This window comes from Pseudomonas sp. Snoq117.2 (genome assembly GCF_900110545.1).
GTDB lineage: Bacteria > Pseudomonadota > Gammaproteobacteria > Pseudomonadales > Pseudomonadaceae > Chryseomonas > Chryseomonas benzopyrenica.
Window position 1 is genome coordinate 167,726 of the sequence record NZ_FOED01000005.1, and the last position, 54,860, is coordinate 222,585.

55 protein-coding genes and 1 pseudogene (2 of these 56 running past the window's edge) are annotated in these 54,860 nt (G+C 64.5%); 17 read left to right on the forward strand and 39 right to left on the reverse strand.

From position 1 onward, the window contains the following. The 8 genes from BMZ43_RS14730 to BMZ43_RS14765 all read right to left on the reverse strand — a co-directional run. A protein-coding gene (locus BMZ43_RS14730) for an aldose epimerase family protein (protein ID WP_093254599.1) crosses the window boundary here: on the reverse strand, positions 1-24 show its beginning. The gene continues 1,125 nt to the left of window position 1, outside the view; 24 of the gene's 1,149 nt are visible here — the first part of the coding sequence; the start codon lies at positions 22-24; its stop codon lies off the left edge, out of view. A 123-nt stretch (positions 25-147) separates the two neighbouring features. After that, positions 148-1,887, reverse strand: a complete 1,740-nt coding sequence (locus BMZ43_RS14735; RefSeq protein ID WP_064307460.1) for an IlvD/Edd family dehydratase — start codon at positions 1,885-1,887, stop codon at positions 148-150. Positions 1,888-1,969: 82 nt separating this feature from the next. Continuing rightward, positions 1,970-2,938, reverse strand: a complete 969-nt coding sequence (gene araH / locus BMZ43_RS14740) for an L-arabinose ABC transporter permease AraH (RefSeq protein WP_093254607.1) — start codon at positions 2,936-2,938, stop codon at positions 1,970-1,972. Between the two features lie 44 nt (positions 2,939-2,982). After that, entirely contained in the window at positions 2,983-4,509 is a 1,527-nt protein-coding gene (gene araG, locus BMZ43_RS14745; RefSeq protein ID WP_093254612.1) for an L-arabinose ABC transporter ATP-binding protein AraG, read from the reverse strand. Positions 4,510-4,725: 216 nt separating this feature from the next. Beyond that, positions 4,726-5,730 carry a substrate-binding domain-containing protein gene (locus BMZ43_RS14750; protein ID WP_007160547.1) on the reverse strand — a complete coding sequence of 335 codons (1,005 nt, stop codon included), beginning with the start codon at positions 5,728-5,730 and terminating at the stop codon, positions 4,726-4,728. Between the two features lie 220 nt (positions 5,731-5,950). Next, positions 5,951-6,820, reverse strand: a complete 870-nt coding sequence (locus tag BMZ43_RS14755; protein WP_017641928.1) for an SMP-30/gluconolactonase/LRE family protein — start codon at positions 6,818-6,820, stop codon at positions 5,951-5,953. 80 nt (positions 6,821-6,900) lie between these two features. Beyond that, entirely contained in the window at positions 6,901-7,587 is a 687-nt protein-coding gene (locus tag BMZ43_RS14760) for a FadR/GntR family transcriptional regulator (protein ID WP_017641929.1), read from the reverse strand. A gap of 29 nt (positions 7,588-7,616) precedes the next feature. Next, positions 7,617-8,369, reverse strand: coding sequence for a FadR/GntR family transcriptional regulator (locus BMZ43_RS14765; protein WP_017641930.1), 753 nt, complete (start codon positions 8,367-8,369; stop codon positions 7,617-7,619). 268 nt (positions 8,370-8,637) lie between these two features. Here BMZ43_RS14765 and BMZ43_RS14770 point away from each other — a divergent pair, with 268 nt between their 5' ends. Then, positions 8,638-9,948: an MFS transporter gene (locus BMZ43_RS14770; protein ID WP_017641931.1), complete on the forward strand. Its 1,311-nt coding sequence runs from the start codon at positions 8,638-8,640 to the stop codon at positions 9,946-9,948. On the opposite strand, the gene BMZ43_RS14775 is transcribed toward BMZ43_RS14770, so the two are convergent. From BMZ43_RS14775 to pabB, 3 genes are read right to left on the reverse strand one after another with little or no spacing between them, the layout of a single operon-like run. Continuing rightward, on the reverse strand, positions 9,921-11,201 hold the full coding sequence (locus BMZ43_RS14775; protein ID WP_093254614.1) for an MFS transporter: 1,281 nt from the start codon (positions 11,199-11,201) through the stop codon (positions 9,921-9,923). The genes BMZ43_RS14770 and BMZ43_RS14775 overlap by 28 nt on opposite strands. Positions 11,202-11,260: 59 nt before the next feature. Then, positions 11,261-11,881, reverse strand: a complete 621-nt coding sequence (locus tag BMZ43_RS14780) for a phosphoadenosine phosphosulfate reductase domain-containing protein (protein WP_093254618.1) — start codon at positions 11,879-11,881, stop codon at positions 11,261-11,263. A 48-nt stretch (positions 11,882-11,929) separates the two neighbouring features. Beyond that, on the reverse strand, positions 11,930-13,273 hold the full coding sequence (gene pabB / locus BMZ43_RS14785) for an aminodeoxychorismate synthase component I (protein ID WP_093254621.1): 1,344 nt from the start codon (positions 13,271-13,273) through the stop codon (positions 11,930-11,932). A 154-nt stretch (positions 13,274-13,427) separates the two neighbouring features. On the opposite strand from pabB, the gene BMZ43_RS14790 reads away from it, so the two are divergent. From BMZ43_RS14790 to prpD, 4 genes are all read left to right on the forward strand, one after another. Continuing rightward, on the forward strand, positions 13,428-14,129 hold the full coding sequence (locus BMZ43_RS14790) for a GntR family transcriptional regulator (protein WP_068383852.1): 702 nt from the start codon (positions 13,428-13,430) through the stop codon (positions 14,127-14,129). Positions 14,130-14,133: 4 nt separating this feature from the next. Then, complete coding sequence (gene prpB, locus BMZ43_RS14795; protein WP_093254626.1) at positions 14,134-15,021, forward strand: methylisocitrate lyase; 888 nt, start codon at positions 14,134-14,136, stop codon at positions 15,019-15,021. A 55-nt stretch (positions 15,022-15,076) separates the two neighbouring features. Beyond that, positions 15,077-16,204: a bifunctional 2-methylcitrate synthase/citrate synthase gene (prpC, locus tag BMZ43_RS14800; protein WP_093254629.1), complete on the forward strand. Its 1,128-nt coding sequence runs from the start codon at positions 15,077-15,079 to the stop codon at positions 16,202-16,204. Between the two features lie 113 nt (positions 16,205-16,317). Further along, positions 16,318-17,802, forward strand: coding sequence for a 2-methylcitrate dehydratase (prpD, locus tag BMZ43_RS14805; RefSeq protein ID WP_093254632.1), 1,485 nt, complete (start codon positions 16,318-16,320; stop codon positions 17,800-17,802). A 154-nt stretch (positions 17,803-17,956) separates the two neighbouring features. Here prpD and BMZ43_RS14810 read toward each other — a convergent pair whose 3' ends face one another. The 6 genes and pseudogenes from BMZ43_RS14810 to BMZ43_RS14830 all read right to left on the reverse strand — a co-directional run bounded on the left by BMZ43_RS14810 (position 17,957) and on the right by BMZ43_RS14830 (position 23,546). Beyond that, positions 17,957-18,253 (reverse strand): hypothetical protein, encoded by a 297-nt coding sequence (locus tag BMZ43_RS14810; protein ID WP_093254634.1) that lies wholly within the window; start codon positions 18,251-18,253, stop codon positions 17,957-17,959. 26 nt (positions 18,254-18,279) lie between these two features. Continuing rightward, on the reverse strand, positions 18,280-19,875 hold the full coding sequence (locus BMZ43_RS14815; RefSeq protein ID WP_093254636.1) for an isocitrate lyase: 1,596 nt from the start codon (positions 19,873-19,875) through the stop codon (positions 18,280-18,282). A 595-nt stretch (positions 19,876-20,470) separates the two neighbouring features. After that, a complete protein-coding gene (locus BMZ43_RS27415) occupies positions 20,471-21,391 on the reverse strand; it encodes a methyl-accepting chemotaxis protein (protein WP_371913883.1) in 921 nt (306 codons plus the stop codon). 3 nt (positions 21,392-21,394) lie between these two features. Then, a pseudogene (locus BMZ43_RS27420) lies at positions 21,395-22,504 on the reverse strand (FIST signal transduction protein); the annotation flags it as partial. A 244-nt stretch (positions 22,505-22,748) separates the two neighbouring features. Further along, on the reverse strand, positions 22,749-23,171 hold the full coding sequence (locus BMZ43_RS14825) for a GFA family protein (RefSeq protein WP_064307471.1): 423 nt from the start codon (positions 23,169-23,171) through the stop codon (positions 22,749-22,751). A 93-nt stretch (positions 23,172-23,264) separates the two neighbouring features. Beyond that, positions 23,265-23,546: a peptidylprolyl isomerase gene (locus BMZ43_RS14830; protein ID WP_064307472.1), complete on the reverse strand. Its 282-nt coding sequence runs from the start codon at positions 23,544-23,546 to the stop codon at positions 23,265-23,267. Positions 23,547-23,699: 153 nt separating this feature from the next. Here BMZ43_RS14830 and BMZ43_RS14835 point away from each other — a divergent pair, with 153 nt between their 5' ends. Then, entirely contained in the window at positions 23,700-24,548 is an 849-nt protein-coding gene (locus BMZ43_RS14835; RefSeq protein ID WP_064307473.1) for a CAP domain-containing protein, read from the forward strand. On the opposite strand, the gene BMZ43_RS14840 is transcribed toward BMZ43_RS14835, so the two are convergent. Both BMZ43_RS14840 and BMZ43_RS14845 read right to left on the reverse strand, forming a co-directional pair. Beyond that, positions 24,545-24,925, reverse strand: coding sequence for a VOC family protein (locus BMZ43_RS14840; RefSeq protein ID WP_026083944.1), 381 nt, complete (start codon positions 24,923-24,925; stop codon positions 24,545-24,547). The two genes, BMZ43_RS14835 and BMZ43_RS14840, sit on opposite strands and share 4 nt — an antisense overlap. A 61-nt stretch (positions 24,926-24,986) precedes the next feature. Next, positions 24,987-25,322 (reverse strand): CopM family metallochaperone, encoded by a 336-nt coding sequence (locus BMZ43_RS14845; protein ID WP_017641945.1) that lies wholly within the window; start codon positions 25,320-25,322, stop codon positions 24,987-24,989. A 417-nt stretch (positions 25,323-25,739) separates the two neighbouring features. Here BMZ43_RS14845 and BMZ43_RS14850 point away from each other — a divergent pair, with 417 nt between their 5' ends. Both BMZ43_RS14850 and BMZ43_RS14855 read left to right on the forward strand, forming a co-directional pair. Continuing rightward, positions 25,740-26,930 carry a sugar transporter gene (locus BMZ43_RS14850; RefSeq protein WP_017641946.1) on the forward strand — a complete coding sequence of 397 codons (1,191 nt, stop codon included), beginning with the start codon at positions 25,740-25,742 and terminating at the stop codon, positions 26,928-26,930. Between the two features lie 157 nt (positions 26,931-27,087). Further along, positions 27,088-27,555 carry a DUF4442 domain-containing protein gene (locus tag BMZ43_RS14855; protein WP_093254644.1) on the forward strand — a complete coding sequence of 156 codons (468 nt, stop codon included), beginning with the start codon at positions 27,088-27,090 and terminating at the stop codon, positions 27,553-27,555. Between the two features lie 193 nt (positions 27,556-27,748). Here BMZ43_RS14855 and BMZ43_RS14860 read toward each other — a convergent pair whose 3' ends face one another. After that, positions 27,749-30,142 (reverse strand): DEAD/DEAH box helicase, encoded by a 2,394-nt coding sequence (locus tag BMZ43_RS14860; RefSeq protein ID WP_093254647.1) that lies wholly within the window; start codon positions 30,140-30,142, stop codon positions 27,749-27,751. Positions 30,143-30,323: 181 nt separating this feature from the next. Here BMZ43_RS14860 and BMZ43_RS14865 point away from each other — a divergent pair, with 181 nt between their 5' ends. The 3 genes from BMZ43_RS14865 (at position 30,324) to BMZ43_RS14875 (ending at position 32,884) form a co-directional block, all read left to right on the forward strand. Then, the gene (locus BMZ43_RS14865) at positions 30,324-31,685 is read left to right on the forward strand and encodes a cation:proton antiporter (RefSeq protein ID WP_026083945.1); all 1,362 of its coding nucleotides are present in this window, start codon (positions 30,324-30,326) and stop codon (positions 31,683-31,685) included. 29 nt (positions 31,686-31,714) lie between these two features. Continuing rightward, positions 31,715-32,341 carry a PAQR family membrane homeostasis protein TrhA gene (locus tag BMZ43_RS14870; RefSeq protein ID WP_093254650.1) on the forward strand — a complete coding sequence of 209 codons (627 nt, stop codon included), beginning with the start codon at positions 31,715-31,717 and terminating at the stop codon, positions 32,339-32,341. Positions 32,342-32,485: 144 nt separating this feature from the next. Continuing rightward, complete coding sequence (locus BMZ43_RS14875) at positions 32,486-32,884, forward strand: septal ring lytic transglycosylase RlpA family protein (RefSeq protein ID WP_093254652.1); 399 nt, start codon at positions 32,486-32,488, stop codon at positions 32,882-32,884. A gap of 6 nt (positions 32,885-32,890) precedes the next feature. Here BMZ43_RS14875 and BMZ43_RS14880 read toward each other — a convergent pair whose 3' ends face one another. Continuing rightward, entirely contained in the window at positions 32,891-33,907 is a 1,017-nt protein-coding gene (locus tag BMZ43_RS14880) for a GGDEF domain-containing protein (RefSeq protein WP_017641952.1), read from the reverse strand. 245 nt (positions 33,908-34,152) lie between these two features. Here BMZ43_RS14880 and BMZ43_RS14885 point away from each other — a divergent pair, with 245 nt between their 5' ends. Then, on the forward strand, positions 34,153-34,785 hold the full coding sequence (locus BMZ43_RS14885; protein WP_093254655.1) for a DJ-1/PfpI family protein: 633 nt from the start codon (positions 34,153-34,155) through the stop codon (positions 34,783-34,785). Next, on the forward strand, positions 34,779-35,402 hold the full coding sequence (locus BMZ43_RS14890; protein WP_093254658.1) for a glutathione S-transferase family protein: 624 nt from the start codon (positions 34,779-34,781) through the stop codon (positions 35,400-35,402). The genes BMZ43_RS14885 and BMZ43_RS14890 overlap by 7 nt, the downstream gene beginning before the upstream one ends. 39 nt (positions 35,403-35,441) lie before the next feature. Here BMZ43_RS14890 and BMZ43_RS14895 read toward each other — a convergent pair whose 3' ends face one another. From BMZ43_RS14895 to BMZ43_RS14930, 8 genes are all read right to left on the reverse strand, one after another. Further along, positions 35,442-35,789 carry a cupin domain-containing protein gene (locus BMZ43_RS14895; RefSeq protein ID WP_007160512.1) on the reverse strand — a complete coding sequence of 116 codons (348 nt, stop codon included), beginning with the start codon at positions 35,787-35,789 and terminating at the stop codon, positions 35,442-35,444. A gap of 102 nt (positions 35,790-35,891) precedes the next feature. After that, the gene (locus tag BMZ43_RS14900; protein ID WP_093254661.1) at positions 35,892-36,920 is read right to left on the reverse strand and encodes an ABC transporter substrate-binding protein; all 1,029 of its coding nucleotides are present in this window, start codon (positions 36,918-36,920) and stop codon (positions 35,892-35,894) included. Beyond that, on the reverse strand, positions 36,911-38,047 hold the full coding sequence (locus BMZ43_RS14905; RefSeq protein WP_093254664.1) for an NAD(P)/FAD-dependent oxidoreductase: 1,137 nt from the start codon (positions 38,045-38,047) through the stop codon (positions 36,911-36,913). Before BMZ43_RS14905 ends, BMZ43_RS14900 begins: the two co-directional genes overlap by 10 nt. Continuing rightward, on the reverse strand, positions 38,044-39,408 hold the full coding sequence (locus BMZ43_RS14910; protein ID WP_256562941.1) for an FAD/NAD(P)-dependent oxidoreductase: 1,365 nt from the start codon (positions 39,406-39,408) through the stop codon (positions 38,044-38,046). Before BMZ43_RS14910 ends, BMZ43_RS14905 begins: the two co-directional genes overlap by 4 nt. Then, positions 39,405-39,695, reverse strand: coding sequence for a (2Fe-2S)-binding protein (locus BMZ43_RS14915; RefSeq protein ID WP_093254889.1), 291 nt, complete (start codon positions 39,693-39,695; stop codon positions 39,405-39,407). Before BMZ43_RS14915 ends, BMZ43_RS14910 begins: the two co-directional genes overlap by 4 nt. A 17-nt stretch (positions 39,696-39,712) precedes the next feature. Next, positions 39,713-40,507: an ABC transporter permease gene (locus tag BMZ43_RS14920; RefSeq protein ID WP_059315655.1), complete on the reverse strand. Its 795-nt coding sequence runs from the start codon at positions 40,505-40,507 to the stop codon at positions 39,713-39,715. Between the two features lie 4 nt (positions 40,508-40,511). Continuing rightward, positions 40,512-41,378 carry an ABC transporter permease gene (locus tag BMZ43_RS14925; RefSeq protein ID WP_093254666.1) on the reverse strand — a complete coding sequence of 289 codons (867 nt, stop codon included), beginning with the start codon at positions 41,376-41,378 and terminating at the stop codon, positions 40,512-40,514. After that, on the reverse strand, positions 41,375-42,394 hold the full coding sequence (locus BMZ43_RS14930; protein WP_093254668.1) for an ABC transporter ATP-binding protein: 1,020 nt from the start codon (positions 42,392-42,394) through the stop codon (positions 41,375-41,377). Before BMZ43_RS14930 ends, BMZ43_RS14925 begins: the two co-directional genes overlap by 4 nt. A gap of 239 nt (positions 42,395-42,633) precedes the next feature. Here BMZ43_RS14930 and BMZ43_RS14935 point away from each other — a divergent pair, with 239 nt between their 5' ends. After that, positions 42,634-43,464: an IclR family transcriptional regulator gene (locus BMZ43_RS14935; RefSeq protein WP_093254671.1), complete on the forward strand. Its 831-nt coding sequence runs from the start codon at positions 42,634-42,636 to the stop codon at positions 43,462-43,464. Positions 43,465-43,613: 149 nt separating this feature from the next. Here BMZ43_RS14935 and BMZ43_RS14940 read toward each other — a convergent pair whose 3' ends face one another. Further along, positions 43,614-44,081, reverse strand: a complete 468-nt coding sequence (locus BMZ43_RS14940; protein ID WP_059226744.1) for an RNA methyltransferase — start codon at positions 44,079-44,081, stop codon at positions 43,614-43,616. A 98-nt stretch (positions 44,082-44,179) separates the two neighbouring features. On the opposite strand from BMZ43_RS14940, the gene BMZ43_RS14945 reads away from it, so the two are divergent. Then, positions 44,180-44,923 carry a class I SAM-dependent DNA methyltransferase gene (locus BMZ43_RS14945; RefSeq protein ID WP_093254674.1) on the forward strand — a complete coding sequence of 248 codons (744 nt, stop codon included), beginning with the start codon at positions 44,180-44,182 and terminating at the stop codon, positions 44,921-44,923. Between the two features lie 139 nt (positions 44,924-45,062). Here BMZ43_RS14945 and BMZ43_RS14950 read toward each other — a convergent pair whose 3' ends face one another. Then, positions 45,063-45,821 (reverse strand): SDR family NAD(P)-dependent oxidoreductase, encoded by a 759-nt coding sequence (locus BMZ43_RS14950; RefSeq protein ID WP_093254678.1) that lies wholly within the window; start codon positions 45,819-45,821, stop codon positions 45,063-45,065. 152 nt (positions 45,822-45,973) lie between these two features. Here BMZ43_RS14950 and BMZ43_RS14955 point away from each other — a divergent pair, with 152 nt between their 5' ends. Together BMZ43_RS14955 and BMZ43_RS14960 are read left to right on the forward strand one after the other, a co-directional pair. Continuing rightward, positions 45,974-46,849, forward strand: a complete 876-nt coding sequence (locus tag BMZ43_RS14955; protein WP_093254682.1) for a LysR family transcriptional regulator — start codon at positions 45,974-45,976, stop codon at positions 46,847-46,849. A 218-nt stretch (positions 46,850-47,067) separates the two neighbouring features. Beyond that, positions 47,068-47,664 (forward strand): hypothetical protein, encoded by a 597-nt coding sequence (locus BMZ43_RS14960; RefSeq protein ID WP_093254685.1) that lies wholly within the window; start codon positions 47,068-47,070, stop codon positions 47,662-47,664. Positions 47,665-47,729: 65 nt separating this feature from the next. On the opposite strand, the gene BMZ43_RS14965 is transcribed toward BMZ43_RS14960, so the two are convergent. The 8 genes from BMZ43_RS14965 to BMZ43_RS14990 all read right to left on the reverse strand — a co-directional run. Beyond that, positions 47,730-48,194 (reverse strand): GNAT family N-acetyltransferase, encoded by a 465-nt coding sequence (locus tag BMZ43_RS14965; RefSeq protein WP_093254690.1) that lies wholly within the window; start codon positions 48,192-48,194, stop codon positions 47,730-47,732. 48 nt (positions 48,195-48,242) lie between these two features. Beyond that, positions 48,243-49,376 (reverse strand): GGDEF domain-containing protein, encoded by a 1,134-nt coding sequence (locus BMZ43_RS14970; protein ID WP_093254694.1) that lies wholly within the window; start codon positions 49,374-49,376, stop codon positions 48,243-48,245. Positions 49,377-49,567: 191 nt separating this feature from the next. Next, positions 49,568-50,602, reverse strand: coding sequence for a YjgN family protein (locus tag BMZ43_RS14975; protein WP_093254697.1), 1,035 nt, complete (start codon positions 50,600-50,602; stop codon positions 49,568-49,570). A gap of 49 nt (positions 50,603-50,651) precedes the next feature. Beyond that, positions 50,652-51,554 carry a hypothetical protein gene (locus BMZ43_RS26085; protein ID WP_143075264.1) on the reverse strand — a complete coding sequence of 301 codons (903 nt, stop codon included), beginning with the start codon at positions 51,552-51,554 and terminating at the stop codon, positions 50,652-50,654. Then, a complete protein-coding gene (locus BMZ43_RS26730; protein ID WP_218189457.1) occupies positions 51,541-52,353 on the reverse strand; it encodes a hypothetical protein in 813 nt (270 codons plus the stop codon). Before BMZ43_RS26730 ends, BMZ43_RS26085 begins: the two co-directional genes overlap by 14 nt. After that, a complete protein-coding gene (dgt, locus tag BMZ43_RS26735; RefSeq protein WP_218189458.1) occupies positions 52,259-52,921 on the reverse strand; it encodes a dGTP triphosphohydrolase in 663 nt (220 codons plus the stop codon). The genes BMZ43_RS26730 and dgt overlap by 95 nt, the downstream gene beginning before the upstream one ends. A gap of 76 nt (positions 52,922-52,997) precedes the next feature. After that, positions 52,998-54,248: a ribonucleotide-diphosphate reductase subunit beta gene (locus BMZ43_RS14985; protein ID WP_093254700.1), complete on the reverse strand. Its 1,251-nt coding sequence runs from the start codon at positions 54,246-54,248 to the stop codon at positions 52,998-53,000. 117 nt (positions 54,249-54,365) lie between these two features. After that, positions 54,366-54,860 carry the final stretch of a ribonucleoside-diphosphate reductase subunit alpha gene (locus tag BMZ43_RS14990; RefSeq protein ID WP_093254703.1) on the reverse strand. 2,421 nt of this gene lie beyond the right edge of the window, so 495 of the gene's 2,916 nt are visible here — the last part of the coding sequence; its start codon lies beyond the right edge, outside the window; the stop codon is at positions 54,366-54,368.

The following is a 54,860-nucleotide window of genomic DNA, read 5'->3' on the forward strand; positions in this document are numbered from 1 at the left end:
GGTGAGGGCTAACGTGCGTTTCATCTCGACCACCTTTTCGGTTTGTTGTTGTGCAAGAGTGGGGCAGAGGGCCCCGAGTTCCGGAAAGAGAGGCTGCGCCAGCCCCTCACCCCGACCCTCTCCCGGTGGGAGAGGGGGTAGAGCCGGTCAATGGGAGTGGCGTGGCACTTCGGAACCGCGGCAGCCGACCAGGAAGTCGAAGTCGCAGCCTTCGTCGGCCTGCAGCACATGGTTGACGTAGAGGCGCCGGTAGCCGCCGGCCAGCAGCTGATCCGCCGGCGGTTGCCAGTCGGCCAGGCGCGCAGCCAGTTCTTCGTCGGGAATGTCCAGGTGCAGGCGGCCGGAAGCGCAGTCCAGCTCGATCATGTCGCCTTCGCGCACCACCGCCAGCGGACCGCCGGCCGAGGCCTCGGGCGCCACGTGCAGGACCACGGTGCCGTAGGCGGTGCCGCTCATGCGGGCGTCGGAGATGCGCACCATGTCGGTGATGCCCTTGGCCAGGAGCTTGGCTGGCAGCCCCATGTTGCCCACCTCGGCCATGCCCGGATACCCTTTGGGTCCGCAGTTCTTCAGCACCATCACGCAGGTCTCGTCGATATCCAGGTCCGGGTCGACGATGCGCGCCTTGTAGTCTTCCAGGTTCTCGAACACCACGGCGCGACCGCGATGCTGCATGAGCGCCGGGGTCGCGGCCGAGGGCTTGAGCACCGCGCCCTTGGGTGCCAGGTTGCCGCGCAGCACGCAGATGCCGCCGTCGGCGCGTAGCGGGTTGTCCAGGGCGCGGATGACCTCGTCGTTGCCGTAGATGGGCGCCTCGGCGCAGTTGGCCCAGAGGCTCTTGCCGTTGGCGGTCAGGGCCTCGGGGTGGGGCAGCAGCTTGGCTTCGCCCATGCGGCGGATCACTGCCGGCAGGCCGCCGGCATAGTAGAACTCCTCCATCAGGAAGCGGCCGGAGGGCTGCAGATCGACGATGGTGGGGGTGCCGCGGCCGACCCGGGTCCAGTCGTCCAGCTCCAGGTCCACGCCGATGCGGCCGGCGATGGCCTTGAGATGGATCACCGCGTTGGTGGAACCGCCGATGGCGGCGTTGACGCGAATGGCGTTCTCGAAGGCTTCCTTGGTGAGGATCTTCGATAGCCGCAGGTCTTCTTCCACCATCTCGACGATGCGCATGCCGGACAGGTGCGCCAGTACGTAGCGACGCGAATCCACCGCCGGGATGGCGGCGTTGTGCGGCAGCGAGGTGCCCAGGGCTTCGGCCATGCAGGCCATGGTGGAGGCGGTGCCCATGGTGTTGCAGGTGCCGGCCGAGCGTGACATCCCGGCTTCGGCGGAGAGGAATTCGTTGAGGTCGATGGCGCCCGCCTTGTAGGCCTCGTGCATCTGCCAGACGATGGTGCCAGCGCCGATGTCGCGACCGTGGTGCTTGCCGTTGAGCATGGGGCCACCGGTGACGACGATGGCCGGCACGTCACAGCTGGCGGCGCCCATCAGCAGCGCTGGCGTGGTCTTGTCGCAGCCGGTGAGCAGCACCACCGCGTCCACCGGATTGCCGCGGATGGCTTCTTCCACGTCCATGCTGGCCAGGTTGCGGGTCAGCATGGCGGTGGGTCTGAGGTTGGATTCGCCATTGGAGAACACCGGGAATTCCACCGGAAAGCCGCCGGCTTCGTAGATGCCGCGCTTGACGTGTTCGGCGATCTTGCGGAAGTGGGCGTTGCAGGGGGTCAGTTCGGACCAGGTGTTGCAGATGCCGATGACGGGCTTGCCCTGGAATTCATGGTCCGGGATGCCCTGATTCTTCATCCAGCTGCGGTACATGAAGCCGTTCTTGTCGTTGCTGCCGAACCACTGGGCGGAGCGGAGCGGGCGTTTGGGCGTGGTCATTGTCTTGTCCTCGGGCATTTCACGGGCAAAGCGGTCCCCGGCACGGCGCCCGTGGCGCCGCGGGGGAGGGCAGAGTCTGGGTTTAGCGCTGCTTGAAGCGGTCGATCACCACCGCCAGCAGCAGGATGGTTCCGCGGATGACGTACTGGTAGAAGGTGTCGATGTTCTTCAGGTTCATGGCGTTCTCGATGATCGCCAGGATCAGCACGCCGGCGATCACGTGGCGGATCATGCCGATGCCGCCGGCCAGGGAGACCCCGCCCAGCACGCAGGCGGAGATCACCGTGAGTTCGAAGCCCTGGCCGATCATCGGCTGGCCGGAGGTCATGCGCGAGGCCAGGACCACGCCGGCCAGGGCGCCGATCACTCCATGCATGGCGAAGATGATGATCTTGGTGCGGTCGACGTGGACGCCGGCCAGCAGCGCGGCTTCCTCGTTACCACCGATGGCCATGGTGTTGCGACCGAAGGTGGTGTAGTTGAGCAGCCAGCCAAAGAACAGGATGCACAGCAGGGTGATGACGATGGGCACTGGCAAGCCGAACAGCTGGCCGTTGCCGAACACGAAGAACTGCTCCTGGGAGACGCCCACGGCCTTGCCGTCGGAGAAGATGTAGCCCAGGCCGCGCACGATCTGCATGGTCGCCAAGGTCGTGATCAAGGCGTTGATCTTGAGCTTGGCGATCACCAGGCCGTTGATCAGCCCCACCACCAGGCCCATGGCCAGGGCGGCGGCGACGCCGAGGAAGACGCTGTCGAAGTCGCGCATCACCACCGCCGCAACCACGCCGGCACAGGCGATCACCGAGCCTACCGAGAGGTCGAAGTGGCCGGAGGCCAGGCAGAACAGCATGGTGCAGGCAGCGATGCCCACGGTGGAGATCGCCAGGCCCAGGCCACGCATGTTTAGCGGCGAGAGGAAGTTCTGCACGAACAGCGCGCAGAGGGCGAAGATGACCAGCGCGGCCAGCATCATGGCCCAGTCGTCGAGGAAGCGACGCATGTCGAAGCTGCGGCGCGGCGGGGTCAGGCTGTGGGGTTGGGCGGACATGAATAGGACCTCTTTATTGTTATCTCGACCAGCAAGGCGCGCCCTCAGGCGCGGGTACGGGGCAGGGCGAGCTGCAGCAGCCGCTCGTCGTTGAACTCGGCGCGCGCCACCTCGCCGGTGATGGCGCCTTCGCTCATCACCAGGATGCGATCGGCCACGCCCATGACTTCCATCAGGTCGCTGGAGACCACCACCACGGCGATGCCGCGGGCGGCGAGGTCGTGGATGATGGCGTAGATCTCCGACTTGGCACCCACGTCGATGCCGCGGGTGGGTTCGTCGAGCAGCAGCACCTGCATGGGCATCGACAGCCAGCGACCGAGAATGGCCTTCTGCTGGTTGCCGCCGGAGAGATTCTTGATCTTCTGCCCGGCATGGGGCGTCTTCACGTTGAGCGCGCGAATCTGCTTTTCGGCGTTGGCCTTTTCCCAGCGGCCCTGGATCAGGCAGCCGAGGCTGGCGTGATGGGCGCGGGCGCTGATGTTGATGTTCTCGGCCACACTGGCCAGGGGCACGATGCCTTCCTTCTTGCGATCTTCCGGGCACAGCAGGATGCCGGCGGCGATGGCGTCGCGTGGGGACCTGAGGCTGACCGGGGCGCCCTTGAGGCTCAGGCTGCCAGCCTTGTGCTTTTCCAGGCCCGCCAGCAGGCGCAGCAGCTCGGTGCGGCCGGCGCCGACCAGGCCGAACAGGCCGAGGATCTCGCCCTGGCAGACCTCGAAGCCCACCGGCTGCTGCAGGCCCTGGCCGAGCAGGCCCTCGACCCTGAGGCAGCCGCCGCCGATCTCGCGCGGCCGGTAGTCGTAGATGTCGGCGAGATCCCGGCCGACCATCAGGGTGATGAGCTGGTCGGGGGTGATGTCGGCCAAGCGCTCGATGGTGCGCACGTGGCGACCGTCCTTGAACACCGTCACCGCGTCGCAGATGCGGAAGACCTCTTCCATGCGGTGGGAGACATAGAGCACCACCCGGCCTTCGTCGCGCAGCCGGGCGATGATGGTCATCAGCCGATCGGTCTCGCGGGCGGACAGCGAGCTGGTGGGTTCGTCGAAGGCGATGACGCGGGCGCCGCGGGAGAGCGCCTTGGCGATCTCCACCAGCTGACGCTGACCGAGCGACAGGCGCCCGACCTTGGTATTGGGGTCGATCTCTTCGGCCAGGCCCTTGAGCAGGTCCAAGGCCTGGCGGCGCAGGTGGCCACGATTGACGATGCCGTAGCGCGCCGGCAGGTGACCGAGAAAGAGGTTCTCGGCGACGGTCATCTCCGGCACCAGCTGCAGTTCCTGCTGGATCACCGCGACGCCGGCGCGGATGGCTTCGGCGGTGCTCTTGAACACCAGCTCCTGGCCGTCGATGTTGAGGTGACCGGTGGTGGGAGCGTGGTAGCCGCTGAGGATCTTCAGCAGGGTCGACTTGCCGGCGCCGTTCTCGCCCATGAGGGCGTGCACCGAGCCGGGACGCACGCTGAAGGAGATGTCGGCGAGCGCCTTGACGCCGGGAAAGGTCTTGCCGATGCCAACGAAGCCGAGGCTGTCGGCGCTCTGGGCGGTGGTGTGTTCCAAGGCTGCCATGAGGCACTCCTGTCACAACCTTTTTACGATCTGCTGCGCGTCGGCCAAACTGTGTTGAAAAGCCTCTGGAGGGCCAGCCCCGTCGGAATGCTCATTTACTAATCGTAAACTGCGTTTCCTAAAGCCTTTTCGCCTTGTTTGTCGCTAGCTCGCTAAATCGTAATAAAGGCTCCAATATGAAAGGGGGCGGCGCCAGGACCGGCGCCGCCGGGGTCATCACTTCCAGAGGCCGATCTTTTCCAGCTCTTGCTGGAAATTGGCGCGGGTGATGAGGGTGACCTTGTCCATCGCGGTGTACTTGGGCGGCTCCTTACCGGTAGTCACCCACTCGTACATCATGCTGGCGGTCTGGTAGCCCTCTTCGTGGGGGCTGGGCAGCATGGAGCCGAAGAAGCCGCTGTTGGGTTTCTTCAGTTCGCCGATGGCGTCGGTGCCGTTGATGCCGATGCCGATCACCTGCTCGGCCTTGAAGCCGGCGCTTTCGGTGGCACGGACGCCGCCCAGCACGGTGTTGTCGTTCATACCGCCGATGATCAGGTGCTTGGCGCCCGAGGGCAGCTTGACCAGGGCCGAGGTGGTGGAGTCCATGCTGCCAGGCACGTCGAGGGTCTTCTGCGGGGCGAAGATGATGTGGTCGGCGGGCAGGCCGGCCTTCTTCAGGGCTTCCACCGAACCGTCGGTGCGCTTCTTGCCGGTATCCAGCTCGTTGTAGGTGTTGATCACCGCATAGGTGTCATCCCACTTCCAGCCACGCTTCTCGGCTTCGGCGGCCATGGCCGCGCCCTGCTGCTGACCGACCTCGAAGGCGGCCATGCCCAGGTAGGGCACGTCTTCCATGAACTTGCCCTTGGCGTCGACGAAGCGGTCGTCCACCGCCATCACCTTGAGGTCGTTGAGCTTGGCCTTGGCCACGATGGCCGGGCCGAGGGAGACGTCGGGCGGGCAGATCACGAAGCCCTTGGCGCCGTTGGCAGCCAGGCTGTCGATGGCGGCGAGGGTCTTCTCGCCATCCGGCACGGCGATCTTGAGCAGGGTGAAGCCCTTGTCCTTGGCGGCTTTCTCGGCGAAGGCCCACTCGGTCTGGAACCAGGGTTCCTCGGGTTGCTTGACCAGGAAGCCGATCTTGACCGGATCGGCGGCGAAGGCGGAGAGAGACAGGCTGACGGCACCGGCGGCGAGGGCGGCACGCAGCAGAGAACGAACTCCCGGAACACGGAACATAGCTGGAACTCCTTGTTTTTATTGGTGTGGCCAGGCAATGCAAGGCGGCGGGCTGCCGTCGTGGAGGTCAGACGACGCCGCTCTTTATTGATAGTATGATTGGATGAATGCGGGCGCAAGGAAAAGGTGACGGGATTTTTCGTCACCTCTGTCACCAGGCTGTTACATAGGGTCTGGCGCTGAAAGGCGCCGCAGAGGGCGCCAGGGTCGGTAGGATGAATCAGCCGGCGAAACGGTGGCAGGGCATACCGGCTACCGGCGCGGTCGCCGTGAGCAGGGCGCCGTCGAGGGCGCCATCGGCGGCGGCGCTGGTAACGTAGAGGGTGCGCAGATCCGGTCCACCGAAGACGCAACTGGTGGGGCGCTGGACCGGCAGCTCGACGATCTCCAGCAACTCGCCCTCGGGCGAGAAACGCAGCAGGCAGTTGCCGTCCCAGCGCGCGTTCCACACACAGCCTTCGCTGTCGATGGCCGAGCCATCCGGCGAGCCGCGCTCGTGGGGACCGGCCCAAACGGTGGGTTCGCCCAGGTTGCCGCTGGCATCCAGTGGATAGCGATAGAGGGTGTCCTTCAGGGTATCGGCGCTGATGACGTGGTTGTCGGCTGCGCTCCACACCAGGGTGTTGGCGATGCCGAGATCGCTGGCGTGACGACTGACGCTGCCATCAGGGTCGATGCGGAACAGCCCGCCCGAATGGCGATCAATGGCCACATCGCCACCCTGGGCATCGAGATTGTTTTGCATGGTGCCGAGCCAGAGCCGGCCCTGGGCATCGCAGCGCGCTTCATTGCCGCGATTGCCTGGATCGGGATCGGCGACGCAGAACAGCTCCAGGGCGGGACGCTCTGGCGGGGAATCGAGATCCAGGCGGAAGACGCCATCCGGCAAGGTCACCAGGGCGTCGCCACGGATTGTAGGCACGAAGGCGGAGCAGGGCCTATCCAATTGCCATTCCTGGTAGTGCTCGCCGCGCAGGCGGCAGGCCTTGAAGCCGGCGATGTCCACCCAGTAGAGCGCCTGGGTCTCCTGGTCCCAGAAGGGGCCCTCGGCCAGTTTGAAGCGCTGGGGAAGCAGCGGCTGCCAATCCATCGTTCACCTCTCTTGTTGTGGCAGGACGGAAAATCCAAGCATAGGAACCTGGAGAGACGCCGAGGTTGCCGACCGGGACGTCAGTCGGTATAGCGGGCGAGGGTCACCGCTGCGCTGTCGATCAGCATCATGCAGGCCCAGACGGCACGCGCGGCATCGCGGGAGGCGATGCCATCGGCAAGGGTCTTGTGCAGGGGGAGGGTACGCCGCAATTCGTCGGGATCGGCCGACGACAGGGTGAAGGAGGCCGCCAGCAGCGCGCCCAGGGCGGGCACCATCTGCTCGATGAACTGATTGTGACTGGCCGCCAGGACGCATTCGTGGAAGCGCTGGTCGGCGGTGTTGTAGTCGCCGCCGTCGAGGGAAGCTTCCAGATGTTGGTAGGCGACCTGGATCGCCTGGACCTGCTCGGGGGTGGCTCTTTCGCAGGCCCAGCGCACTGCGGCCGGCTCGATGGCGTGGCGCAGGTCCAGCAGGTCCTTGACGAAATGCGCGGGCAGGCCGCCCGTGGCCAGCCAGCCCACCACCTGGGTGTCGAACAGGTTCCAGCGGCTGAGCGGCAGGACCCGGGTACCGACCTTGGGGCCGACTTCCAGCATGCCTTTGGCCGCCAGGGTCTTGATCGCCTCGCGCAGGATGGTACGGCTGACGCCGAGTTCCTGGCAGAGGTCCGCCTCTACCTTGAGCGAGCTACCGGGTGGGAATTGCCCGGCCGCCAGACGCTGGCCGAGCTGTTCGACGGTGGAAGCGTGGTAGCTGCTGGACATGAGGGCATACCGCGAGTGGGTTATTGCCCTTAATGATCATACGAAACTTCCTTGGCAGACAAGGGATCCGTCCGGAAGGTCTCGGTGACCAGGTCATCGACCCCGGCCAGCTGCGCGATGGCGGCATGGCGGGCGCAGATCGGATCGCGATGCTGAATGGCGGTCAGGATGGCCTTGTGTCGCGGTACCAGCAGACCGAGGCTTTCATCCTTGAACAGCGCCGCAGAGCGTTCCAGGTAATCCCGTACCGGGATCAGCATGATGCTGTAGAGGTGAATGAGCAACTCGTTGTGCGTGGCATTGGCGATGGACAGATGAAAGGCCATGTCCGGCTCGGCCATGGCGGTCAGATCCTCGGCCTGCTCCATGCGCTCATAGGCTTCTTCGATCGCCGTCAGGTCTTCGGGCTGGGCATTGGCCGCCGCCATGGCAGCGACCTCCGGCTCGATGATGTTACGCACCTTGACCAGGGTTTCAAAAAAGGAGTGCCGGGAATCACTCTGCAACAGCCAATGCAGGACGTCGGGGTCGAGCAGATGCCACTCGTTGCGTGGCTTCACAACGGTTCCGACCTTGGGCTTGGATCTGACCAAGCCCTTGGCGACCAGCACTCTGGTGGCTTCCCGCAGGACGGGCCGGCTCACCTCGTAGTCTTCGCACAGTTGCGACTCGGGAGGCAGGCGTTGTTCTGGCAAAAACTGGCCAGACACGATCTGAGTACCGAGTTCGTGGACGATGCGAGCGTGTCTGCTTTTGCGCGGCAGCGGTGTCTTGTAATTCATCGAAAGGCATCCGAAGTCGTCGTGCCATCACTATAACACCATCAGCGCGATAACCGATGTTATCGCGGGCCAAGCGGCTCTGTAACGGGGATCAGCGGAAATCAAGAGGTAAGATTTCCTACTTCGTAACAATATTTTAGTATTATCAAAATTACCTTAAGAGTCGATTAATGGCCTAAATTGGGTGTTTAACGATTCAATGATAGTACGTTAGAATTTTGAGCAATCTGCGCTTCAACCGCACAACAACAACAAGTCGGAGAACGCCATGCACCCCGAATCCGTCCTCATCCGCCGGATCACGCGTAAGCTGATCCCCTTTCTCGTATTGCTCTATCTGGTCGCCTACATCGACCGCTCTGCCGTGGGCTTCGCCAAGCTGCACATGGGCGCCGACGTCGGCATCGGCGATGCCGCCTATGGCCTCGGTGCCGGCCTGTTCTTCATCGGTTACTTCCTCTTCGAGGTGCCCAGCAACCTCCTGCTGGAACGCTTCGGTGCGCGTCGTTGGTTCGCCCGCATCCTGATCACCTGGGGTGCCATCACCATGGGCATGGCCTTCGTCCAGGGGCCCAACAGTTTCTATGTCATGCGCTTCTTGCTAGGGGTCGCCGAGGCCGGCTTCTTTCCCGGGGTGCTCTACTACCTCACCCAGTGGTTCCCGGTGCGCCACCGCGGCAAGATCATGGGGCTGTTCATCCTCTCCCAGCCCATCGCCATGCTGGTGACGGGACCGCTGTCGGGCATGCTGTTGCAGCTGGATGGCGCCCTTGGTCTGCACGGTTGGCAGTGGCTGTTCCTCTGCATCGGCGCCCCGGCGGTGCTGCTGGCCTGGCCGACCCTGACCCGGCTGCCGGACGGCCCGCAGCAGGTCACCTGGCTGGACGCCGAGGAAAAGCGTTGGCTGGCCACGGAGCTGGAAAAGGACCTGCACCTCTTCGACCAGACCCGCCATGGCAATCCCCTGCATGCGCTCAAGGATCGTCGGGTACTGCTGCTAGCGCTGTATTACCTGCCGGTGACCCTGAGCATCTACGGTCTCGGATTGTGGCTGCCGACGCTGATCCACCAGTTCGGTGGCAGCGATCTCACCACCGGCTTCATCTCCGCCATCCCCTATGCTTTCGGCATCCTCGGCCTGCTCATCGTGCCGCGCAGTTCCGATCGTCTGGGCGATCGCTATGGGCACCTGGCGGTGCTCTATGCCGTGGGCGCCCTGGCCATGGCCGGCAGTGCCTGGTTCGGTACCGCGGTGCTGCAGCTGGCGGCGCTGTCGGTGGTGGCCTTCTGTCTGTTTTCCCTCACCGCGCTGTTCTGGACCCTGCCGGGTCGCTTCTTCGCCGGCGCCAGCGCCGCCGCCGGTATCGCCTTGATCAATTCGGTGGGCAACCTCGGCGGCTATCTCGGCCCCTATGGCATCGGCGCGCTCAAGGCCGCGACCGGTACCCTGGCTTCGGGGCTCTATCTGCTGGCCGCGGTGCTGGTATTCGGCCTGCTGCTGACCGGCATCGTCTATACCCGCCTGGAGCGCAAGAACCGTCGGGAAGAGGGTTATGCCGCGGAGCGCTCCGCCGGCTGACGCCCCGGGCAGGTCTCGGCGGCGAACCAGGCGGCGCCGAGACAGACCAGATTGGCCACCAGCAGATAGGCGGCCGGCGCCATGCGATCCCCCGTGGCGCCGATCAACCAGGTCACCACGATCTGGGCCGTGCCGCCGAAGGCCGCCACGCCTACCGCGTACACCAGGGAGAAACCGGTGGCCCGCACCTGTTGGGGAAAGCTTTCCACGAGCAGCACGATCAGCGCCGCGCCGCTCATGCCGTGCAGGCCGGAGAGCACCGCCAGGGTCAACAGGAAGGTGCCGGAGCCAGGCGCCTGGGTGATGAGTTCCAGGGCCGGATAGAGCAGCACCAGCAGTAGTAATCGCGGCAGGATCAACACGATGCGCCGGCCATAGCGATCACTGAGCACGCCGCCCAGGATCGAGCACACCGCCATGGCCGCGCCCATCACCAGGGTGGCGAGCATGGCGATCCCGGCCGGCAGCTTCAGTTCCACCAGGGCGAAGGTGGTCATGTAGTTGAGGAAGTACTGGGTGATGGTGCTGCCGGAGAGGATCAGCAGGCCCAGCAGCAGCGGTCGCCGCTGCGTGGCCAGTACCTCGCCGAGCACCGCCCCGGTACCTCGTGTTTCCCCTACATGGGTATCCACCAGGCCGCGCCGGATATAGAGACCGATGGGCAGGATCGCCAGGCCCAGCAGGAAGGGCAGGCGCCAGCCCCAGGCCAGCAGTTGCTCCGGCGTCAGCCAGAGCGTCAGGCCATAGCCGATCAGCCCGGCCGCCACCGCGGCCAGCCCCTGGGCCACTACCTGCCAGCAGGCGTAGGTGCCTCTCTTGTGCAGCGGCGCCGCTTCCAGGATGTAGGTGGTGGCCGGGCCGGCTTCGCCACCCCAGGCCAGGCCCTGCAACAGGCGCGTCAGCACCAGCAGGATGGGCGCGGCGATACCGATCTGCTCGTAGCCTGGCAGCACGGCGATGCCACCGGTGCCCAGGGCCATCAGCACCATGGTCAGCAGCATCGCCGGCTTGCGCCCGACGCGGTCGGCCCAGGCGCCGATGAGAATGGCGCCCAGCGGGCGGACGACGAAGCCTACGCCAAAGGTGATGACGCTGGCCATCAGGCTGGCGAAGGGATTGTCAGAAGGAAAGAACACCTGGCCGATCAGCACGGCGAAGGTGGCGTAGACGCCGAAGTCGAAGAACTCCACGGCGTTGCCGAGCACCACGGCAAAGACGCCCTTGCGGGAGTGGATAGGGCGGGAAGCGGTCATGGGCGAGGTTTCAGCAGGAGCAGGGCGCGCCCGGGAGGGGGCGCGCGGGAGGCATCGACTCAGTGGGCGAGGTGCAGGCCGCACTCGCGGTTTTCGTCACCCTTGGTGGGGTCGAAGTAGTCGAATTCGTTGGGCAGGTCGTGGGCGGTGAGGTACTGGTAGAGGTCCTTGGAGGTCCAGTGCAGCAGCGGCGCCACCTTGATCAGGCCGTCCGGGTTGACGCTGACCGGATCCATCTGGGCACGCACCGCGGTGTCGGTGGCGCGCAGGGCGGTGAACCAGACCTCGGGCGCCGTCTCGCGCAGGGCGCGGGCGAAGGGCTCCAGCTTGACCTCTTCGGTGAAGGCGGCGTGGCGCGGATCGTCCAGCCCCGGCACCGGGCCGTCGATGGCCTCGCGGTGGGCGCGGGAGCGCTTGGGCAGGTAGGTCACCAGGTTGAGGTTCAGCTTGCGCACGATCTCGTCGGCGCAACGGTAGGTGGCGGGGGTGTTGTAGCCGCTGTCCATCCAGACCACCGGGATGTCCGGCTTGACCTGGCTGACCATATGCAGGATCACCGCCTCGAAGGGGCGGAAGTTGGTGGTGACGATGGCGCTCTTACCCAGGCCCAGGGCCCAGGCGACGAGCTTTTCGGGATCGCGGCCAAGGTCGGCGTTGAGGCGGGCGAGATCGAGAGACATGGCGGGCTCCAGCCGGCAAGAGGATGCCCCCATGGTAGCAAAGCCGGATCAGCTGTGGGCTTCCAGCGTCTCCAGCAGCACCCGCACCTTGGCTAGGGATTCGGCGTATTCGTCTTCCCAGTGGGAGTCCATGACGATGCCGCCGCCGCCCCAGCAGCTGAGCACCCCGTCTTCGGCCAGCAGGCTGCGAATCAGGATGGAGCTGTCGCTTTCGCCGCGCACGTCCAGATAGAGCAGCGAACCGCAGTAGGGGCCGCGGCGGGTCTCTTCCAGCTCGTCGATGATCTGCATGGCGCGGATCTTCGGTGCGCCGGTGATGGAGCCGCCAGGGAAACTGCCAGCCAAGAGGTCCAGGGCGTCGAGGCCCGTGGCCAGTTCGCCGGTGACGGCGCTGACCAGGTGATGGACGTTGGGATAGCTCTCCAGGGCGAACAGCTCGGGCACCCGTACCGAGCCGGTCCGACAGCTGCGGCCGAGGTCGTTGCGCAGCAGGTCGACGATCATCAGGTTCTCGGCGCGATCCTTGGGGCTGGCCAGCAGGGCGCGGGCTTCGGCGGCGTCAGCCTCAGCATCTGCCTGGCGCGGCCGGGTGCCCTTGATCGGCCGGGTCTCCACCTGGCCGCGACTCACTCGGAGGAAGCGCTCGGGCGAATGGCTGAGCAGGGCGCCCCTGTCCAGTGCCAGGTAGCCGGAGAAGGGCGTCGGGCAGGCCGCACGCAGGGCCCGGTAGGCGCGCCAGGGCGAACCCTGGAAGGGCGCGCGGAAGCGCTGGGCGAAGTTGACCTGGTAGCAGTCGCCCGCGGCGATATAGGCCTGGATGGCCTCGATGCGCTGGCGATAGGTGGCGCGGTCGATGTCGGCGGCGAAGGGCGCGGTCAGGCGGAAGCCGTCGGCCTCGTGGCGTGCATCGGCAGCGAACAGCGCGATCAGGCGTTGCCTTTCCGTCTCGTCCAGCCTGGGATGAAAGGCCAGTTGGCTGGTCCGCGCCTGATGATCGCTGATCAGCGCCCAGGCATAGAGGCCCAGGCGGGCATCGGGCAGCTGCAGGTCAGCGCGGGCGCCGTCCGGTAGGCGCTCCAGGCGGCGACCGAAGTCATAGCCGAGATAACCCAGCAGGCCACCGGCGAAGGGCAGGTCCACGCCCTCCGGCAGGTCCGCTTGGCCCAGGCTGGCCAGGGCGGTGCGTGTCCGGGCGAAAAAGGCTCGCCCCGACTCGCCGAAGTCGGGTTGCAGCACTTCGCGCGGCCAGGCCGCCATCAGGTCGTAGCGACCGCGCTCGGCTACCGGCCGCCCGGAGTCCAGCAGCACCGCGCCGGGCTCGCCCTGCAACAGGGCGAACCGCACCGTGGGATCGGCGTGGTAGGGCAGGGGATGCAACTGGCAGAGGGGCATGGCGAGGTCGGCTGGGGTGGGCGGCGCGCTAGTGTAGCGAACCGCCTGGGGCGAGAGCGAGATACAGGGTGTCACAGCTGGATTGTCGACAAAGATTGACTGTAATGGCGTTCAGGCGTAGTTATCTGACCCATAAACACAAAAGGTGTCGACAATGATCGATAGCCCCCTCCAGGTCGAAGCGCCCGAGACCGACAGTGGGACCCTCTCCGAGCAGGTCTTCCGCCGGATCCGCGAGGCCATCGTCCGTGGCGACGTGGCGCCGGGCAGCAAGATTTCCGAGCCCGAGTTGGCGCGCACCTACGGCATCAGCCGCGGGCCGCTGCGCGAGGCCATCCACCGGCTGGAAGGCCAGCGCCTGGTGGTGCGGGTGCCCCATGCCGGCGCGCGGGTCGCCGCCCTGAGTCTGGCTGAGCTGGTCGAGCTCTACGAGATCCGCGAATCCCTCGAAGGCATGGCCTGCCGCCTGGCGGCCGAACGCCTCACGCCCCAGGGCATCGACGAATTGCGCCAGCTGCTGGATACCCACGAGCGCGATCCGGCGTTCCAGGCCGGCACCGGTTACTACCTGCAGGAAGGCGACCACGACTTCCACTACCGCATCATCCAGGCCAGCGGCAACGGCATGCTGGTGCGGCTGCTCTGCGGCGAGCTCTATCACCTGGTGCGCATGTACCGGCTCAAGGTCTCCGCCACCCCCAATCGGCCGCGCCAGGCCTTCGCCGAGCACCATCGCATCCTCGATGCCCTGGCCGAAGGCGATGGCGAACTGGCCGAACTGCTGATGCGCCGCCACATCGCCGCCTCCAAGCGCAACCTGCAGCACCATCCCCTAGTCACCGATCAGTCGAGGTAACGCCATGCCTGCCGTCAGTCCCGGCCAGAAATTCCGCGCCGCCGTCGCCGCCGAACGCCCGCTGCAGGTGGTCGGCACCCTCAACGCCAATCATGCGCTGCTGGCCAAGCGCGCCGGCTTCCAGGCCGTCTACCTCTCCGGCGGCGGGGTCGCGGCCGGCTCCCTGGGGTTGCCGGACCTGGGCATCAGCGGCCTGGAAGATGTGCTGATCGACGTGCGTCGCATCACCGATGTCTGCGACCTGCCGCTGCTGGTGGACGTCGATACCGGCTTTGGTGCCTCGGCCTTCAACGTCGCCCGCACCACCCGCGCCTTGATCAAGGCGGGCGCGGCGGCCATGCATATCGAGGATCAGGTGGGCGCCAAGCGCTGCGGTCATCGACCCGGCAAGGAAATCGTCAGCCAGCAGGAGATGGTCGATCGCATCAAGGCGGCGGTGGATGCCCGCACCGACCCGGACTTCGTCATCATGGCACGCACCGATGCCCTGGCCGTGGAAGGCCTGCAGGCCACCATCGACCGCGCTTGCGCCTGCGTCGAGGCCGGCGCCGACATGATCTTTCCCGAGGCCATCACCGAGCTGCCCATGTACCGCCAGTTCGCCCAGGCGGTGAAGGTGCCGATCCTCGCCAACATCACCGAATTTGGCGCCACGCCGCTGTTCACCACCGAGGAGCTGGCCAGCGCCGACGTCAGTCTGGTGCTCTATCCACTGTCGGCGTTCCGGGCCGCCAATCGCGCTGCCGAAAACGTCTACACCGCGATCCGCCGCGACGGCAGCCAGCAGGCGGTGGTCGACACCATGCAGACCCGCGCCGAACTCTACGACCGCATCGACTATCACCGATATGAGGACCAGCTGGATCGCCTGTTCCAGCAAGGCAAATCCTGACGCTCCACCCTGAACGCCCGCTTTTTCGCACAACAACTCCAAGAGGAGCGAGACGATGGCAGACAGCAAAACCCTCGGCGGCGCCGGCCTGCGTGGCCAGGTCGCCGGCCGCACCGCGCTATGCACCGTCGGCAAGACCGGCGCCGGACTCACCTACCGGGGCTATGACATCCGTGAGTTGGCTGCTGGGGCCGACTTCGAGGAGGTGGCTCACCTGTTGCTCTATGGCGAGCTGCCCACCCAGGCGCAACTGGACGCCTATCGCCAGCGCCTGGCTGCTCTGCGCGACCTGCCGCAGCCGCTCAAGGAAGGCCTGGAGCGCATTCCCGCCAGTGCCCACCCCATGGATGTGATGCGCACCGGTGCCTCGCTGCTGGGTACCCTGGAGCCGGAGCACAGCTTCTCCGACCAGCAGCAGGTCGCCGACCGCCTGCTCGGCGCCTTCCCGGCGATCCTGCTCTACTGGCATCACTTCAGCCAGAGCGGCACCCGTATCGACTGCATCAGTGACGCCCCGGACATCGCCAGCCACTTCCTCACCCTGTTGCACGGCAAGGCACCCAGCGACCTGCATGCCCGGGTGATGAACGTCTCGCTGATCCTCTATGCCGAGCACGAATTCAACGCTTCCACCTTTACCGCCCGGGTCTGCGCCTCGACGCTGTCCGACCTCTATTCCTGCGTCACCGGTGCCATCGGCTCCCTGCGCGGGCCGCTGCACGGTGGGGCCAACGAGGCAGCCATGGCGCTGATCGAGCGCTTCGCCTCGCCCGAGGAAGCGGTCACTGGCCTCAAGCAGATGCTCGAACGCAAGGAGAAGGTGATGGGCTTCGGCCACGCCATCTACCGCGACAGCGATCCGCGCAACGAAGTGATCAAGGACTATGCCCGGCAGCTGGCGGCAGAGGTGGGCGACAGGGTGCTGTTCCCGGTCTCGGAGGCCGTCGACCGCACCATGAAGGAAGAGAAGGGGCTGTTTCCCAACGCCGACTTCTATCACGCCTCGGCCTACCACTTCCTCGGCATCCCGACGCCGCTGTTCACCCCGATCTTCGTCTGTTCGCGCACGGCCGGCTGGTGTGCCCATGTCTTCGAGCAGCGCGCCGACAACCGCATCATCCGCCCCAGCGCGGACTACATCGGTGTCGAGCAGCGGGCCTTCACGCCCATCGCCAATCGCTGAACATCTCTGATCGCGGCCATGGGCCGCTCCTGCGGGAGCGAGCCATGACCAAACTTGTAGGAGCGGCCGCATCGGCGGACCGCCATGACCACGATGTAAGGAACCAAAACCCCATGAGCGCCAACGTCGATCTCAACAACCGGCCCGACTACGACCAGGTCATCCAGGACCTGGCCGACTACGTGCTGAACTACCAGGTGGAATCCCGGGAAGCCCTGGACACTGCCCGCAACTGCCTGATGGACACTCTGGGCTGCGGCCTGCTGTCCCTGCGCTTCCCCGAGTGCACCAAGCTGCTCGGCCCCCAGGTGGAAGGCACCGTGGTACCCCAGGGCGCGCGGGTGCCCGGCACCAGCTATCGCCTGGATCCGGTCAAGGCGGCCTGGGACATCGGCTGTATCATTCGCTGGCTGGACTACAACGACACCTGGCTGGCGGCCGAATGGGGCCATCCTTCCGACAACCTCGGCGCCATCTTGGCGGTGGCCGACCACCTCTCCCAGCGCCGCGTCGCCCAGGGCGAAGCACCCCTGACCATGCGCCAGGTGCTGGAGGCCATGATCATGGCCCACGAGATCCAGGGGGTGTTCGCCCTGGAGAACTCCTTCAACCGCGTCGGCCTGGACCATGTCTTCCTGGTCAAGCTGGCGTCCACCGCGGTCAGCGCCAAGCTGATGGGCGCCAATCGCGAGCAACTGCTGTCAGCCCTGTCCCATGCGTTCGTCGATGGCCAGGCGCTGCGCACCTATCGCCATGCGCCCAATGCCGGCAGCCGCAAGTCCTGGGCCGCCGGCGACGCCTCCAGTCGCGGTGTGCGCCTGGCCGACATCGCCCTGCGTGGCGAGATGGGCATCCCTGGCGTACTCAGCGCGCCCCAGTGGGGCTTCTACGACGTGCTGTTCAGCCACACCAACAAGGACCTGGCCACCAAGCCCGTCGACCAGCGCCAGTTCCGCTTCCCCCAGGGCTTCGGCAGCTACGTGATGGAGCACGTGCTGTTCAAGATCAGCTTCCCGGCGGAGTTCCACGCCCAGACCGCCGCCGAGGCCGCGGTGATCCTGCATCCCCAGGTCTGCGACCGGGTGGACCAGATCGAGAAGATCGTGGTGACCACCCACGAATCGGCCATCCGCATCATCTCCAAGCAGGGCCCCATGGCCAACGCCGCCGACCGTGACCACTGCCTGCAGTACATGATCGCCGTGCCGCTGCTGTTTGGCGATCTGGTCGCCGAACACTACGAGGATGCCTTCCACCAGGCCCATCCGCGCATCGACCAGTTGCGCGAGAAGATGGAGATCGTCGAGGACGAGCGCTACAGCCGCGAATACCTGGAAGCCGACAAGCGTTCCATCGCCAACGCCCTGCAGGTGTTCTTCACCGATGGCAGCAGCACCGAGAAGATCGCCATCGAGTACCCGGTAGGTCATCGCCGTCGCCGTGAAGAGGGCATTCCGCTGCTGGAGCGCAAATTCCAGAACAACCTGGCGACGCGCTTCCCGGCCGGTCGCTGCGCCCAGATCTTCGACCTGTGCAAGGACCAGGCAGGGCTGGAAGCCACCCCCGTGCACCGCTTCGTGGATCTGTTCGTTCTTTGAATAGAGGAGGCGACTCGACCGAGCCTGCAGGGCCATGCAGGGCCATGCAGGATCAGGCGAGTCGCCTCATGGGTGGGGCAGGGCGTGGCGGGTGGTCAACTACCCGTCGCGCCCTTTTCTTTTAGTAGTAACGGTCTACATAGGCCGGGCGTTGCTACCGACCGGCCAGGCGCCAGTGTTCCTGAAGGGCAGCGTGGACGCTCCTGATGAAGTTGTCGTCGGCCGCCGCCGACTTGCCGACGTAGCCGCCGCCTCTGTTGTAGGTCTTGAAGCGGATGCGCAGGCTGGGATGGCGCTGCTCGAACTGCTCGGGCGTCTCACCGCCAGGCAGGCGGTCGACATGCACCGCGCCGCTCTCGCAGACCCAGAGGATATGGTTGTGGTTCTTGTCCTTGAGCCCGGCGAAGAGTTGCTTGAGATCGTCCAGGCTGGGGTTGTCGTTCAGGTTCATGAGCGTGTCCTCCACAGTGGCCGTGATCAATGGAACTGGTTCATGGTGTTGTCCTTGCCCGCCGCCTTGAGCGCGGCCTCGCCGGCAAAGTATTCCTTGTGATCGTCGCCCATGTCCGAGCCGGCCATGTTCTGGTGCTTGACGCAGGCGATGCCCTGGCGGATCTCCTGGCGCTGCACGCCCTTGACGTACGCCAGCATGCCCTCCTCGGCGAAGTAGCCCTTGGCCAGGTTGTCGGTGGACAGGGCCGCGGTGTGGTAGGTGGGCAGGGTGATCAGGTGGTGGAAGATGCCCGCTTCCCGCGCAGCGTCGCGCTGGAAGCTCTGGATGCGGGCATCGGCCAGGCGACCCAGCTCGGTGTCGTCGTAGTCCACGCTCATCAGCTTGGCGCGGTCGTAGGCGGACACGTCCTTGCCCTCGGCCTGCAGGGCGTCGAACACCTGCTGGCGGAAGCTCAGCGTCCAGTTGAACGACGGGCTGTTGTTGTAGACCAGCTTGGCGTTGGGCACGACCTCGCGGATGCGATCGACCATGGCCTTGATCTGGCCGACGTGGGGCTTCTCGGTCTCGATCCACAGCAGGTCGGCACCGTTCTGCAGCGAGGTGATGCAATCCAGCACCACCCGGTCCACGCCGCTGCCGGCGCGGAACTGGAACAGGCCACTGGCCAGGCGCTTGGGCCGCAGCAGCTTGCCGCCACGGCTGATGAGGACGTCGCCGTTGCCCAGTTGGCTGGCGTCCACCTCGTCGCAGTCGAGGAAGCCGTTGTACTGGTCGCCCAGGTCGCCCGGCTGCTTGCTCACGGCGATCTGCTTGGTCAGGCCGGCGCCCAGGGAGTCGGTGCGGGCGACGATGACGCCCTCGTCCACGCCCAGTTCGAGGAAGGCGTAGCGCACCGCGTTGATCTTGGCTAGGAAGTCCTCGTGGGGCACCGTGACCTTGCCGTCCTGGTGGCCGCACTGCTTCTCGTCGGAGACCTGGTTTTCCAGCTGGATGCAGCAGGCACCGGCTTCGATCATCTTCTTGGCCAGCAGGTAGGTGGCCTCGGCGTTGCCAAAGCCGGCGTCGATGTCGGCGATGATCGGTACCACGTGGGTCTCGTAGTTGTCGATCTTGGCCTGGATGGCGGCGGCCTTGGCGTTCTCGTCGGCACCGCGGGCGGCATCCAGCTCGCGGAACAGCATGGCCAGCTCGCGGGCATCGGCCTGGCGCAGGAAGGTGTAGAGCTCTTCGATCAGCGCCGGGACGCTGGTCTTCTCGTGCATGGACTGATCGGGCAGCGGGCCGAATTCCGAGCGCAGCGCGGCGATCATCCAGCCGGACAGGTAGAGGTAACGACCCTGGGTGCTGCCCAGGTGCTTCTTGATGGCGATCAGCTTCTGCTGCCCGATGAAGCCGTGCCAGCACCCCAGCGACTGGGTGTAGGCGCTGCTGTCGGCGTCGTAGGCGGCCATGTCCCGGCGCATGATGGCCGCGCAGTGGCGGGCGATGTCGAGACCGGTCTTGAAGCGATTCTGCAGACGCATCCGCGCGGCATATTCCGGATTGATGGCGCTCCAGTGTTTGCCGGCAGTGGTCTTGAGGGCGGCGATGGCCTGAACGTCGTTCTCGTAAGCGGACATGAGTCGATCCTTCTCGATGAGGTTGGCTTGGGTACCAGTCTTTTCTCAACGTCTGGCAGCGGGGTGGCGGTTGCCACCCGGATGCCAGTCGCGAAGGCGAAAGGTCAGCCCAGCTGTCGAGTCATGTCGCCGTACGTACCTGCATGGATCCGGACGTCACCTCTGGCGACGCTGCCTCGAGCAGCGCGGCATTTCAGTCGTCTTCTCTTGTAGTGCCTCTTGAGCATCACTACGCAAGACGGCCCGAGGGTCACCCGGAGCCCAGGCGCGACCCGCATGGATAGGGGGTTCGCGTCCGGTGCAGCTAGAGATTTGCAGGAGATAGGCACGTCGTCAACCGTGTTTTGTAGTGCTTTCGTATAAGCACTACAAGAGTCGTAGAGGCGGCCAGGAGCGGGTTTGGGGCGTCTATTGCTGACCCATTGGTCGCCGGATTGAGCAAAACAGGACCGCAAGCCACGGCACTGGCCGTGACCTTGCGGTCACTCGGAAGGTGATTCGAGGGGTTCCGGTATCTGCCTCTGGCGAGAGGCAGAGGCAGGCAAAGGCGGCGGGACTTACCGGTCAGTACCGACGAACGGTAAGTCCCTTGGGCTCAAGGTGCCGTGGCGGCGGTGAGGCCGGTCAGGGTGTCGGCGATATCCTTGGTGCGGTGGGAGGTTTGGGCGGTGAGGCGGCCGGACTCGCGCAGGGCGGCGAGCAGATCCTGCAGCGAGCCCACGTCCTTGGCCTGGCCGGCGATATGGGCGCCGACCTCGCTGATGGCGCGGGACAGCTGGTCGATGTCGGCCCCGATCTCGGCGGCGTTCTTGTGGGTGATGGCCGCGAGGTTGCGTACCTCGTCGGCCACCACCGCGAAGCCCCGACCGCTTTCGCCGGCGCGCGCCGCCTCGATGGCCGCGTTGAGCGCCAGCAGGTTGGTCTGGCCGGCGATCTGCTGGATCACCTGGACGATGGACTGGATGCGCAGGCTCGACTGGCTCAGCTCGTTGGCGCTGCGCACCACCTCCTCGGCCTGGTCGGTGAGGTTCTGCACGGTGCCGTCGGCCTGGCGGGTGACTTCGCCCTGCTGCAGGATGTTGCCGGCCAGATCGTCCATGCTGCTGTGCAGTTCGCCGGAGTAGTGCCGCAGCTGCTCACCGATCTCCTGGCGACTCTGGTGCGCCTGGCGCAGGACCTGGCCCAGATCGGCGAGGCCGCCGAACACTGCCTGGATGGAGTCGTCGAGGCCCTGGGCATCCACGATGCCGGTGAAGTTCTGCCGCTTGAATTCGTCGATCTGGTTGACCACCACCTGGCTCAGGCCCGCCAGCTTCTTGATCTGTCGCCGTAGGAAGAAGGCCTTGAATTCGCCGTAGTGGGCGGCGAAGTTGTCGACATAGTCGTCGCGGAAGGGCGCGCCCTCCGGGGTGCGGAAAAAGAACACCGCGGTGAGGGTCTGGTTGAGATTGAGGCCAAGGATCTCGCCAAAGGTGGAAAAGCCCACCACCGGCGTCTGGCCGAACACCTCGCCCATGCGGGGCAGCTCGGCGTCGTTGTTGGCGCGGCGCAGGATGCAGTCGTTGAGCACCCCCACCAGCGGGGTACCGCTCTTGCCCTGCAGGAAGCGGGCGAAATCCTGGCGGGTGGTGTCCACCAGGGAGGTGCGCTTGACCATCACCAGTTCTTCGCCAGGGGCCACGTCGCAGAACAGGTGGATGCGTTCGCGCTCGTAGTCGATGCGGGCGATGGAGCGGACGAACAGCTCCTCGCCGACGCGGATGGCGAAGGAGTAGTCCGCCAGGCGCTGTTCCAGCTGGTCCGCGCGGCAACTCAGGGCCTCGCAGAGGGCGGCCACCATGCTCTTGATCTGGCCGCGGCTGTCGACCACCTGGCTGATGTAGCGTTCTTCCAGGGAGGCGGTGAGGACACTGAGGCTGAGCGGCGTGGCGCTGAAATTCTGGCTCTTGAACACCCCGAAGCGGGTGTTCCTGGCCATCTTCAGAAAGACCAGCTGGGCATGATTTTCATAGGCTTTGCGGCCATCGTGCAGCAGCGTCTGGCGGAAATCGCCCTTGCCGCCGGCGGAGCCGCCGACGAACAGGCAGGGGAAGCGGCCGGACTCGTACAGCGCCTCCATGAAAAAGGATTCCGAGGCGGACAGGCCATCGAACAGCACGAAGGCCAGGGTATCGCGGTGATCGATGGGCGTGCGCACCTGCAGGCGCTTGAGCGACTCGGTCAGGCGGGCGAGGCGTTCCTTCATGCTGCGCCGCGGTCCGCCACGGCGGATGTCCTCGCTGTCGAGCGGCACGTGCACCACCTCGGCCGAGGCGATCACCGAGGCGTCGAAGAATTGCAGCACCAGCCGGTCCCAGGCGCCATCGGCGGCGCAGTACAGGCGCTGTTCGCTGCCGCAGAGTTCGCCGGAGGTGGTACACAGGCTGATGGAGGCTTCGGGAAAGCGGGCCACCAGTTGCCGGGCGATGACGTCCAGGTCCAGGTGCGGCGAGACGAAGCCGGTGATGAAGGTGGGCTGGAGGGCGACGCCGCCAAGGCGGTCGCCTAGTTCGCGGGCGGAGCAGGTCAGGCTGAACACGCCACTACCGCCCAGGCGGGCGCGCGCGCCGAAGCGTTGCAGAAACCCCATGATTGTTCCTCTTGTGGGCAGGCTGGGAAAGGGAGCTCACCCAGGCATCGGCGCCGTTGGCGGCGGCTTGATAGGGGTGTGCGCCCAGGCCGCAGGCAAGCGGGCAACGGCATCAGAGGGCGAAAGGAGGCCGAGGCTCTGGCACGAGCCTTGGCGCGATAAGGATCGCGGCGGACGCCTTGAGGACAGTCTGACCCAGGCGACCGGCGGTCATGACGGACGCGGAGAACGGAGCGCGGCTGGACTAGTCCTGTTCGCCGTGCTCGGCGAAGGCCTCGGCGCCGGTCAGCCGACGACGCGAGTGCCCGAAGCAGTACCAGGCTGGCTGTTCCTCGATGAAGATCTCGCTGTCCAGCACCCAGTCCTCGCCCTCGAGCAGGCCTACCGGAATGGCGTAGTGCGGCTCGGCCTTGAGGCGATAGAACAGATGGGTGCCACAGTGGCTACAAAAGCCACGCTCCGCCCAGTCGGACGAGGCATGCACCATCAGGGCGTCGCTACCGCCGATCACGGGAGGCTGGGTGCATTCCACCGCCAGCAGCGGGCCACCGCTCCAGCGACGACAGGTCCGGCAATGGCAGGCGGATACGTGGGCGTTGTCGAGACGGCAATCCAGCTGGACGGCGCCGCACAGGCACTGGCCGTGACGTTCGAGGGGAAGGGACATGGCGCTATCCTCGGGAGGCAGGAAGTCTGCAGGATAGCCGGTTGGGCGCAGGGAAGGGAGGTGCCCCCGCCGCGAGCGGGAGCACCGGCGCGATCAATCCTCGCGGCTGGTGACTTCCACCAGGTGATAGCCGAACTGGGTCTTTACCGGACCCTGGACCTGGTGCAGCGGGGCGCTGAACACCACGGTGTCGAATTCCTTGACCATCTGGCCCGGGCGGAAGGTGCCCAGGTCGCCGCCCTGACGGCTGGAGGGGCAGCTGGAGTTGTCCTTGGCCACCTGGGCGAAGTCGGCGCCTCCTTCGATGGCGGCTTTGAGTTCGTTGCACTTGTCTTCGCTGGAAACCAGGATGTGGCGGGCAGAGGCTTTGGCCATGGGAGAGACTCCTGTTGAATGAGCGGGCGAGCCTACTCCAATCACCCCTGCAAGCAAACTGCCATCCGTTCCTCGGCTGGCGAGCCGTTTGGGTTGCGCCCCGGGTGCCGGGCGGGTAAATAGCGCTTCCCTGTTTTCCGGATCGGCCCGCCCATGCCTCGCCTTCTTGCCTTTTCCCTGCTGCTGACCACAGGCCTGCTGGCCGATGTCGCCCTGGCGGCGACGCCCGAGGAGGCACGGCTGGTCAGTCTGATCAACGCCTATCGCGCCGCGCCCCAGGGCTGCCCCGGCGTGCGCGCCGCCGCGCCCCTTGCCGCCGACAGTCGCCTGGCCGCCGTCCGGCTGAGCGGCCGGGATCGCCTGCAGAGCGATCTGCGCGCCGCGGGCTACCAGGCGTCGGCGGTGCAGGTGATCATGCTGGCGGGCGCGCCCACCGCCCAGGCGGCCATGGCCGGGCTGCGCCAGCAGTACTGCCGGCCGCTGGCCAGCAACGACTATGCCCAGATCGGGGTGAGTCAGCAGGGACCGCGCTGGCAGCTGGTGCTGGCGCGCCCGGTGGTGAGCGCCGGACTGGGCGACTGGCAGACGGCCGGCAAGGCCGTCCTGGCCGAGGTCAATCGCGCCCGGGCCCAGGCCCGCACCTGCGGTACCCGGCGCTTCGCCGCCACCGCGCCGCTGCGCTGGAATCCGGCCCTGGCCAATGCCGCCCTGGCCCACAGTCAGGACATGGCCGGCCGCGACTACTTCTCCCACACGGCGCCCGGCGGCGGCACCGTTGCCGAGCGGGTGGCCAAGCAGGGCTACGGCTGGACTCGGATCGGCGAGAACATCGCTGCCGGTGCCGGTTCGGTCGCTCAGGCCATGCAGGGCTGGTTGGCCAGCCCGGGGCATTGCGCCAACCTGATGAATCCGGAGTTCACCGAGATGGGGGCGGCCTACGCCTTGAATCCGCGCAGCACCCACAGTCTCTACTGGACCCAGGTGTTCGGCCGGCCGCGCTAGGTCGGGTACTCGGCGATCTCGATGAGGTTGAGATCGGGATCGCGGACATAGACCGAGCGGATCGGTCCGGTGGCGCCGGTGCGTGCCACTGGGCCTTCCAGGATCGGCCAGCCTTCGCGTTGGAGATGGGCGATCACGGCGTCCAGCGACTGGTGGGCGATAAAGCAGAGGTCGAGGGCGCCCGGCACCGGCAGGTGCGCCTTGGGTTCGAATTCGTGCCCCCGCTCATGCAGATTGATCTTCTGGTTGCCATAGCGCAGCGCCTTGCGCCCCGCACCGAATACCTCCAGGCGCATGCCCAGCACCCGGGTGTAGAAATCCTCGCAGGCGGCGAGGTCCGTGGTGGTCAGGACCAGATGATCCAGATGATCGATCAGCATGGCGGTCTCCGCGACCGGACTGGTCTTTCACTGTGCCAGTCCCGGGCGCGGCGCACCATCACTTGGCGTGGGCCTTGATCCAGCGATTGAGCTGATCGATCTCCTTCTGCTGGGCCTGGATGATGTCCTCGGCCAGCGTGCGCATCTCCGGGTCCTTGCCGTGCTGGAGCTGGTAGCGGGCCATGTCGACGGCGCCCTCATGGTGGGCCAGCATGCCCTTGGCGAAGGCCAGATCCGGGTCCTTGGCCTTGAGGCCTTCTTCCATGCCCTGGTGCATGGCCTCCATGCTCTTCTGCATGTCCTGGTGGTTCTGGTGCTGGGTTTCGGCGGCCTGGGCGACGCCGCCCGCCAGCAGGGTGAGGGCGAGCAGGGTGGAGGAAAGGACAATACGCATGTTCGGACTCCTGACTGGGCTGATGACGCCGAGGCTAGAGCTTGCCCCTGGGGTAAGGTCAAATCATCCGGCGCGTTTCGCTGGTAGCCGGCGCCGGGTAAAAGGTTTCGCGATGTTTTGTCGCAGCGCCAGGCGGTCGGCGCGCTGAACCCTGGGCGAAAAAGCGACGCCGATCAGGCAGTTGGCCGCTTCGACCAGGCGATCGCCATCACTGGGCGCAACTGCGAGAGGTTGTGATGGTCCGACGCAGCAGCGTAGAATTTTTACTACATCCAATTCCAATCTCTACCTACAGCAGACTTCTCGCTCGCGACCCGGCGTCGCAGGCGGGCCAAGCCTTTGCTCGTGGGTTTTCGTCGTCGGCTTTCTGACCGGAAGTCGCTATCCACCCCTTCGCTCTGGAGTAGAAGACCCCCCATGGATGCTACCGCCGAAGCCCGGAAGCCCAGCTGGTCCGGTGTCATCGCCCTGGCCCTGGCCGCCTTCATCTTCAACACCACGGAATTTGTCCCGGTGGCGCTGCTCAGCGACATCGGTCGCAGCTTCGACATGCGTCCCTCGCAGGTCGGGCTGATGCTGACCATCTATGCCTGGGTGGTCGCCCTGATGTCGCTGCCGATGATGCTCGCCACGCGCTCCATCGAGCGACGGCGGCTACTGATGTTCGTCTTCGCGGTGTTCGTCGCCTGCCACGGCCTGTCCGGGGTGGCCTGGAGCTTCGAGGTGCTGGTGGCCAGTCGCATCGGCATAGCCTTCTCCCATGCGGTGTTCTGGTCGATCACCGCCTCGCTGGCGGTGCGCATCGCCCCGGTCGGCAAGCAGACCCAGGCGCTCGGCCTGCTGGCTACCGGTACCTGCCTGGCCATGGTGCTGGGCATCCCGTTGGGCCGGGTGCTGGGCGAATTGTTGGGCTGGCGCTACACCTTCGTCGCCATCGCGGCGCTGGCGGTGGGCACGGTGCTCTGGCTGGCGCGCAACCTGCCGCTGCTGCCCAGCGAGAATTCCGGTTCCCTGGCCAGCCTGCCGGTATTGTTCAAGCGCCCCGCGCTGCTGTGCATCTACCTGCTCACCACCCTGGTGGTGACCGCCCATTTCACCGGCTACAGCTATATCGAGCCCTTCGCCGTGGAAGTGGCGGACATGGGCGGCATGCAGATCACCGCCTTGCTGCTGCTGTTCGGCGGTTCCGGGGTCATAGGTTCGCTGCTGTTCAGCCGCTACAGTCTGAGATTCCCCAATGGCTTTCTGGTCGCGGCCATCGCCGGCATCGCCCTGTCGCTGCTGTTGCTGCTGCCCTTCGCCTGGAAGAGCTTCATGCTGGAGGGCCTGAGCGTGGTCTGGGGCATCGCCATCATGAGTTTCGGCCTGGCGCTGCAAGCCAAGGTGCTGGCCCTGGCCAAGGACGCCACGGACGTCGCCATGGCGCTGTTCTCCGGCATCTACAACGTCGGCATCGGCGGCGGCGCCCTGCTGGGCAGCGTGGTGGGGACCCATGTCGGCATGCCCTACGTCGGCCTGGTCGGCGGCAGCCTGGCGGTGGCCGGCCTGCTGTTCGCGGTCTTCATGACCCGCCGCTACGCCGAGCAACTCAACGCCAATCCGCTGTAAGGCTTGCGGGCGCCTCCTCGACGAGGCGCCCCGGGTACGCGACCCAGGGGTCGCGAACTGTCTACCGGGCCGCGCCCGTCAGTCGTGGAGCGGCCCGAGACGAAGCGCTAAGCTGCGGGCTCCTGGCGCCTTGGCCAGGCTGCCGGATGCGCTCGCCATGAATCGACTGCTGTTCAATCTCTTCGTCTGGACCAAGGTGCCCATCGCCAAGATCGCCGGCCTGCGCCTGCGCCAGCTGGACGATGCCGGCTGCCAGATTCAGGTCATCCATGGCTGGCTGAACCAGAATCCCTTCAAGAGCATGTTCTGGGCGGTGGAGGGCATGGCGGCGGAATTTTCCACCGGCATCCTCGCCGACCGGCACATCCGCCGTTCCGGTAGTCGCTACGCCATGCTGGTGGTGGCCATGAGCGCCCGCTTCACCAAGAAGGCCGTGGGCACCCTCGTCTTTCGCTGCGACCAGGGCGAGGCCATCGCTGCGGCGCTGCGGCTGGCCCGGGAGACGGGCGAGCCCCAGGTGCTGCAACTGCGCAGCGTCGGCACCGACGAGAGTGGCGAGCAGGTGGCGGAATTCTTCTTCACCTGGAGCTTCAAGGCGCGGCTGCCGGTGGCGACGTCTCGGTAAGAGCGGCCGGCCGGTAGCGTGAAAATCGCGTAGCGTTTTCTACTGACAAGCCCAACGCAAGACGGTGGAAGGCCGCGCCGTTATCCACCCTCCGCGGCCAACCGCCCCCTCTCCCGGCGGGAAAGGGGGAGAGGTGATCGCGGGTAGGGGTGTCCACGTTGGGCTTCGCTGCGCTCAGCGCCAACCTACGAAACTAACGCCCGAAGCGCCCACCCCGGCGCTCCCCACGCCCCTGGCGCCGGCCGCCCTTGCCCTGACCCTTCTCCTGGCCCCGCGGCCGACGGCGGCGCGACAACTCGCGGGTGATGGCGTCGTTGAGCAGGTCGCGATGCTCCTGGCCGCGTTCCAGGGCGGGAAACAGTTCGGGCAGGCTGCGCGCCAGGTGCAGATAGGTTTCCACCACGTGCAGAGCGCTTTCCAGGCCGGCGAGATCGGTTCCCAGGGGGATGCGCGGCAGGTCCACCGGCTCGCCCCGGGCCACCATGCGCAGCCAGCGCTGGGCCTGGCCGCTGGCCGGGCCTTCCAGGCCGCCGCGGATCGGCGTGCAGGCGAAGATCCAGCGCAGCTGGAAATCGATGCCGGGCAGGTCGATCAGCTTGATCCACTCGGCCAGTTCCTCGGGCAGCACCGAGACGAAGGCATCGCCATAGTTGATGTTGCGGTTGAAGGTCAGCCAGGTGCGCAGCAGGCTGGGCTCTTCCATGAAGTCGGACAGGGCGCGCAGGTGCTCCAGGCTCGGCCGCACCTGGAATTGGTGCAGGTCTACCGGATCGTCCGGGCTGTGGAACAGCCGCTTGATGTTGCGCAGCACATGGGGTTCCAGCGCGGTGATCTCGCCTTCGGCATGATGGCCGAAGCGCCCGGCGCGGCCGCCGATCTGCTTGACCTCCTGCACCCGTAGCGGGCGATTCTGCACCCCGTCGAACTTCTCGTCGGTGTAGAAGCACAGGGTATGGGCCGGCAGGTTGAGGCCCATGCCCACCGCATCGGTAGCCACCATGATCTCGGTCTCGCCGTCACGGAAGCGCCGCGCCTGCTCCCGCCGTACCTCCGGCGAGAGGGCGCCATAGACCACCGAGACCCGGCGGCCGGCCATCTCCAGCAGGCCCTTGAGTTCCAGCACCAGCCGCCGGCTGAAGGCCACCAGCAGCGACCCGGGTTCCAGGCGTTCCAGGGTGGTGGCGTGGCGCGCCACCGTGACCGGCGACAGGCGCTTGGTGGGCTTGATCTCAAGGCGGTCCTCGCACAGCTCGCAGAGGGTGCGCAGCGAGGGTTCGATCAGCGCCGGACCGGTCATCAGCAGGCGCTTGGTGTGGGCGCTGACCAGGGCATCAACCCAGGCCCAGCCGCGTTGCGGATCGGCGAGCATCTGCACCTCGTCGACCACCACCACTTCCCATTGCTGGCGTCGGAAGCGGGCAAATTCCTCGACGGTGCAGCAGAAATGGGTGGCACCCGGGCGGATGATCTCTTCCTCGCCGGTGACCAGGGAGCAAGGCACACCGAGGGATTCCAGGCGCTCCTGGTTCTCCAGCGCCATCAGCCGCAGCGGTGACAGGTAGATGGCGTGGGTCACCGCCGCCATGGCCTCGATGGACCTGTGGGTCTTGCCGCTGTTGGTGGGGCCAAGCAGCGCGGTCCAGGTGCGGGTCAGGCGCCGGGCCGGATAGTTCTGGTGGTACTGGCCGAAGCGCGGATTGTTTTCCAGCAGCACGGCGAAGGCCATCTTCTCGCGCTGCTGGCGCACGGCGTGGCGCAGGGCGCGACGCAGCTTGTCGCTCTCCAGGCGCATCAGCTCCTGCAGGCGCGGTGTGCCGAGCTGGTGCAGATCGAAGTCCAGGATGTCGGCTTCGCCCACCAACACGGCGAAACGCTCGCGCAATTCCCCCTCCGCGGCGGCCTTGAGCGCGGCCACATCGGCGTCGCCAAGCAGACGCCCCTGGTTGGCCGCCAGCCGCCGAGGGATCTCCAGGCGGATGTCCTCGTGGGTCAGCACCACGTTGAATCTCAATTCGTGGCGTGTCTCGTTGAGCACCTCCACCGCGCGCGGCAGGAAGTCGTCCAGGCGGATCAGCGCCTGGGGTACCCGCTCCAGCACGCGCTGGCGATCCTCCTCGGCCATCTCGGCGAAGGGCGCCGCCAGGACGCCGAGGCGCTCGCGCACGGCATCGCCCAGGCGCTGGCCGACCGTCGCGGCAAAGGTCTCGGCCGAGTCGCTGTCGGCCAGATTCAATGCCCAATGGGGTTCGAGCAATTCGCCCGCCGCGCCGCCGGTGAAGAGCTTTTCGCTGCCGAAGACGTCCACCGGATAGCCGAAGGTCTTGCTGGCACTGAGCAGTGCCTGGCCCAGCAGACGGTCGGGATCGGGTGCACTGCCGGCGCCCACCGCCGCGGCCTCGTCGAGACCCAGCCAGAAGGCCTTGGCGATACGGCCCAGGTGCGGCAGGGGATAACCCGAGTAGGGTTTGAACCAGAGTTCCTGATGCTGTTGCCTGGCGACGAAGTCGGGATGGGTGCGGCCGGCCCAGTCGAGGAAGCGTTGCAGGCGTTCGAGGCGGCGTTGCTTGCGGAGGCGGTGATCGCTCATGCGAGAAGAGGCTTTCCAGGGGGACTATTAGGACATGGGACCCTGGCCGGAGCCACGGGGTCACCGCGTGGTGCGCCGTTCGGCAGATAGGGGGCACCGCCAAGGCCTTGGCGCAGTCTCCATCAAGAGGGTGGCGTCCGTCACCCACTCTTCCTCTCCTGTTCTGGATCACGCCACCCACATGACTTTTCTCGTCTGGGTCGGGGTATTGGGATCGTTGTTGATGATCCTCGCCCTGACCTCCGCCTATTTGCGCTGGCTACCGGTCACCACCTCGGTGGTCTGTCTGGCCTTTGGCATGCTCATCAGTCCCATCGGCCTGGGGCTGGCCGAGGTCAACTTCCAGCAATCGGCGACCTGGATCGGCCACCTGACCGAGGTGGCGGTGCTCTTTTCGCTGTTCGTCAGCGGCCTCAAGCTGCGGCTGTCCTTCCATCGTTCCTCCTGGCACGGCGCCTATCTGCTGGCCGGGCCGGTGATGATTCTCAGCATCGCCGGCGTCTGCCTGGTCGCTCACTACCTGCTCGGCCTGCCCTGGGGCGTGGCCTTGCTGATCGGCGCCATCCTCGCGCCCACCGATCCGGTGCTGGCCGGGCTGGTGCAGGTCAACCACGCCCAGGATTTCGACCGGGTGCGCTTCGGTCTCTCCGGCGAGGCAGGCCTCAACGACGGCACCGCCTTTCCCTTCGTCCTGCTCGGCCTGTTGTTACTGCAACATGGTCAGTTGCAATGGGACTGGACCCTGGAGTGGTTTCTCAAGAGCGTGGTCTGGGGTGTACCGGCTGGGCTGCTGCTGGGCTACTTCATGGGCAAGGGCGTGGGTCGGCTGATGATCTATCTACGCACCCGGCATGGCGACAGCACCATCTCGCCCAACGACTTCCTCGCCCTGGCACTGATCGCCCTGTCCTATGTGCTGGCCGACGAGATCGGCGCCTTCGGCTTTCTCGCGGTGTTCGCCGCCGGCCTGGGTTTGCGCCAGGCGGAAGTCCAGACGTCGGGGCATGCGGAAACGCCTTCCGAGCACCTGGCGCAGCCGGTGATCGGGCATCTCACCGGCGCACCGGAGCACGCCACGGTCGCCAAGGCGGAGGACATCGAGGAGCCGCGCATGGCCGCCGGGGTGATGATGGGCGACATGCTGGCCTTCGGCAGCCTGGTGGAACGCTCCTTCGAGGTGCTCCTGGTGACCCTGCTGGGCGTGGTGCTCATCACCCACTGGGACAGCCGCGCGCTGCTCCTAGGCGCCTTGCTGTTCGTGGTCATTCGCCCGCTGGGAGTGGCGACCATGCTGCCCTTCACCCGCATCGATCGCCAGCAGGGGGCACTGATCGGCTGGTTCGGCATCCGCGGCATCGGTAGCCTGTATTATCTGTGCTACGCGCTCACGCATCACGTCACGGCCGACTGGGCCGGGACCATCGTCGACCTGACCCTGTCGGTGGTGGCCTTGAGCATCGCGGTCCACGGGATTTCCATCCAGCCGCTGCTCGACCGCTACGAGCGCCTCACTGCCCGTCGCGAGGGCTCGGCGAGACCCTGAGCCCGTTTGCGACCCATACCGGAGGACGCATGTATCACGGTGAACGTCTCAATGCCTGGACCCATCTGATCGGTGCCCTGCTGGCCCTGGCCGGTGCCGTCACCCTGGTGGTGCTGGCCAGCCTGCAGGGGGATCCCTGGCGCATCGTCAGCGTGGCCATCTATGGGGTGGCGCTGGTGATCCTCTACAGCGTCTCGACCCTCTACCACAGCGTGAAGGGGCGGGCGAAACGCCTGCTGCAAAAGCTCGATCACCTGTCGATCTATCTGCTCATCGCCGGCAGCTACACGCCGTTCTGCCTGGTGACCCTGCGCGGGCCCTGGGGCTGGACGCTGTTCGGCATCGTCTGGGGCCTGGCGCTGATCGGCATGGCGCAGGAACTCAAGCCGCGTTCGGAAGCACGCATCCTGTCGCTGGTGATCTACGCCGTCATGGGCTGGATCGTGCTGGTGGCGGTGGGGCCGCTGCTGGATCGCCTGGGCGGTGAAGGCTTCGCCTGGCTGGTGGCCGGTGGGGTGCTCTACACCGTCGGCATTCTGTTCTTCGTCTTCGACGATCGCTTCCGTCATTGGCATGGCATCTGGCACGGCTTCGTCATGGCCGGCAGCGCCCTGCACTTCGTCGCCATCCTCAGGTATGTGCTGCCGGCGCCCTAGGGCGGTCTTGAGGGGTTCGTCACAGATATGGCGGCCTATGGCCATCGGTGGCGAACCCTTGGGTGGCTGTTTGGTTCTCAGATAGCTGAACCCATTCCCAGTGCGTTGCTTTCCCCAAAACGAAGAAGAAGAGGAAGGTGAAACGTGTTCAGCCGTCCCAGATTTCTTGTATTGCTCTTGTTGCTCGCCTGCAGCGCCTGCCAGGAAAAGGACGCCAAGACCGTCGCGGCGCCGATCAAGAAGGACGCCAGCTTCGAACAGCGCGGCAAGGCGTCCTTCTATGCGCGCAAGTTCCACGGCAGGGAAACCGCCAGTGGCGAGACCTTCAACAACAACGAACTGGTCGCCGCCCACAAGACCCTGCCGCTCGGCACCCGGGTCAAGGTGACCAACCTGGAAAACGATCGCGCCGTGGTGGTACGCATCAATGACCGCGGACCCTATATCCGGGGTCGCATCATCGACCTCTCACGGGCCGCTGCGCGGCGGGTGGACATGGTCGACGACGGCACCACCGCGGTAAAGGTGGAAAAGCTGGATTAACGCCACTCAGTGTGGCCAGACCATCTGGTCTTTGCCCTGGCGTTTGGCCTGATAGAGACCTTCGTCCGCCCGCCGCAGCAGCTCGTTGAGAGAAACTTCCGGGTCGAGCCGAAGCGCCCCGGCACTGAAGCTGATGCCCAGAGGGGCGGCGGCGGCCAGGCGGTTACGCAGGACTTCCAGCAGGTGGCTCACCCGCGCATCGTCCAGGCCGCGGATCAGCAGGCCGAATTCCTCGCCACCCAGGCGACCGACCTGCAGCCTCGGATCGAGCTGATCGATTTCCCGCGCCGTGGCGACCAGTACCTGATCGCCGACCTGATGACCGTGCCGGTCGTTGATCTCCTTGAAGTTGTCGATATCGAGCATGACGAAATGCGCAGGCGTCTGCCCGCTCTCGCCGCGAGCCTCGTCCAGCTGCTGCAGGAGCTTGCGGCGATTGGCGATCCCGGTCAGTTCGTCGGTTTCCGCCAGGATCCGATAGCGCTCCTTGAGAATGAAGGTCCGTCGCATCCATTGGCTGTTGGCGTGGTTGTAGGCGATGCCGATGGCCAGGGTGGCACTAGCCAGCAACCAGACCAGGTGTATTGGCATGGCGGTGGGAACCAGCTGGGTCTGACCGATGAACAGGATGAAGGCGGCGCCGGCGAGGGTGATCAGGTAGTGGGAGAGGCGATAGGTCATGCCGCAGGTGCCCAGGACGATGATCACGGCGATGGGCAGATTCCAGTAGTGGCCCACGGCGCCGCCATCCTGGATCTGGATGCGAAAGGCGAGGGCGAGCGCCCAGATGTTGCCGGTAAAGGTAAGACTCATCATGCGCGCGCTGCGTGCAACGCTGAGCAGGGCGCTGATCGCCAGCAACAGCAGCATCACGGCGAAGTAGCGCGGCTTGTAGGGGCTGCCGATCAGCGGATTGCTCCACAGACTCAGCGGCCACAGCGCCAGCATCAGAGGCTGCAATACCTGCAGGGGGGTGCGCAGCACCCGCCGGACATGCTGTTCATAACGAATATCGTCGTCCATCGACATCTCGGAACGGGGTAAGGCCGATGGGCGATGGCAAATCGGCAGGCGTTTCGGCCAAGAGGTGCGCCACTGTAATGGCTAAGTGCTATCTCTTCCAGTGGCTCGGCGGTGCTATGGCGCGGTTTAGAAGGGTTTCCGGCGAATGGCCTGACTGTATGGCTGGCCTGGCGCAGCACTGTATCTGGCCAACTCGCCTGGATGAGACCGAGACTCTCGGCTCACCCCGCGCACCTGGTAGCCCCATGCACCTCGCCATCCTGACCTTCGACGGCTTCAACGAACTGGACTCCCTGATCGCCCTGGGCATCCTCAATCGCATCAAGCGTTCGGACTGGCGGGTGTCGCTGCTGGCGCCCACGCCCTGGGTGACCTCCATGAATGGCGTCCGTCTGGAGCGGCAGGCCGGCCTCGACGAACTGGCCGACTGCACCGCCGTACTGGTGGGCAGCGGCAACCGGACGCGTGAACTCGCCCGGGATGCTGTCCTGCTGGAGCAGCTTGCCGTGCTCGATCCCGTGCGCCAGCTGATCGGCGCCCAGTGCTCCGGCACCCTGTTGCTGGCGCGTCTCGGCCTGCTCGACGGCGTACCCGGCTGCACCGATCTCACCACCAAGCCCTGGGTACAGGAGGCCGGCATCGAGGTACTGGCACAGCCCTTCTTCGCCCGCGGCAATCTGGCCACCGCCGGTGGCTGCCTGGCCTCCAGCTACCTGGCGGCCTGGGTCATCGCCCGGCTGCTGGGCCGCGAGGCAGCTGCCGAGGCGCTGCACTATGTAGCTCCGGTGGGTGAGAAGGAGGACTATGTGGCGCGTGCGCTCGGCAACATCGAGCCCTATCTCGACCATGAACCCCTGGAGGTCGCCTGCGCATGCTGAAGGTCCTTGGCCGCGTCTCTTCGATCAACGTGCGCAAGGTGCTTTGGTGCCTCGATGAACTGGGCCTGGGCTATGAGCGTGAAGACTGGGGCGCCGGTTTTCGCTCGGCGCAGTCCGCCGACTACCTGCAGTGGAATCCCAATGGCCAGATCCCGGTCTTGCTGGACGGCGACTTCGTGCTCTGGGAATCCAACAGCATCCTGCGCTACCTGGCCAACGCCCGGGGCGGCGAGGCGTTGTATCCCGCCACACCGCGGGCACGGGCACGGGTCGATCAGTGGCTGGACTGGCAGGCCAGCGAACTCAATCCGGCCTGGAGCTACGCCTATCTGGCCCTGGTGAAGCAACAGCCACCGCAGCCCGATCCGCAGCGCCTGGCGCAGGGCATCGCCACCTGGAACGGGCGTATCGCCATTCTGGAGGCGCACCTGGCGCAGCACGGCCCCTATGTGGTCGGCGAGCGCTTCAGCCTGGCCGACATCGCCCTGGGGCTGTCGCTGCACCGCTGGCGCAGCACCCCCATGAAGCGGATCGCGGCACCAGCCATCGAGGCCTATCTTGCGCGCCTGGCCACGCGACCGGCCTGGGCCTGCTATGCCAGTGATGCCACGCCCTGAGCAGCCCGCCGGGCAGCGCCGGCAGGCGCCGCTCGCACGTCAGGCGAAGACGAAATACTTGCGCACCGTCTCGACCACTTCCCAGGTGCCCTTCATGCCGGGTTCGACGACGAAGATGTCGCCGGCCTTGAGGTGGATGGGTTCCTGGCCATCGGGGGTGATGATGCAGTAGCCCTCCTGGAAGTGGCAGTACTCCCACTTCACGTAGTCGACGCGCCACTTGCCGGGGGTGCAGATCCAGGTGCCCATGATCTTGCTGCCGTCATCGGAGGTGTAGGCATTGAGGTTGACGGTATGGGGCTCACCCTCGATGCGCTCCCACTTGCAGGCATCGACCACGGGCAGGGGTTGGGTGTCGCGCAGAACGGTGATGGGCGGGTTGGCCATGGCGGCTCTCCTGGTGATGGAAGCCGCCAAGGGTGAGGGGTCGCCCCGAACCGGAGTTGTCCAGGGTCGACACCGACCAGCGTATTTGCGCTATTCGGCCGGCTAGCGCTCCACCTGCCGATTCCAGCGGGCGTTCCACTGCGGCCTTACCTTGTTGACCTCGTCCCAGTCGATGGTCACGGCGGTCTTCAGGTAGTTCTGCATGGCCTCCACCTGGCCGCGGGTCTTGTCGGTGGTGGGGGTATTGGGGTTGGACGGAATCTGGTCGCCCAGTTCCAGCGCCGGGGCCTGGGCCTCGGGGGTCAGCAGGTACTCAGCCAGTTGCTGGGCCAGCTCCGGCTGGTCGTTGTTGGCGGTCACGCATTCGGCGACGTTGAGCACCACGGCGCCTTCCTTGGGCGGCGCGTATTCCACCGGGATGCCCTTGAGCTTGAGCGCGGTGACCTGGGTGGGCGTGAGCGGGAACAGCGCCGCCTCGTCGGTCTGCACCATCTCCGAGAGCTTGGCCGAACTGGGGATGTACTCCAGCACATTGGGGCCGACGGTGGTGGGCCAGGCCTTGAAGCCGGGGGCGACGTCCTGCTCGGTGCCGCCCTGGAGGCGGTTGAACATCAGGAAGCCGTGCAGCCCGAAGGTGGACGAGGACAGCGACTGGAACACCACCTTGCCCTTGTATTTGGGATCGGCCAGATCCGCCCAGGAGGTCGGCGCCGCCCAGCCTTTTTCCTTGAACAGCCGGCTGTTGTAGGCCAGACCGGTCACGCCCAGGCTGACGGCGGCCGCCTGGTCCTTGATCTTGGCCTTGTCGGGAATCTGCGCCAGGCTCGCGCTGGGCTTGAGCGGGCTGCACAGATTCATGCCGATGGCGCGGTACATGATGCCGTCGTCGAGAAACATCACGTGGATCGGCGGCTTCTGCGGACTGGCCTGGACCTTGGCGAGGATGTCCGCCGAGGTGCCGGGCACGATCACCACCTTGACGTTGTGTGCCTTCTCGAAAGCAGGCAGCACGCTGTCGGCATAGAGGCGCTCCATGGTGCCGCCGTTCATGCCGAGATAGAGCGTCGGTTCGGCCACGGCGGCCAGGGGCAGGCCGGCGAGGGCCACGAGCAGGGCGGGGGTCAGGCGCATGATTGCGAACTCCTGGGCTGGGAAGGGAAACGGGCGATAGAAAAGGCCTGCAGGCTGTGCCGGGGCGCGCCCTGCAGGATGCACTCGGCCAGGGCTTCACCCGCCGCCGGCCCGATCTGGAAGCCTGCGCCGGCAAAGCCGAAGCCGTGCAGCAGGCCGGGGGTGGTAAGACTGGGGCCGAGCACCGGCTGGTGATCCGGCAGATAGCCCTCGACGCCGCTCCAGGTGCGGATGGCCTGGGCGCCGGTGAGGGCCGGATAGAGTTCGGCGGCGTTTCTCAGGATATCGAGGATGGCCAACTGGCCGGGGCGGGCGCGGTCGGCGTCGAGGGCGAAGCCGCGCCCCCCGCCCAGCACGCAATTGCCCCGTGCCACCTGGCGGGCATAGATGCCGCCGCCTTCCACGCCGGTACTGGCGGTCATGAAGGGCGGCAGCGGTTCGGTCACCAGCATGGCCGGATGGGCCGCGGTGAGGGGCACCGGCTCGCCGAAGCGGGCGGCCAGCTCCGCTGCCCAGGCGCCCGCGCAATTCAGCAGCCAGGGCGCGCTCAAGGTCAGGCCGCTGTCGGTGCGGAGCTGGAAGCGCTGGCCGTCGTGCTCGACCGCGGTCACGGCGGTCCGTTCGAGGATTCGGGCGCCCGCGCGGGCAGCCGCCTGGGCGAAGGCCGGCGAGACCAGGCGTGGATTGGCGTGGCCGTCCTCCGGGCAGAAGGAGGCACCCACGGCGATGTTGCCGACCCAGGGAAAGCGGCGGCGCAATTCGCCGCGGTCGAGCAGTTGCAGATCGAGGTCGAAGCCTTGGCTGGCCTGGGCATAGGCCTGCAGGGAGGCGAAGTCGGTCTCGCTGCGGGCCAGCTTGAGATGGCCGGATCTGAGGTATTCGCCATCGGTACCCAGCAGGTCCTGCAGACCGCCCCAGATCTCATGGGCACGGCTGGACAGCGGCAATTGCACCAGCGGCCGGCCCTGGCGGCGCACCCCGCCGTAGTTGACGCCACTGGCCTGGGCGCCGCAGAAGTTGCGCTCCAGCAGGGCGACGCGCTGGCCGCCCTGGGCCAGGAACAGCGCCGCGCTGCTGCCGACGATGCCGCCGCCGATGATCAGCACATCCACGTCCAGCCGGCTCATGGCGCCAGCTCCACGCCAAAGGGCAGCGGCTTGATTGGCGCCTGGGCGCGCAACCGGCCGATCTGGTCCAGCGGCCGACCACTGGCGCAGGCGATCAGCTCGGCCGCCGCCGCGCCGCAGAGGCGGCCCTGGCAGCGGCCCATGCCGACCCGGCAGGTGGCCTTGACCCTGTTGATCTCCCAATGCCCCTGATCTACCGCAGCGCGGATCTCGCCGGCGCTGACCTGTTCGCAGCGGCACACCATCAAGTCATCCGGCGCCTTGGCGGCCCAGTCCGCGGGGAAGGGGAAGGCGCGCTCCAGGCCCTGGCGAAAGACCTCGAAGCGGGTCAGGCGTGCTTGCAAGGCGTCGACCCGCGTCGCGTCCACCGCCAGGCCGCGATCAGCCAGCAGGCTCAGGGCGGCCAGTTCGCCGGCCAGTTCGGCGGCATCGGCACCCTGGATAGCGGCGCCGTCGCCGGCGAGGTAGACCCCGGCCTGGCTACTGCGGCCGCCGTTGTCCCGCACCGGTAGCCAGGCGCGATTGAGCGGATTCCAGGCGAACTCGCAGCCCAGTAGATCGGCCAGCTGGGTCTCGCTGCGCAGCGTCTGGCCGAAACCCAGGGCGTCGCACGCCAGTCGGTGCGCTTCACCATCGGCAGCGCGCCAGCGAACGGCCTCCACACGGCGTTCGCCTTCGACGGCAAGGAGTTCAGCGCCCTGGTGCACGGGCACGCTGTGCAGCGCCAACCAGCTGCGGTAATAGAGCCCCTTGGCGAAGGTGGCCGGTTGACCGAGCAGCGCCGGGGTAGCCGCGGCCTGGTCGCGGAAGGGCGCGCTGTCCAGCACCGCCAGCGGCTTGGCCCCGGCCTTGGCGTATTGATAGGCGACCAGATAGAGCAACGGGCCGGTACCGGCCAGCACCGGTCGGCTGCCGATGGCGCAGCCCTGGAACTTGAGCGCCACCTGGGAGGCGCCCAGGCTGTAGACACCCGGCAGGGTCCAACCCGGCACCGGCAGGATGCGGTCGGTGGCACCGGTGGCGACGATCACCTGGTCGAAGGCCAGGCGATCGACGTAGCGGCCCTGGCTCAGGGTATCCAGAGCGCTGTGCTCGGCATTCCACACAAGGGTGTCGGGCCGATAGTCCAGCGCCTTCTGCATCTCGGTCAAAGCACCGTGCAGCGCCTGGGCCTTGCCGGCTTCGAAGCCATAGAGCGCCTTGAGCGGGCGCCGGAAATTGCCCGGTTGCTGGCGATAGATCTGGCCACCGCCACGGGCGCTTTCGTCCAGCAGCACCGGCTCAAGACCATGGGCGACCAGGGTCTGGGCCGCACGGATGCCCGCCGGCCCGGCGCCCACCACCACCACCACGGCGCTCACAGCGGCCGCCCCGGATCGCGACTGATCGCCTGGCCCGCTTCGAGAAAGGTGGCGCAGGCGCGCACCCGGTGGCCATCGGCCAGGCGCACCCAGCAGTCCTGGCAGGCGCCCATCAGGCAGAAACCGGCGCGGGGTTCGCCGCCGAAGTCGCTGCCGCGCAGGTGATCGCTCTGGGTGAGGATGGCGGTGAGCAGGGTATCGCCCTCCAGGCCCTCGGCCGGTTGGCCGTCGAGGGTGAAGGCCAGGGTCGGGCGGTCGCCTTCGGCCACCCGCTTGAGCAGTGCCATGGAGGGGTCTCGGCTGTTCATTGTTTGCCCACCAGCACGCGATCCAGGCCGTAGATACGGTCGAGCAGGATCATGGTGGCCGCGGTCAGGGCAATCACCAGCGCCGACACCGCCGCCATCATGGGGTCGATGGATTCGGTGGCGTAGACGTACATCCGCACCGGCAGGGTCTGGGTCGCCGGCGAGGTGACGAAGATCGACAGGGTCACCTCGTCGAAGCTGTTGATGAAGGCCAGCAGCCAACCGCCGGCCACCCCGGGCAGGATCATCGGCAGGGTGATGCGGCAGAACAGCGTGGTGCGACTGGCGCCCAGGCTCTCGGCGGCCTGCTCGGCGCTGCGGTCGATGCCGATGGCGGCGGCGATCACCAGGCGCAGCACATAGGGGGTGATCACCACCACGTGGGCCAGCACCAGCCAGCTGAAACTGCCATTCACCCCCAGCAGTGCGAACAGCCGCAGCATGGCCACGCCCAGCACCAGGTGCGGGATGATGATCGGCGAGAGGAACAGGCCGTTGAGAAAGCCCTGGCCGGGAAAGCGGTAGCGGGTGATGGCCAGCCCGGCCGGCACCGCCACCAGCGTCGCCAGGGTGGCTGACAGCGCCGCCAGCTGCAGGCTGTTGTAGAAGGCGGTAAGGAAATCCGCCCGCTCGAACACGGCGGCGAACCAGCGCAGCGAGAAGCCGGAGGTGGGCAGGCTGAGGGTGTTCTCCGGGGTGAAGGCTACCAGGCAGACCACCACCAGCGGCGCCAGCATGAAGACCATCACCAGGGTATGGAAGGCGAGCCCGAGCGGGCCGTTGCGGGTCATGCGGTCAGACTCCCAGGGCACGTTTGTAGCGGCGTTCCACCAGGCGATTCCAGCCCAGCATCACCAGCAGGTTGAGCAGCAGCAGGGCCACCGCCAGGGTGGCGCCCATCGGCCAGTTGAGTTCTGCCAGGTACTGGTCGTAGATCAGGGTGGCGACCATCTTCAGCCGGCGTCCGCCCAGCAGGCCGGGGATGGCGAAGGAGCTGGCGGCCAGGCCGAAGACGATCAGCGTTCCCGACAGCACCCCGGGCATCACCTGAGGCAGCACGATGCGCCGCAGCACCGTCAGGTGACTGGCGCCCAGGGACAGCGCGGCCTGTTCGGCGGCGGGATCGAGTTTCTGCAGCGAGGTCCACACCGGGATGATCATGAACGGCAGCATCACGTGGACCAGGCCGACGATCACCGCGAAGGGGGTGTAGAGCAGCTTCAGCGGCCGCCCGCCCAGGGCCACGATGGCCTGGTTGACCAGTCCATCGGCGCCCAGCAGCAGACTCCAGCCAAAGGCGCGCACGACCACCGAGATCAACAGCGGCGTCAGCACCAGGATCAGGAAGATCGAGCGCCAGGGCGCGCCCATGCGACTGAGGACGATGGCCTCCGGTACCCCAATCAGCACGCAGAGCAGGGTGACCAGGGCGCTGATCCAGAAGGTGCGCAGGAAGATCTCGTAGAAGTAGGGATCGCCCAGCAGGCTCAAGTAGTGGGCCAGGGTGTAGCTGCCTTCCTTGATCCCGGTCTCGTAGTCGAAGACGTTGAAGGACAGCGCCAGGGTCAGCGCCAGGGGCGCCAGCAGCAGTCCGGCGAACAGCACCAGGGCCGGGGCGCTGAGCATATAGGCGCGACCGGTGCCGCGCAGCAGGGTGCTCATGCGGCGGCCTCCGCGGCTTCCAGTCGGCGCAGCAGACCGTCGTCCCAGTGCAGCCCGACGCGCTGGCCCTCGTCCAGCGGCGGCAGCCCATCGTTGCTGCGCAGCACCGACATCTCGCCCAGCGCCGTCTCCAGCCGATACAGCCACTGGCTGCCGAGGAAGAAACGGGTCAGCACCCGCCCTTGCAGACGTCCCTCACCGGCGGGGCGCAACTCGATCTTTTCCGGCCGCAGCGAGATCGCCAGGGCGCCGCCGGCGGCGATCTGCGGCCGACCCTGGGCATCCAGGCTGCCGGGCAGCAAGTTGGCCTTGCCGACGAAATCGGAGATGAATCTGTTGCGCGGATGTTCGTAGAGGCGATAGGGCGCATCCACCTGGGTGATGCACCCGGCCTCCATCACCACCACCCGGTCGCTGATGGACAGCGCCTCGGACTGGTCGTGGGTCACCATCAGGGTGGTGATGCCCACCTCGCGCTGGATGCGGCGGATCTCGAACTGCATCTCCTCGCGCAGATGGGCGTCCAGGTTGGACAGCGGTTCGTCCAGCAGCAGCACCGGCGGTGCTATCACCAGCGCTCGGGCCAGGGCCACCCGCTGGCGCTGGCCACCGGAAAGTTCGCGGGGATAGCGCTCGGCATGCTGACCCAGATGCACCAGGCCCAGGGCCTCCTCGACGCGCCGCGCCAGTTCGGCGCCCGCCACCTTGCGCATGCGCAGGCCGAAGGCAACGTTGTCGCGCACCGTCATGTGGGGAAACAGCGCATAGCTCTGAAAGACCACCCCGAGGCCGCGACTGGCCGGCTTGGCGTGGGTGATGTCCTGGCCGTCGAGCAGGATGCGCCCGCTGCTGACGTCGACGAAGCCGGCGATCATCTGCAGGGTGGTGGTCTTGCCGCAGCCGGAAGGGCCGAGCAGGGAGACGAATTCGCCGCGCTCGATGGCCAGGGTCGAACCGGCCACCGCGTAGCTGTCGCCGTAGCGCTTGCTGAGGTTGTCGAGAGTCAGGAAAGCCATGGCCGCAATGCTCCTCCGGTCGCGCCCACGGGGAAGGTGGGCAAGGTGTGGGCAGGGCGAAAGACAGCCTGGATCTGGGACGTTGGCGCTCGCTCGACTGGCGGCGTCCGGTGATTGTGAGTATCGCCCTATGGACCTGAAGGTAAGGGCGACCTAGGATGCCGGACAAGCAGGTTTTTCACTGGATGAACCCTTTTTTCAAATTTATTCACTCAGTGAAATATTTTGGAGCGCTGCAGATGGAAGATTCCAGTGAAAGAAAGGCGGCGGCAGGTGAAGTAGGCGTTGGCGCCATCAGCCGGGTGTTCGCCGTGGTGCGCGCCCTGGGTGAGGGTGATCCCGAGGGGGAAAAGGTTACCCGTCTGGCCGAGCGCGTGGGCCTGTCGCAACCCACCACCCACCGGCTGCTGCGTGGCCTGGTGGAGGAGGGCATGGTCGAGCAGTGCGCCCGCAGCAAGAGATACCGGCTGAGCCTGGACTTCTTCGCCCTGGCGGCTCGCGCTGGCCAGGTCGGCAACCTGCGCGACCTGGCGCGGCCGAGTCTGCTGCGGCTGTCGGCGTCCCTGGGCGACTCACTGTTCCTGCTGGCGCGTAGCGGCTTCGACGCCATGTGCCTGGACCGCAGCGAAGGACCCTATCCGATCCGCACCTTCACCGGCGACATCGGCGGTCGCGTGCCTCTGGGCGGCGGCCAGGGCGCCCTGGCGATCCTGGCCTTCCTGCCCGAGGAAGAACGCGAAGAGGTGATCCGCTACAACCTGCCGCGGCTGCGCGACGCCCATCATTACGACGAGGTGCTGCTGCGCGCCGAGATCGACAACGTCCGCCAGCAGGGCTACGCCGCGCGCAACACCGGGGTGCTGGCCGGCATGGCGGGCCTCGCCGTCCCCATCCTCGACCGCAACGGCCGGGCGGTGGCGGCCCTGAGCGTGGGCACCCTGAGCGAACGCCTCAACGCCCAGCGCCTGCCCACGGTGATCGAGCTGCTCAGGCGCGAAGCTGGGGTGATTGCCGCGCGCATCAACCCCTTCGATCCGGTATTGCGCCGGCCGACCCAGGGGTTTGGCTGAAAGGGGTTAGAGCCTGTTCAAAGTCTCGCGAGCTAGAGACAAACAAGGCGGAAATGGCTGAGGAAGCGGAGTTTACGAATGGTAAATGAGCATTCCGAAGCCATTTTCAACGCCGTTTGGCCGACGCGCAGCAGGCTTTGAATAGGCTCTTAGAAGAGCGGACCGGAGCGGGTGTTATTCCCCTTCGCCAGCCGGTCATAGAGCACCACATTGACCGTGGCCGCCAGATTCATGCAGCCCTGGGTGGGGATGTACACCACGTCCTCGCACCAGTCGCGCAGCTCCTGGCTCAACGAACCGTCCTCCGAGCCGAACAGATAGAGCGCGCGATCGGGATGGGTGTATTCGGGCAGCGGCCGGGCGCCGTCGACTAGCTCCACCGCCACCGGCACGCATCCCAGCGGCAGGATGCGGCGCAGGTCATCGATGTTGATCAGCGGGATGTCCTGGTGGACCTTCTTGGTATCGGTGACGAAGTCCTTGGCGCGGTCGTAGCGGGTGCCGGTATAGAACACCGAGGCCACCCCATAGCAACCCGCCGCCCTCATGATGGACCCGACGTTGGACGGCGACTTGGGGTTGCTCAGGCCGATGCAGGCGTATCTCTTGTTGCTCACGTCAGGAGGACTCTCGGGAAAACCGCCAGTATAAGGCGTCGAAGGTTGCAGAAACCGACTAAGATGCGCGCCCGCGTCTCCAGCCCCGAGCCCCTGCGATGTCCGCCACCGCCCTCTACACCGACCTGTCGGCCTACTACGACCTGCTTTGCGCCGACATCGACTACCGGGCCCAGAGCCAGGCGGTGCTGCGCCTGCAGCGGCTGTTCGGCAACGGCGGCAGCCGTCACCTGGATCTCGCCTGCGGCACCGGCCCCCATGTGCGGCATTTTCTCGATGCCGGCTTCCAGAGCAGCGGGCTGGACCTCAATCCGCCGATGCTGGCCCAGGCTGCGCTGCGTTGCCCGGAGGCGGACTTCTCCTGCCAGGACATGTGCGCCTTCGAGCTGGAGCAGCCGGTCGATCTGATCACCTGCTTTCTCTACTCCCTGCACTACAGCGGCAGCCTTGCACGGCTCCAGGCTTGCCTGATGCAGGTCCGGGCGGCCCTGACCCCGGGCGGCCTGTTCTGCTTCAACGCCGTCGACAAGCGCCGTATCGACAATGCCTCCAGCGTCGGCCACAGCGTCGAACGGGCCGATGGCCACTTCAGCTTCGCCTCCGCCTGGCACTACCCGGGTGAGGGCGAACACCAGCAACTCCGCCTGCGCATCGAACGCCGCCACGCCGGCCAGCAGCAGACCTGGCAGGACGAACACCCCATGGTGGCGGTGGACTTCCCCGAACTGCTGGCCCTGCTGATGCCGCAGTTCGACGTCCAGGTGCTGGAGCACGACTATCAGCGCATCGAGCCCTGGGCCGGCGAGGCGGGCAATGCGCTGTTCGTCTGCGTCAGGCGCTAGAGTCTGTTCAAAGTCTCGCGAGCTAGAGCCAAACAAGGCGAAAATGCCTGAGGAAGCGGAGTTTACGAGTGGTAAATGAGCATTCCGAAGGCCTTTTCAACGAAGTTTGGCCGACGCGCAGCAGACTTTGTACAGAGTCTTAGTGGGCATGGGCGTGCATCCCGCCATCCACCGCGATGACATCACCGGTGAGGTAGCGCGCCAGCGGTGAGGCGAGAAAGGCCACTGCATGACCCACGTCTTCCGGCTCGCCGAAGTAACCGATGGGAATGTGGCGAGCGATGAAGGCCTGGCGCGCCTCGGGTGTCGGGTGCAGCCGTTGCAGGATCTGCTCGGAATTGATCCGCCCCGGCGCGATGGTGTTGACGGTGATGCCCTCGGCCGCCAGTTGGCTCGCCAGCCCCTTGGACCAGAACTGGATCGCCGCCTTGGCCGCCCCGGCGCCGTTCAGGTCCCGCGGCTCCATGCTGCCGCTGAAATTGACGATGCGTCCCCAGCGCCTTTCGCGCATTCCGCCCAGCAGCGCCTGGGTCAGGCGGCGGGTCGCGGTGAAGTTGAGATTCCAGGCTTCGTCCCAAGCCGCATCGTCCGCCGTCACCGAAAGCGGTCTTGTGCCGCCGGCGTTGTTGACCAGGATGTCCACCCGGCCCAGCCCTTCCCCCGCTTCCCGCGCCAGACGCTGGACGTCCTCGGCATCGGTGATATCCGCCGCGATCGCCAGCGGCCGGGCATGACCCGCCGCCACGATCTCCTCGGTCAGGGCCTCCAGGGCGTCCCGCCGCCGTGCGGTGATCGCCAGCCGAACGCCTTCGGCCGCCAGGACGCGGGCTATGCCCGTGCCTATGCCCATGCTGGCACCAGTAACCAAGGCAGTCCGGTCGTGCAGTTGCAGATCCATGATCGATTCTCCAGGGGTGAGGATTTTCGTAGGTTGGGCTGAGCGCAGCGAAGCCCAACACTTCGCAACCTCACCCACACCACTAGCCTCACCCATCACCCAAATGAGATAAACGCCACCTAAGTGTAGGGATTCCTTAACAGGAGTGTTGAATGGATCTGCTCGACAGCATGCAGGTGTTCGTCGCCGTGGTGGAGCGTGGCAGCCTGGCCGCTGCGGCCCAGGCCCAGGGCATCTTGCCGACCATGGCCGGCAATCACTTGCGCGGTCTGGAGAAGCGCCTGGGTCTGCAATTGCTGGTACGCACCACCCGGCGCCAGCGCCTGACCGCCTTCGGCGAGGGCTACTACGCCCGCTGCCGTGAAATCCTCGCCCTGGTCGCCGACACCGACCGCCAGGCCGAAACCCAGCGCCTGGCGCCCGCCGGCATCCTGCGCGTCTCGGCGCCGGTGTCCTTCGGTACCTACGGCCTCACGCCACGGCTGGGCGACTATCTGGCGCGGCATCCCCAGGTCACCCTTGATCTGGTGCTGAGCGACCGCGTCCAGGACCTGGTTGAGGAGGGCATCGACATCGCCATCCGCATCGGCGAACTGGCCGATTCCTCCCTGGTGGCGCGACCCCTGGCGCCCTATGAGATGTGGTGCTGCGCCGCGCCCGGCTATCTCGCCCAGCGCGGCACGCCCGAGCGACTGGCCGATCTGGAGACCCACGACTGCCTCGGCATGGACCCTCGCGCCCTGAGCCAATGGCGCACCCAGACCGGCACCACTTTCGGCCCGCTGCCACCCGGTCGCCTGCACCTCGCCAACGGCCCCGCCCTGCGCCTGGCCGCCCTGCAGGGCCTCGGCGTCATCCTGCAGCCGGCCTTTCTGCTGCAGGATGACGTCGCCGCCAGCAATCTGGTCCGCCTCTTCCAGGGCCAGGAACTCACCCGCCCCCTGACCGCGCTCTATCCCCAGACAAGATGGCGCTCGGTGACGGTGAGAAGCTTCGTGGAATTCCTGCTAGCGGAGTTCACCCCGTAGCGTGGAAAACGGCACAGGCCTTTCCATTCAGGCTATCAAAGCACTCCCTTAGGACTTCCGTCTTGAAAGGCTTCGCATTGTCTCAACCGTGACGGCTGATTTCTTGAGGGGTGAAGAGTATTTTATTTGTTTTCTGTATATGAATATCCGAATTTTAAGTCATCGGCTTTGTTCTTTTTTGATATTTTTAAAACTTCTTTTGCGAAAAGGTATTGGTGATGTTTAAGTTATTGGAATCTCACGAAATCTACGCCGCTATTTTTCTTTTTCTCTTTTTGATTTCGGTCTCTATAAAAGTGTGTGGACAGTTGATAGGTTTTTATAGGAGGAATTTTGCTTTAAAGTGGTTGCATCTAGTTGGGGATTTGAGAAAGTTCTCAGGTGGTATTGAATCTCGCCAGGAAATAAATCGACTTCTTGATTCTTTGGAAGAGGCGAGCATTTTTAAAGTCATTTGTGGGCTGGATATTTCACCTGCTTTTAGGTCTGAGTTGATTAGGCTGCATAATACAGGGCTTATTAGGATTTCAGATTTTAAATTGATAAGCCCATACCTTTTTTTTAAGGATGGGGTGTTTTTGATCAAGATAAAGTTTATCTATAGGTTGATGGCTTGGTTCACATTACTTTTTGGTGTTGCAATTATCTTTTATGGTGGTGTTGTCATGGTTGTACTTCATCAGTCAGGAAGTTTATTGGCTGACGCTGTAGGGGCTTTTATTTTGATTGTCTCAATCTTTTTGGCCTACGGTGTGAGTCAGGATTTTCGAAATTATAAGCGGCTAGTTTTGATTAAAAAGAAAATGAAAATCTAGCCTCTAGATCCAATAATGTGGAAAACGGCGTTAGCCTTTTCCACTCTCACTGATTAATGTCTTCCTTACGGCTTCATCGTCACCAATCCCTTCTCCATGAATACACTCAACGGATCATCCAGATACCTACCAAAAGGCCCGCGTCGTTCGTAACCCGCTGCCGCGTACAGGGCCAAAGCCTCCGGCTGATAGGGCCCCGTTTCCAGTCGCGCCAACTCACACCCGCGCGTTACCGCTTCACGCTCCAGTTCCGCCAGCAGGCGACCACCCAGCCCATGCCCGCGACCCCTGGGGCTCACATACATCCGCTTGATCTCGCCATAGCCCTCATGCAGCACCATGGCCCCACAGCCCAGGGCACTGCCGCTGTCATCGCGGGCGACCAGGAACAGCACGTTCGGCTGCATGAGCGACGTCAGATCCAGGGCATGACGACTCTCGGGCGGATAGAGGCCGTCCTGATAGGCATCCAGTTCGGCGATCAGGGCGATCACCTCGGGTTGGTTGGGAGATTCGAAGGCGATGGGCATGGTGGCTCCGGTCAGGCTATCCCCCAAGCCTAAGTCATTAGCGCGGCCTTATCCCAGGCTCATCCGCAATCCATCCCGTCCGCCGCGCTTGGCGGCGTAGAGGGCACCGTCCCCGCGTTCCAGCAGGGCCGCGAGGCTTTCCGGCGGTTGATCGAACAGCACGGCGCCGATGCTCAGGGTGACGGGCTCGGGCGTCCGCAGGCGCTGCGCTGCCAGCTGGTTGAAGCGCTGGCGCAGGGTGTCTGCCAGGCGTACGACATCCGCATCAGCTGCTTCACCCAGCAACACCACGAATTCATCGCCCCCCAGCCGGGCGGCCAGCGCCTGGCGGGGCAGGGAGGTGCGCAGCAGGTCGCTCAAGGCGATCAGCAGGCCGTCACCGGCCGCATGGCCATGGAGGTCGTTCACCAGCTTGAAGTTGTCCAGATCGATCAGCAGCAGGGCGCCGGGTCGAGCCGGTGTCGCCTGGCCGAACAGTCGCGGCGCCTCGGCTTCCAGCGCTCGGCGGTTATAGAGGCCGGTCAGGGGATCGCTGCCGGCAAGGCGCTCGATATGCTGCTCGCGGCGATAGCGCACCGTGCCGGTCATCGACAGGGCGATCAGCATCACCGCCATCACCCCCTCCACCAGGGAGACCTGGATGATGGCGCCGCGATAGACCGCCAGATCGATCAGGGTGCCGGGGGTGAGCGGCGGGATCATCTTGATCAGGTAGAAGAGGCCATGGATCAGCAGCACCGCGCGCAGCTGCCGCTCTCCGGCATTGCGGCGCCGCAGCAGCAGGCTCGCCCGTATCGCCAGGACGCCGATCAGGAAAGACTGCACCACCAGCATCACCTTGGACCACCAGGGCTCGTTGGGCAGCAGCAGCAACCCCAGCCAGAGGGCGGCGATGGCCCACCAGCCCAAACTCAGACGGCGTCCGGTGAAGCGCGCCACGCCGAGTAGAAAGAGGCCATGCACGAAGATCAGCAGCCCATTGGCGAACCAGATGCCCACCAGCAGCAGCCCCTGACTACGCAACAGCGCCAGGGTGCTACCCACGCAAATCAGGGCGAAACCCGTGCTCCAGTACAGCAGCGCCGACTCGCGCACCGACCGCCACTCGATGGCCAGATAGCCCGCCGCGGCAGCCGCCAGGGCGATGGTGAGGGTCAGCATGGTGGGGGCATCGAGTGCCATGGGCGAATCGGACCTGTCTGGATACGAGAAGGGTGCTCCCTGCCTGGGACGAGCACCCGCCAAAGCGGAGCCGCACCGCAGTCTTATCGACACGGCAGGCGCGGGCTTGAGGCAGAGGATTGCGCGCCATGATGACGGGCAGATAACCCTAATTCAAACCTGGCCTTTGGCTGGCGTAGGCGGCACGCCCGTTATTGGGGCTTCACCAACGCCCGAATCGCCGTGGCCGGCAACCGCGCCGTGCTGCCATCCGCCAAGCGCAATACGAACGCCTCACCCAGCGACCAGACCACCTGCACATCCTGCAGCACGCAGTGCTCGGTCGTGGGCTGCTCCTTGGCGCAGTAGGAGGTATCGAGCACGATGGCCTTGGCCTGGTAATTCCCCAGGCCCAGCGTCCTGACCATGGTCTCGGGCAGGGTGGTGAGCACACCGCTATAGCCGGCCAGAAAGAGGGCGAAGAACAGCGAAAACATCATCGCCGCCTTCCAGCCAGCGATGAACAGCATGGAAGTCATGGTCGTGACGAAGGCAATGATGAAGGGGGCGATGGCCAGGGCGCCCCACTTGAGCAGCGGCTGCCAATCGCTCACCAGCGGATAGGCCTGGGCCAGCATCCAAACGATGAACAGGCCGACAACCATCGTCGACAGGTAAGCCTCCCAGACGAACTTCAGGAAACTGAAGCGGCGCATGTCGAACAATCCCTGTATGGCCATGCCCGCCAGTAGCGTGATGGCGATGGGCGCAAGCAAGGCACCGCTGAGGAACAGTTCAGGATCGACGAAGAGAATGGCCGCATTACTGAACCCCGCCAGCAGATAGGGCACGAAGAACACCAGCGCCATCAACAGCATGATCTTGCGAAAGCGCCCCTCGCCGCGATAGGGCAGGGCGTAGCTGATGTCTTCCTTGATCGCCGCCGTATTGATGAAGCGGTAATAGACCCAGGCACCTGGCAGAAAGAGTGCGGCAACGAAGGCGCCAATGGTCAGGAAGCCCAGACAGGCAGCGGCCAGCAGCAGTGACGAAAACTGGAAGAGATCGAAGCTGGGATAGAAATGGTTACGGGCGAAATAGGCCAGGAACATCCCGAAGCCCAGGGTCGGCGGTAGCCCCTTGGCCAGCAGCGAAGCATGACGCCGTAGGAAGGTACCGGAAAACTTGAGGATGAAGTCGAAGAAGGCATCAGTGTCGGTGGAGGGTTGGTCAGTCCAGCGGGGCACAAAGAATCCCGTATTTTTTGGTTTCTAGAGGAGGTAGATGATATGCAGCCTAATCCTCGAAGCTCCATTCAAGCTGTTTGTATAATGCTGTTCTGTTTTCTTTTTCTAACATGGAAGTGGCAAGCCTGAATCTCTCGTTTATTTCCAGTAGCTCATAGTTTTTCAATTTTTCAAAAAGCTTATAGATATTGGGGTCAATGACTGTGCTTCCATAGCTGGATAGCTCTTGCTCTGTAATTTCTATTAGGCTGTACTTGGCTGTGCTATTTGCTAGAAATTCTGCGGTTTTTTTGCTTATGCTTTTTGCATCTTTCAAACATAGGTGCCTGAACACTCTAATACACGCACCCAAAGGGTTAGGATTTTCTTCTAAGACTATGTCCATTCTCCCTGCTTCTATTTCTTCAAAATACATCGGGGCGCAAATTATATCTTTGGTTCTCCAGTTCATAAGGATTGCGTCCCAGTTTAATATTGTTGTCTTTGTTAGAGATTCTATTCCTTCATATTTTATGTGGCCATTTGCTATAGCCCAAGTCTTTTCAGCATGCCAGAAATCAATAAGACAGCCCGCTATTTCAAGCCTGTACCCATCAAATTTATTTTTTTCCGCCTGTAGGCTTTCAACTATTTTTTTGCATTCTTCCCAGTCCCCATCTGTGACCAAATCTAAATCAGAATTAAATCCTCGGCTTCCAAAAAAAGCTAAATCTCGAAGTGCTCCGCCAAATAGATATAGGTCTCCGTTGGAGATTTTTTTAGATAAAAAATCCAGGAATAAATCAACCTTTGGAAAGTTATTTATTTTGGGATTGAATTTCTTTGTGTTTGGACTTAGATTAAGTTTTAACTGGTTATTGGTGCTTTGATCTTCTTTAAACCTAAAAAAACGCTTAACGCGTTTTTTTAGGTTTTCTTTTGAGCTTACAGGGCCAACTTTACTGGCTTGCATTTTCTAGCGCTTTGAATTCATTGTGTTTCTTTATTAGATACGACTCCGTCATTCCGGATATAGAATCGCAAATTAGCTGCGCTTTAGTATAGTTAGAGTGTGCGCCTTTAGGTGGTGAAGATGTTTTGTAAACTCTTCGATAGTTTTCAGAGATGGCTCCGTAGACATATCTTTCGAAAGGTCTGTCTTTTCCATCTTCATTGGATACAGCTTTCCAAAGCATTGTCATCATGCTTTTAATGTGGTTGCTACCTTGCAATTCAAGTTTGAGAACATCTTTATGTTGAAAGCCGTGCTTTCTGTCAAAGTCTTTTGTAATTCTGCAAAGTGTCGAGCAGGTAGAGTTTTCTATTATTTCAAAACCTGGCTGTAGATTACCCGACATCATTTTTTCAATATTAGAGACAAATACGTCTGTTGCAGCAGAGACCATCGAAGAGATCGCTTTGACTCTGAACATCTGCATTGAAATGTCATTTAGCTCTCTTGAGCTAAGGTCTCCGCTTCTGAAGTTATGATTTTTAGATTTTGAATAGCCAACCACTTCCGCAACGACCTTGTCATTGCCACTATTATTTTCGAGATGATCCATTAGGTCGTAAAAAGAGGCATAGCCTTTTTTTACTGTATCTTCGGCGTCGATAATGGAGTAGGCAATATCGTCGCATGCTTCCATTATGTAGGCCAGCGGATGTCTTATTCCTTCAGATAGCCCTGTCTCTTGCCAGACTTCTTGTATTATCTCTCTCACTTTGAAAAGCGCCGTGCTTTTTAAAGCCCCCTTTGCTTTTTGAACCATAAACGCTAGGGTACTTTAATAGTGCAGCTAAAGTGCTGACAGTTAGATTTAATCCGAATTTATCATTTAATAGCTGTAATCTAGTCAAGAGTCTGAACGTTTGGGCATTTCCGTCAAACTCTAAGAAGTCTTTGTCAAATGATTCATGTTTCTTTTCCAAAAACCACTGTTGTATGGCGAGTTCACCTTGATGTCCAAAGGGAGGGTTGCCAAGGTCGTGTGCCAGTCCTACTGCAGCCAAAAGTGCAGGAATGTTTCTTTTGGCTTGAAGTTTTTCGTGGTCAGTACCGAATACTGCCTCCCCGTGTTCAAAGGCTAATTTAATGCCAATGCTTCGCGCAAGATTGCTTACTTCATGGGAGTGGGTCAGTCTGGTACGAACTGAGTCGTGCTCCTCCATAGGATAGACTTGAGTTTTATCTGCTAATCGTCTCGTAGGTGTCGCAAACAGAATTCTGTCGTAATCGCGCTCAGACTCAGTTCTCCCGGCTCCTGTATTGCTGTCCTCTGGGCTCTCATGAAGAGTTTTACGACGTACCGGATTTAATAGCTTTTCCCACGTAAGCATCTGGCATACCTATTTGCTATTTGAACTGTATGTCCCCAGAGAACTGAAGCGCTTTTCCTACACTTTGCTCTTCACATCAATCCCAGCTCAACGCCCCACCAGTCTGATACTCGATCACGCGGGTCTCGAAGAAGTTCTTCTCCTTCTTGAGGTCCATGATTTCGCTCATCCAGGGGAAGGGGTTGGTGGCGCCCGGGTATTCTTCCTTGAGGCCGATCTGGGTCAGGCGGCGGTTGGCGATGAACTTGAGGTAGTCCTCCATCATCGCCGCGTTCATGCCCAGTACGCCGCGGGGCATGGTGTCGCGCGCGTATTCGATCTCCAGCTGGGTGCCCTGGAGGATCATCTGGGTGGCTTCGTCCTTCATCTGGGCATCCCAGAGGCTCGGGTTCTCGATCTTGATCTGGTTGATCATGTCGATGCCGAAGTTCAGGTGCATGGACTCGTCACGCAGGATGTACTGGAACTGCTCGGCGGTGCCGGTCATCTTGTTGCGGCGACCCATGGAGAGGATCTGGGTGAAACCGCAATAGAAGAAGATGCCTTCCAGTACGCAGTAGTAGGCGATCAGGTTCTTGAGGAACTGTCGATCGGTCTCCGGGGTGCCGGTCTTGAACTCGGGGTCGGAGATGGAACGGGTGTACTTCAGGCCCCAGCTCGCCTTCTTCGCGACGCTCGGGATCTCGTGGTACATGTTGAAGATCTCGCCTTCATCCATGCCCAGCGACTCGATGCAGTACTGGTAGGCGTGGGTGTGGATCGCCTCTTCAAAGGCCTGGCGCAGGATGTACTGGCGGCACTCGGGGTTGGTGATCAGGCGGTAGACGGCCAGCACCAGGTTGTTGGCGACCAGGGAGTCGGCGGTGGAGAAGAAGCCGAGGTTGCGCTTGACGATGCGGCGCTCGTCCTCGGTGAGGCCGTCCGCGCTCTTCCAGGTTGCGATGTCGGCGTTCATGTTCACTTCCTGGGGCATCCAGTGGTTGGCGCAACCATCCAGATACTTCTGCCAGGCCCAGTCGTACTTGAAGGGCACGAGCTGGTTGAGGTCGGCGCGAGCGTTGATCATCTGCTTGTCGCCGACGTGCACGCGGGCGGAGGAGCCTTCCAGGTCGTCCAGGCCTTCCTGGATGTCCAGCTCGTTCAGCGCGGCCTTGGCACGGGCCACGGCGTCGGAATCGTCGGCGGACAGGGCGCGGGCGTCATGGACCAGGGCGTCGCCCTCGGAATCCAGGCGCTCGGTCTGAGCGGGCGCCTGCTGGCCAGCGGCCTGGGCGGGCTTGGCGGGGGTGGTGTCGTCGTCTTTGTCGAATTCTTCCCAGTTCAGCATGGGGTGTCTCCTGGGTGGCTGTGCGGTGGGGGCGGGGCGGCGTGGCCCTCACCCTAGCCCTCTCCCAGGGGGAGAGGGGATAAAGAGCAGCCCTCTACTGGGAGAGGGCTTGGGGTGTTACTGGCAGGCTTCGCACTCGGGATCGTCGAGGCTGCAGGCCTTGGGCACCGGAGCCGGTGCGGGGGCAGGAGCAGCTTCGGCTTTCTGGGCCGGGGCGGGGGCCGCGCTGGCCTGGACCCCGGTGATGGGATCGGCGCTCACGGCGTTCAGCTTGCCGGTGTTGATGGTGGACTTCTCGGTGCTGGTGGCGGCCAGGGCACGGAGGTAGTAGGTGGTCTTCAGACCACGGAACCAGGCCATGCGGTAGGTCACGTCGAGCTTCTTGCCCGAGGCGCCGGCGATGTACAGGTTCAGCGACTGCGCCTGGTCGATCCACTTCTGGCGACGGCTGGCGGCCTCGACGATCCACTTGGTCTCCACTTCGAAGGCGGTGGCGTACAGGTCCTTCAGATCCTGCGGGATGCGCTCGATCTGCTGCACGGAGCCGTCGTAGTACTTGAGGTCGTTGACCATCACCGAATCCCACAGGCCGCGGGCCTTGAGGTCGCGTAC

Excerpts from the sequence above, each read along its gene's own strand:
- BMZ43_RS14735 (WP_064307460.1), bottom strand. The coding sequence starts at position 1,887 with ATGACCACGCCCAAACGCCCGCTCCGCTCCGCCCAGTGGTTCGGCAGC.
- araH (WP_093254607.1), bottom strand. The coding sequence starts at position 2,938 with ATGTCCGCCCAACCCCACAGCCTGACCCCGCCGCGCCGCAGCTTCGAC.
- araG (WP_093254612.1), bottom strand. The coding sequence starts at position 4,509 with ATGGCAGCCTTGGAACACACCACCGCCCAGAGCGCCGACAGCCTCGGC.
- BMZ43_RS14750 (WP_007160547.1), bottom strand. The coding sequence starts at position 5,730 with ATGTTCCGTGTTCCGGGAGTTCGTTCTCTGCTGCGTGCCGCCCTCGCC.
- BMZ43_RS14755 (WP_017641928.1), bottom strand. The coding sequence starts at position 6,820 with ATGGATTGGCAGCCGCTGCTTCCCCAGCGCTTCAAACTGGCCGAGGGC.
- BMZ43_RS14760 (WP_017641929.1), bottom strand. The coding sequence starts at position 7,587 with ATGTCCAGCAGCTACCACGCTTCCACCGTCGAACAGCTCGGCCAGCGT.
- BMZ43_RS14765 (WP_017641930.1), bottom strand. The coding sequence starts at position 8,369 with ATGAATTACAAGACACCGCTGCCGCGCAAAAGCAGACACGCTCGCATC.
- BMZ43_RS14770 (WP_017641931.1), top strand. The coding sequence starts at position 8,638 with ATGCACCCCGAATCCGTCCTCATCCGCCGGATCACGCGTAAGCTGATC.
- BMZ43_RS14775 (WP_093254614.1), bottom strand. The coding sequence starts at position 11,201 with ATGACCGCTTCCCGCCCTATCCACTCCCGCAAGGGCGTCTTTGCCGTG.
- BMZ43_RS14780 (WP_093254618.1), bottom strand. The coding sequence starts at position 11,881 with ATGTCTCTCGATCTCGCCCGCCTCAACGCCGACCTTGGCCGCGATCCC.
- pabB (WP_093254621.1), bottom strand. The coding sequence starts at position 13,273 with ATGCCCCTCTGCCAGTTGCATCCCCTGCCCTACCACGCCGATCCCACG.
- BMZ43_RS14790 (WP_068383852.1), top strand. The coding sequence starts at position 13,428 with ATGATCGATAGCCCCCTCCAGGTCGAAGCGCCCGAGACCGACAGTGGG.
- prpB (WP_093254626.1), top strand. The coding sequence starts at position 14,134 with ATGCCTGCCGTCAGTCCCGGCCAGAAATTCCGCGCCGCCGTCGCCGCC.
- prpC (WP_093254629.1), top strand. The coding sequence starts at position 15,077 with ATGGCAGACAGCAAAACCCTCGGCGGCGCCGGCCTGCGTGGCCAGGTC.
- prpD (WP_093254632.1), top strand. The coding sequence starts at position 16,318 with ATGAGCGCCAACGTCGATCTCAACAACCGGCCCGACTACGACCAGGTC.
- BMZ43_RS14810 (WP_093254634.1), bottom strand. The coding sequence starts at position 18,253 with ATGAACCTGAACGACAACCCCAGCCTGGACGATCTCAAGCAACTCTTC.
- BMZ43_RS14815 (WP_093254636.1), bottom strand. The coding sequence starts at position 19,875 with ATGTCCGCTTACGAGAACGACGTTCAGGCCATCGCCGCCCTCAAGACC.
- BMZ43_RS27415 (WP_371913883.1), bottom strand. The coding sequence starts at position 21,391 with ATGGGCGAGGTGTTCGGCCAGACGCCGGTGGTGGGCTTTTCCACCTTT.
- BMZ43_RS14825 (WP_064307471.1), bottom strand. The coding sequence starts at position 23,171 with ATGTCCCTTCCCCTCGAACGTCACGGCCAGTGCCTGTGCGGCGCCGTC.
- BMZ43_RS14830 (WP_064307472.1), bottom strand. The coding sequence starts at position 23,546 with ATGGCCAAAGCCTCTGCCCGCCACATCCTGGTTTCCAGCGAAGACAAG.
- BMZ43_RS14835 (WP_064307473.1), top strand. The coding sequence starts at position 23,700 with ATGCCTCGCCTTCTTGCCTTTTCCCTGCTGCTGACCACAGGCCTGCTG.
- BMZ43_RS14845 (WP_017641945.1), bottom strand. The coding sequence starts at position 25,322 with ATGCGTATTGTCCTTTCCTCCACCCTGCTCGCCCTCACCCTGCTGGCG.
- BMZ43_RS14850 (WP_017641946.1), top strand. The coding sequence starts at position 25,740 with ATGGATGCTACCGCCGAAGCCCGGAAGCCCAGCTGGTCCGGTGTCATC.
- BMZ43_RS14855 (WP_093254644.1), top strand. The coding sequence starts at position 27,088 with ATGAATCGACTGCTGTTCAATCTCTTCGTCTGGACCAAGGTGCCCATC.
- BMZ43_RS14860 (WP_093254647.1), bottom strand. The coding sequence starts at position 30,142 with ATGAGCGATCACCGCCTCCGCAAGCAACGCCGCCTCGAACGCCTGCAA.
- BMZ43_RS14865 (WP_026083945.1), top strand. The coding sequence starts at position 30,324 with ATGACTTTTCTCGTCTGGGTCGGGGTATTGGGATCGTTGTTGATGATC.
- BMZ43_RS14870 (WP_093254650.1), top strand. The coding sequence starts at position 31,715 with ATGTATCACGGTGAACGTCTCAATGCCTGGACCCATCTGATCGGTGCC.
- BMZ43_RS14880 (WP_017641952.1), bottom strand. The coding sequence starts at position 33,907 with ATGGACGACGATATTCGTTATGAACAGCATGTCCGGCGGGTGCTGCGC.
- BMZ43_RS14885 (WP_093254655.1), top strand. The coding sequence starts at position 34,153 with ATGCACCTCGCCATCCTGACCTTCGACGGCTTCAACGAACTGGACTCC.
- BMZ43_RS14890 (WP_093254658.1), top strand. The coding sequence starts at position 34,779 with ATGCTGAAGGTCCTTGGCCGCGTCTCTTCGATCAACGTGCGCAAGGTG.
- BMZ43_RS14895 (WP_007160512.1), bottom strand. The coding sequence starts at position 35,789 with ATGGCCAACCCGCCCATCACCGTTCTGCGCGACACCCAACCCCTGCCC.
- BMZ43_RS14900 (WP_093254661.1), bottom strand. The coding sequence starts at position 36,920 with ATGCGCCTGACCCCCGCCCTGCTCGTGGCCCTCGCCGGCCTGCCCCTG.
- BMZ43_RS14905 (WP_093254664.1), bottom strand. The coding sequence starts at position 38,047 with ATGAGCCGGCTGGACGTGGATGTGCTGATCATCGGCGGCGGCATCGTC.
- BMZ43_RS14915 (WP_093254889.1), bottom strand. The coding sequence starts at position 39,695 with ATGGCACTGCTCAAGCGGGTGGCCGAAGGCGACCGCCCGACCCTGGCC.
- BMZ43_RS14920 (WP_059315655.1), bottom strand. The coding sequence starts at position 40,507 with ATGACCCGCAACGGCCCGCTCGGGCTCGCCTTCCATACCCTGGTGATG.
- BMZ43_RS14925 (WP_093254666.1), bottom strand. The coding sequence starts at position 41,378 with ATGAGCACCCTGCTGCGCGGCACCGGTCGCGCCTATATGCTCAGCGCC.
- BMZ43_RS14930 (WP_093254668.1), bottom strand. The coding sequence starts at position 42,394 with ATGGCTTTCCTGACTCTCGACAACCTCAGCAAGCGCTACGGCGACAGC.
- BMZ43_RS14935 (WP_093254671.1), top strand. The coding sequence starts at position 42,634 with ATGGAAGATTCCAGTGAAAGAAAGGCGGCGGCAGGTGAAGTAGGCGTT.
- BMZ43_RS14945 (WP_093254674.1), top strand. The coding sequence starts at position 44,180 with ATGTCCGCCACCGCCCTCTACACCGACCTGTCGGCCTACTACGACCTG.
- BMZ43_RS14950 (WP_093254678.1), bottom strand. The coding sequence starts at position 45,821 with ATGGATCTGCAACTGCACGACCGGACTGCCTTGGTTACTGGTGCCAGC.
- BMZ43_RS14955 (WP_093254682.1), top strand. The coding sequence starts at position 45,974 with ATGGATCTGCTCGACAGCATGCAGGTGTTCGTCGCCGTGGTGGAGCGT.
- BMZ43_RS14960 (WP_093254685.1), top strand. The coding sequence starts at position 47,068 with ATGTTTAAGTTATTGGAATCTCACGAAATCTACGCCGCTATTTTTCTT.
- BMZ43_RS14965 (WP_093254690.1), bottom strand. The coding sequence starts at position 48,194 with ATGCCCATCGCCTTCGAATCTCCCAACCAACCCGAGGTGATCGCCCTG.
- BMZ43_RS14970 (WP_093254694.1), bottom strand. The coding sequence starts at position 49,376 with ATGGCACTCGATGCCCCCACCATGCTGACCCTCACCATCGCCCTGGCG.
- BMZ43_RS26085 (WP_143075264.1), bottom strand. The coding sequence starts at position 51,554 with ATGCAAGCCAGTAAAGTTGGCCCTGTAAGCTCAAAAGAAAACCTAAAA.
- BMZ43_RS26730 (WP_218189457.1), bottom strand. The coding sequence starts at position 52,353 with ATGGTTCAAAAAGCAAAGGGGGCTTTAAAAAGCACGGCGCTTTTCAAA.
- dgt (WP_218189458.1), bottom strand. The coding sequence starts at position 52,921 with ATGCTTACGTGGGAAAAGCTATTAAATCCGGTACGTCGTAAAACTCTT.
- BMZ43_RS14985 (WP_093254700.1), bottom strand. The coding sequence starts at position 54,248 with ATGCTGAACTGGGAAGAATTCGACAAAGACGACGACACCACCCCCGCC.